The sequence below is a fragment of the Allobosea sp. genome, assembly GCF_030695125.1.
Classification (GTDB): Bacteria; Pseudomonadota; Alphaproteobacteria; order Rhizobiales; family Beijerinckiaceae; genus Allobosea.
Genome location: NZ_JAUYTP010000003.1, coordinates 1 through 52,899, shown reverse-complemented (window position 1 = coordinate 52,899; position 52,899 = coordinate 1). Strand labels below are relative to the sequence as shown.

48 protein-coding genes and 4 pseudogenes are annotated in these 52,899 nt (G+C 62.1%); 30 read left to right on the top strand and 22 right to left on the bottom strand.

From position 1 onward, the window contains the following. A pseudogene (locus tag Q8S38_RS24975) lies at positions 1–138 on the top strand (OmpA family protein); the annotation flags it as partial. Positions 139–155: 17 nt separating this feature from the next. Here Q8S38_RS24975 and Q8S38_RS00300 read toward each other — a convergent pair. The 3 genes from Q8S38_RS00300 to Q8S38_RS00290 all read right to left on the bottom strand — a co-directional run bounded on the left by Q8S38_RS00300 (position 156) and on the right by Q8S38_RS00290 (position 9,138). Beyond that, positions 156–713 (bottom strand): recombinase family protein, encoded by a 558-nt coding sequence (locus tag Q8S38_RS00300; protein ID WP_305678412.1) that lies wholly within the window; start codon positions 711–713, stop codon positions 156–158. Positions 714–830: 117 nt separating this feature from the next. Further along, entirely contained in the window at positions 831–2,510 is a 1,680-nt protein-coding gene (locus Q8S38_RS00295; protein WP_305678411.1) for a response regulator, read from the bottom strand. Positions 2,511–2,529: 19 nt separating this feature from the next. Continuing rightward, positions 2,530–9,138 (bottom strand): HAMP domain-containing protein, encoded by a 6,609-nt coding sequence (locus Q8S38_RS00290; protein WP_465247587.1) that lies wholly within the window; start codon positions 9,136–9,138, stop codon positions 2,530–2,532. A 29-nt stretch (positions 9,139–9,167) separates the two neighbouring features. Here Q8S38_RS00290 and Q8S38_RS00285 point away from each other — a divergent pair, with 29 nt between their 5' ends. From Q8S38_RS00285 to Q8S38_RS00240, 10 genes and pseudogenes are all read left to right on the top strand, one after another. Next, a complete protein-coding gene (locus tag Q8S38_RS00285; RefSeq protein WP_305678410.1) occupies positions 9,168–9,419 on the top strand; it encodes a hypothetical protein in 252 nt (83 codons plus the stop codon). Position 9,420: 1 nt separating this feature from the next. Further along, positions 9,421–9,690 (top strand): DUF5985 family protein, encoded by a 270-nt coding sequence (locus Q8S38_RS24970; protein ID WP_371125805.1) that lies wholly within the window; start codon positions 9,421–9,423, stop codon positions 9,688–9,690. Between the two features lie 4 nt (positions 9,691–9,694). Next, the gene (locus Q8S38_RS00280; RefSeq protein WP_305678409.1) at positions 9,695–9,970 is read left to right on the top strand and encodes a DUF5985 family protein; all 276 of its coding nucleotides are present in this window, start codon (positions 9,695–9,697) and stop codon (positions 9,968–9,970) included. A 733-nt stretch (positions 9,971–10,703) separates the two neighbouring features. Further along, positions 10,704–11,303: a recombinase family protein gene (locus Q8S38_RS00275; RefSeq protein WP_305678408.1), complete on the top strand. Its 600-nt coding sequence runs from the start codon at positions 10,704–10,706 to the stop codon at positions 11,301–11,303. Between the two features lie 197 nt (positions 11,304–11,500). Continuing rightward, positions 11,501–11,602: a pyrroloquinoline quinone precursor peptide PqqA gene (pqqA, locus tag Q8S38_RS00270; protein ID WP_305678407.1), complete on the top strand. Its 102-nt coding sequence runs from the start codon at positions 11,501–11,503 to the stop codon at positions 11,600–11,602. Between the two features lie 9 nt (positions 11,603–11,611). Further along, positions 11,612–12,499, top strand: a complete 888-nt coding sequence (gene pqqB, locus Q8S38_RS00265) for a pyrroloquinoline quinone biosynthesis protein PqqB (RefSeq protein WP_305678406.1) — start codon at positions 11,612–11,614, stop codon at positions 12,497–12,499. Then, positions 12,496–13,505, top strand: a pseudogene (pqqC, locus tag Q8S38_RS00260) (pyrroloquinoline-quinone synthase PqqC). Before pqqB ends, pqqC begins: the two are co-directional and overlap by 4 nt. Then, complete coding sequence (pqqE, locus tag Q8S38_RS00250) at positions 13,502–14,665, top strand: pyrroloquinoline quinone biosynthesis protein PqqE (protein WP_371125804.1); 1,164 nt, start codon at positions 13,502–13,504, stop codon at positions 14,663–14,665. The pseudogene pqqC and the gene pqqE overlap by 4 nt, the downstream one beginning before the upstream one ends. A gap of 583 nt (positions 14,666–15,248) precedes the next feature. Continuing rightward, positions 15,249–16,529 (top strand): PQQ-dependent sugar dehydrogenase, encoded by a 1,281-nt coding sequence (locus tag Q8S38_RS00245; protein ID WP_305678403.1) that lies wholly within the window; start codon positions 15,249–15,251, stop codon positions 16,527–16,529. A gap of 89 nt (positions 16,530–16,618) precedes the next feature. Beyond that, complete coding sequence (locus Q8S38_RS00240; RefSeq protein WP_305678402.1) at positions 16,619–16,930, top strand: c-type cytochrome; 312 nt, start codon at positions 16,619–16,621, stop codon at positions 16,928–16,930. Between the two features lie 301 nt (positions 16,931–17,231). Here Q8S38_RS00240 and Q8S38_RS00235 read toward each other — a convergent pair whose 3' ends face one another. From Q8S38_RS00235 to Q8S38_RS00220, 4 genes are all read right to left on the bottom strand, one after another. Next, the gene (locus tag Q8S38_RS00235) at positions 17,232–18,134 is read right to left on the bottom strand and encodes a LysM peptidoglycan-binding domain-containing protein (RefSeq protein ID WP_305678401.1); all 903 of its coding nucleotides are present in this window, start codon (positions 18,132–18,134) and stop codon (positions 17,232–17,234) included. Between the two features lie 412 nt (positions 18,135–18,546). Continuing rightward, positions 18,547–20,025, bottom strand: coding sequence for a pyridoxal phosphate-dependent decarboxylase family protein (locus tag Q8S38_RS00230; RefSeq protein WP_305678400.1), 1,479 nt, complete (start codon positions 20,023–20,025; stop codon positions 18,547–18,549). Between the two features lie 67 nt (positions 20,026–20,092). Further along, on the bottom strand, positions 20,093–21,169 hold the full coding sequence (locus Q8S38_RS00225; RefSeq protein ID WP_305678399.1) for a PLP-dependent cysteine synthase family protein: 1,077 nt from the start codon (positions 21,167–21,169) through the stop codon (positions 20,093–20,095). Between the two features lie 62 nt (positions 21,170–21,231). After that, positions 21,232–21,594, bottom strand: a complete 363-nt coding sequence (locus tag Q8S38_RS00220; RefSeq protein WP_305678398.1) for a cupin domain-containing protein — start codon at positions 21,592–21,594, stop codon at positions 21,232–21,234. A gap of 139 nt (positions 21,595–21,733) precedes the next feature. Between Q8S38_RS00220 and Q8S38_RS00215 the strand changes: the two genes are divergently transcribed. Beyond that, complete coding sequence (locus tag Q8S38_RS00215) at positions 21,734–23,278, top strand: winged helix-turn-helix domain-containing tetratricopeptide repeat protein (RefSeq protein WP_305678397.1); 1,545 nt, start codon at positions 21,734–21,736, stop codon at positions 23,276–23,278. Here Q8S38_RS00215 and Q8S38_RS00210 read toward each other — a convergent pair. Further along, positions 23,275–23,748 (bottom strand): DUF6118 family protein, encoded by a 474-nt coding sequence (locus Q8S38_RS00210; protein ID WP_305678396.1) that lies wholly within the window; start codon positions 23,746–23,748, stop codon positions 23,275–23,277. The two genes, Q8S38_RS00215 and Q8S38_RS00210, sit on opposite strands and share 4 nt — an antisense overlap. A gap of 2 nt (positions 23,749–23,750) precedes the next feature. Further along, complete coding sequence (traA, locus tag Q8S38_RS00205; RefSeq protein ID WP_305678395.1) at positions 23,751–26,918, bottom strand: Ti-type conjugative transfer relaxase TraA; 3,168 nt, start codon at positions 26,916–26,918, stop codon at positions 23,751–23,753. 264 nt (positions 26,919–27,182) lie between these two features. Here traA and Q8S38_RS00200 point away from each other — a divergent pair, with 264 nt between their 5' ends. Then, the gene (locus Q8S38_RS00200; protein ID WP_305678394.1) at positions 27,183–27,512 is read left to right on the top strand and encodes a mobilization protein; all 330 of its coding nucleotides are present in this window, start codon (positions 27,183–27,185) and stop codon (positions 27,510–27,512) included. Continuing rightward, entirely contained in the window at positions 27,512–29,188 is a 1,677-nt protein-coding gene (locus Q8S38_RS00195; RefSeq protein WP_305678393.1) for a type IV secretory system conjugative DNA transfer family protein, read from the top strand. Before Q8S38_RS00200 ends, Q8S38_RS00195 begins: the two co-directional genes overlap by 1 nt. 169 nt (positions 29,189–29,357) lie before the next feature. Here Q8S38_RS00195 and Q8S38_RS00190 read toward each other — a convergent pair whose 3' ends face one another. Further along, complete coding sequence (locus Q8S38_RS00190) at positions 29,358–30,386, bottom strand: sensor histidine kinase (RefSeq protein ID WP_305678392.1); 1,029 nt, start codon at positions 30,384–30,386, stop codon at positions 29,358–29,360. Between the two features lie 203 nt (positions 30,387–30,589). Here Q8S38_RS00190 and Q8S38_RS00185 point away from each other — a divergent pair, with 203 nt between their 5' ends. Next, positions 30,590–30,964: a response regulator gene (locus tag Q8S38_RS00185; RefSeq protein ID WP_305678391.1), complete on the top strand. Its 375-nt coding sequence runs from the start codon at positions 30,590–30,592 to the stop codon at positions 30,962–30,964. A 9-nt stretch (positions 30,965–30,973) separates the two neighbouring features. On the opposite strand, the gene Q8S38_RS00180 is transcribed toward Q8S38_RS00185, so the two are convergent. Beyond that, positions 30,974–31,255: a hypothetical protein gene (locus Q8S38_RS00180; RefSeq protein WP_305678390.1), complete on the bottom strand. Its 282-nt coding sequence runs from the start codon at positions 31,253–31,255 to the stop codon at positions 30,974–30,976. A gap of 427 nt (positions 31,256–31,682) precedes the next feature. On the opposite strand from Q8S38_RS00180, the gene Q8S38_RS00175 reads away from it, so the two are divergent. The 3 genes from Q8S38_RS00175 to Q8S38_RS00165 all read left to right on the top strand — a co-directional run bounded on the left by Q8S38_RS00175 (position 31,683) and on the right by Q8S38_RS00165 (position 32,942). Continuing rightward, positions 31,683–31,826 carry a hypothetical protein gene (locus tag Q8S38_RS00175; RefSeq protein ID WP_305678389.1) on the top strand — a complete coding sequence of 48 codons (144 nt, stop codon included), beginning with the start codon at positions 31,683–31,685 and terminating at the stop codon, positions 31,824–31,826. Between the two features lie 78 nt (positions 31,827–31,904). Next, positions 31,905–32,231 (top strand): MerR family transcriptional regulator, encoded by a 327-nt coding sequence (locus tag Q8S38_RS00170; RefSeq protein WP_305678388.1) that lies wholly within the window; start codon positions 31,905–31,907, stop codon positions 32,229–32,231. A gap of 432 nt (positions 32,232–32,663) precedes the next feature. After that, on the top strand, positions 32,664–32,942 hold the full coding sequence (locus Q8S38_RS00165) for a DUF6894 family protein (protein WP_305678387.1): 279 nt from the start codon (positions 32,664–32,666) through the stop codon (positions 32,940–32,942). Positions 32,943–33,269: 327 nt separating this feature from the next. Here the strand turns inward: Q8S38_RS00165 and Q8S38_RS00160 are convergent, their stop codons facing one another. After that, positions 33,270–33,752 carry a helix-turn-helix domain-containing protein gene (locus Q8S38_RS00160; protein WP_305678386.1) on the bottom strand — a complete coding sequence of 161 codons (483 nt, stop codon included), beginning with the start codon at positions 33,750–33,752 and terminating at the stop codon, positions 33,270–33,272. 59 nt (positions 33,753–33,811) lie between these two features. Between Q8S38_RS00160 and Q8S38_RS00155 the strand changes: the two genes are divergently transcribed. Both Q8S38_RS00155 and Q8S38_RS00150 read left to right on the top strand, forming a co-directional pair. Beyond that, the gene (locus tag Q8S38_RS00155; RefSeq protein WP_305678414.1) at positions 33,812–34,375 is read left to right on the top strand and encodes a sigma-70 family RNA polymerase sigma factor; all 564 of its coding nucleotides are present in this window, start codon (positions 33,812–33,814) and stop codon (positions 34,373–34,375) included. 100 nt (positions 34,376–34,475) lie between these two features. Then, on the top strand, positions 34,476–34,799 hold the full coding sequence (locus Q8S38_RS00150; RefSeq protein WP_305678385.1) for a hypothetical protein: 324 nt from the start codon (positions 34,476–34,478) through the stop codon (positions 34,797–34,799). A gap of 187 nt (positions 34,800–34,986) precedes the next feature. On the opposite strand, the gene Q8S38_RS00145 is transcribed toward Q8S38_RS00150, so the two are convergent. From Q8S38_RS00145 to repA, 6 genes are all read right to left on the bottom strand, one after another. Continuing rightward, on the bottom strand, positions 34,987–35,418 hold the full coding sequence (locus tag Q8S38_RS00145; protein WP_305678384.1) for a Ros/MucR family transcriptional regulator: 432 nt from the start codon (positions 35,416–35,418) through the stop codon (positions 34,987–34,989). Positions 35,419–35,472: 54 nt separating this feature from the next. Continuing rightward, on the bottom strand, positions 35,473–35,793 hold the full coding sequence (locus tag Q8S38_RS00140) for a type II toxin-antitoxin system YafQ family toxin (RefSeq protein WP_305678383.1): 321 nt from the start codon (positions 35,791–35,793) through the stop codon (positions 35,473–35,475). Continuing rightward, entirely contained in the window at positions 35,762–36,043 is a 282-nt protein-coding gene (locus Q8S38_RS00135; protein ID WP_305678382.1) for a type II toxin-antitoxin system RelB/DinJ family antitoxin, read from the bottom strand. The genes Q8S38_RS00140 and Q8S38_RS00135 overlap by 32 nt, the downstream gene beginning before the upstream one ends. Positions 36,044–36,267: 224 nt before the next feature. Continuing rightward, positions 36,268–37,497 (bottom strand): plasmid replication protein RepC, encoded by a 1,230-nt coding sequence (gene repC / locus Q8S38_RS00130; RefSeq protein WP_305678381.1) that lies wholly within the window; start codon positions 37,495–37,497, stop codon positions 36,268–36,270. Between the two features lie 189 nt (positions 37,498–37,686). Then, a complete protein-coding gene (gene repB, locus Q8S38_RS00125; RefSeq protein ID WP_305678380.1) occupies positions 37,687–38,709 on the bottom strand; it encodes a plasmid partitioning protein RepB in 1,023 nt (340 codons plus the stop codon). Then, complete coding sequence (gene repA / locus Q8S38_RS00120; protein WP_305678413.1) at positions 38,706–39,917, bottom strand: plasmid partitioning protein RepA; 1,212 nt, start codon at positions 39,915–39,917, stop codon at positions 38,706–38,708. Before repA ends, repB begins: the two co-directional genes overlap by 4 nt. A 360-nt stretch (positions 39,918–40,277) precedes the next feature. On the opposite strand from repA, the gene Q8S38_RS00115 reads away from it, so the two are divergent. The 4 genes from Q8S38_RS00115 (at position 40,278) to Q8S38_RS00100 (ending at position 41,958) form a co-directional block, all read left to right on the top strand. Further along, positions 40,278–40,520 (top strand): type II toxin-antitoxin system Phd/YefM family antitoxin, encoded by a 243-nt coding sequence (locus Q8S38_RS00115; protein ID WP_305678379.1) that lies wholly within the window; start codon positions 40,278–40,280, stop codon positions 40,518–40,520. 91 nt (positions 40,521–40,611) lie between these two features. Then, positions 40,612–40,947 carry a PIN domain-containing protein gene (locus Q8S38_RS00110; RefSeq protein WP_305678378.1) on the top strand — a complete coding sequence of 112 codons (336 nt, stop codon included), beginning with the start codon at positions 40,612–40,614 and terminating at the stop codon, positions 40,945–40,947. 278 nt (positions 40,948–41,225) lie between these two features. Further along, positions 41,226–41,633 carry a toxin-antitoxin system TumE family protein gene (locus Q8S38_RS00105; RefSeq protein WP_305678377.1) on the top strand — a complete coding sequence of 136 codons (408 nt, stop codon included), beginning with the start codon at positions 41,226–41,228 and terminating at the stop codon, positions 41,631–41,633. Then, positions 41,596–41,958, top strand: a complete 363-nt coding sequence (locus Q8S38_RS00100; protein ID WP_305678376.1) for an HVO_A0114 family putative DNA-binding protein — start codon at positions 41,596–41,598, stop codon at positions 41,956–41,958. The genes Q8S38_RS00105 and Q8S38_RS00100 overlap by 38 nt, the downstream gene beginning before the upstream one ends. 205 nt (positions 41,959–42,163) lie before the next feature. Here Q8S38_RS00100 and Q8S38_RS00095 read toward each other — a convergent pair whose 3' ends face one another. Continuing rightward, positions 42,164–44,590, bottom strand: a complete 2,427-nt coding sequence (locus Q8S38_RS00095) for a ParB/RepB/Spo0J family partition protein (protein WP_305678375.1) — start codon at positions 44,588–44,590, stop codon at positions 42,164–42,166. Positions 44,591–44,767: 177 nt separating this feature from the next. Between Q8S38_RS00095 and Q8S38_RS00090 the strand changes: the two genes are divergently transcribed. Further along, the gene (locus Q8S38_RS00090; RefSeq protein ID WP_305678374.1) at positions 44,768–45,124 is read left to right on the top strand and encodes a PepSY domain-containing protein; all 357 of its coding nucleotides are present in this window, start codon (positions 44,768–44,770) and stop codon (positions 45,122–45,124) included. 979 nt (positions 45,125–46,103) lie between these two features. Here the strand turns inward: Q8S38_RS00090 and Q8S38_RS00085 are convergent. Together Q8S38_RS00085 and Q8S38_RS00080 are read right to left on the bottom strand one after the other, a co-directional pair. After that, entirely contained in the window at positions 46,104–46,388 is a 285-nt protein-coding gene (locus Q8S38_RS00085; RefSeq protein ID WP_156449041.1) for a hypothetical protein, read from the bottom strand. A gap of 234 nt (positions 46,389–46,622) precedes the next feature. Beyond that, a complete protein-coding gene (locus tag Q8S38_RS00080) occupies positions 46,623–47,195 on the bottom strand; it encodes a fasciclin domain-containing protein (protein ID WP_371125806.1) in 573 nt (190 codons plus the stop codon). A gap of 435 nt (positions 47,196–47,630) precedes the next feature. Here Q8S38_RS00080 and Q8S38_RS00075 point away from each other — a divergent pair, with 435 nt between their 5' ends. Both Q8S38_RS00075 and Q8S38_RS00070 read left to right on the top strand, forming a co-directional pair. After that, entirely contained in the window at positions 47,631–48,512 is an 882-nt protein-coding gene (locus tag Q8S38_RS00075) for a hypothetical protein (protein WP_305678372.1), read from the top strand. An 85-nt stretch (positions 48,513–48,597) separates the two neighbouring features. After that, positions 48,598–48,798, top strand: a pseudogene (locus Q8S38_RS00070) (DUF1236 domain-containing protein); the annotation flags it as partial. A 559-nt stretch (positions 48,799–49,357) separates the two neighbouring features. Here Q8S38_RS00070 and Q8S38_RS00065 read toward each other — a convergent pair. Next, positions 49,358–49,774, bottom strand: coding sequence for a hypothetical protein (locus Q8S38_RS00065; RefSeq protein ID WP_305678371.1), 417 nt, complete (start codon positions 49,772–49,774; stop codon positions 49,358–49,360). Positions 49,775–49,805: 31 nt separating this feature from the next. Here Q8S38_RS00065 and Q8S38_RS00060 point away from each other — a divergent pair. The 3 genes and pseudogenes from Q8S38_RS00060 to Q8S38_RS00050 all read left to right on the top strand — a co-directional run. After that, positions 49,806–50,024 (top strand): annotated as a pseudogene (locus Q8S38_RS00060) (transposase); the annotation flags it as partial. Next, on the top strand, positions 49,988–50,587 hold the full coding sequence (locus Q8S38_RS00055) for an IS5 family transposase (protein WP_305678370.1): 600 nt from the start codon (positions 49,988–49,990) through the stop codon (positions 50,585–50,587). The pseudogene Q8S38_RS00060 and the gene Q8S38_RS00055, both read left to right, overlap by 37 nt. Before the next feature lie 1,400 nt (positions 50,588–51,987). Then, entirely contained in the window at positions 51,988–52,896 is a 909-nt protein-coding gene (locus Q8S38_RS00050; protein ID WP_305678369.1) for an OmpA family protein, read from the top strand. Positions 52,897–52,899: the final 3 nt, after the last annotated feature.

The following is a 52,899-nucleotide window of genomic DNA, read 5'->3' as shown; positions in this document are numbered from 1 at the left end:
GGCGTGCCGCCGGAGAACCTGACGACGCAGGGCTATGGCGAGCAGTATCTCAAGGTCGCCACGCAAGCGGACTCGCGTGAGAACCGGCGCGTGACGCTGCGGCGAATTACACCGCTGCTAAGCGGCAAGAACGGCTAATTCCGGAACCCAACGGTTTATCGCGCCCGCAATCTTGAAATCGTCGAGTGCGAAACATTGTAGCTCCACGCGATCTCGGTCATCGACTCGTCGCCGGCGTCGCGGCGCCGGATGGCCTCGTCGCGCTGGTGCTGAGTGAGCTTGAACCGCCGGCCGAGTTTCACTCCCCGCGCTTTCGCTCGGGCGCGTCCTTCGCCGGTACGGGAGCGGATCAGCTCGCGCTCGAATTCCGCCAGCCCGGCTAGCACCGTCAGCATCAGCCGACCGTGAGCCGTCGTCGTGTCCGCCCATCCGTCGCCGAGCGAACGGAAAGCAGCGCCTTTGTCGGCGACGACGCCAAGGATGTTGAGCAGGTCACGTGTTGATCGCGCAAGATGGTCGAGACGCGTCACGATCACGACGTCGCCGGCATTCAGGGTGGCCAGCATCTTGTCAAGCTGCGCACGATCACGCGCAGCTCCCGAAACCTTCTCCTTGAACAGCTTGGACGCGCCGGCGGCGTCGAGCTGAGCAACCTGGGCGTCGAGGGTCTGACCATCGGTTGAGACGCGGGCGTAGCCATAGGTAAAGGGCATGAAACAGGCTCTTATTGCGCACATAAAATATGCACAGCCTAACCTGCTGAAATCGTGGCGTCGAGATGACTGTGCATAATTCTTGACTTGCTGCAGTAAGATTTATACCTATACTGTTTAGACAACAGTCTTTGGAAACACGTGGTCAATCGCAGCGGCTAGTTGAGCCTGAGCGAAGGGCTTGCCCAGACGACGGAGATCGGACAAACCTTCGCTGTCTGGGAGTTCAGCGTAGCCCGACGCCAGAATAATGGGTAATTCTGGTCGCGAAGCCCGAATATGTCGCGCGAGTTCAGCGCCGGTCATGCCAGGCATGGCATGATCTGTGATGACCAAATCGATAGACGGTTCGGCGTTTAAGGTTTCGAGTGCTTTGGCGCCGGACATGACCTCAATCGCGGTATGACCGAGATCTTCCAGCATTGCCGCCGTGCCCATGCTGACCAAAGCGTCGTCATCGACAACAAGAATTGTGCGCGCCATGAAATCTGAAGCTATGACGGCGTCTGGCGAATCGCCGATGACGACCGCCTGAACCGAAGTCTCGGTTGCAACCGGCAACCACAGATCAACCGATGTCCCCTCGTCCGGCGCGCTCGATATCACAAGCGTTCCACCGGACTGAGCGGCCAAGCCATGGACCATGGACAGTCCCAGCCCTGTACCCTTGCCGGGCCCCTTAGTCGTGAAGAACGGCTCCGTAGCCTTAGCGAGCGTGGCTTCGTCCATCCCGGTGCCGGTGTCCGAAACCCTAATGCGTACGTAGGGGCCAGGCCTCAGGTGCGGCTGAGGACGTGTCGCTGACACGGTCATTTCTTCGGCGAAGACGGTGATGACACCTCCATTGGGCATAGCGTCGCGCGCGTTTACCGCAAGGTTGAGCAGCGCAAGTTCGAGCTGGTTGGAATCGACCAGAACAGCTGAAAGCTGGCGCGGTAGTTGTTTTGCGAACCGGACGCCGGGTCCGATCGCCCGCTGCAGTAGGTTCTCGATCCCATCGACGATCTGGAGGACATCCACAGCCTGTGGCTTGAGTTCCTGACGCCGTGCGAAGGCCAGAAGTCGCTGTGTTAGCGCCGCGCCGCGCTCTGCCGCCTGAATCGCATTGTCGAGCAAACGACCATCGCGATCGTCCAGTGGCAATCGCTTCTTGAGCAGATTGAGGCTGCCGAGCGCCGCCATCAGCAAGTTGTTGAAGTCGTGCGCGACGCCGCCGGTCAGTTGCCCGATCGTATCGAGCTTTTGCGCCTCGAAGAGCTGCGCCAGCGCTTCCTCCCGTTCTCGCGTCCGCTCCTCGATGCGGTGCTCGAGTTGCTCGTTGAGGAGGGCTAGCTGACCTGACGAAGCCTCGAGTTCGGCCGTGCGTTCCGCTACCCGCCGTTCGAGCTCGGCGTTCAGTCGTTCCAGCTCGCGGGTTTTTCGAAACAGCTCCGCAAACACCTTAACCTTCGCGCGAAGCAGTTCCGGAACCACCGGCACCGATACGTAATCGACCGCGCCCGCCTGATAGCCGCGCAGCCGATCGGGCTCTGCCATCATGATCGCGGAGACAAAGATGATGGCCGTCTTCTGATAGCGCGGATGTTCGCGGATCATTGCGACGAGTTCGAAGCCGTCCTGGTCGGGCATGCAGACATCGACCAGAATGACGGCGACCTCGGTCTTCAGCAGATGTTCCAGTGCCTCGCGCCCAGACTTCGCCTTGATCAGGTTCTCTCCGAGCTCCTGAAGGATAACCTCATAGCTCAGCAACTTTGCGGGCTGATCATCGACCAGCAGGATATTGACCGGTTCCATCGCGAGTCCCCCCTTATTTTCAGCGATGTAGCCACATGCGAAGCGACGATAGCAACTGTTCTGTGTTGACCGGCTTCGCTAGATAGTCAGAGGCGCCAGCTTCCAGGCATTTCTCGCGATCGCCCTTCATCGCCTTCGCCGTGAGGGCAACGATCGGAAGCCTGCGAAACGCGGGGTTGGAGCGGATCACCTGCATCGTCTCGTAGCCGTCCATGCCCGGCATCATGATATCCATCAGGACGATCGCAACATCGGGCTGGGCATTGATGATCGCGATGGCCTCGTTGCCGGTTGTCGCCGTCAGCACGTTCATACCGCGGCGCTCCAAAACGCTGCTGAGTGCAAAAATGTTCCGCGCGTCGTCATCGACCAGGAGCACCGTCTCGCCGACGAGATCCTCGTCGGAGCTGTGCAGACGCTCGAGCATAGCCTGTTTGGCGGGCGGCAGGTCGGAGACAACCCGATGCAGGAACAAGGCGGTCTCGTCGAGGAGACGTTCCGGCGATTCGACCCCCTTTACCACGACGCTACGTGCCATGGTGTGAAGCTGCGCATCCTCCTCAGGCGACAGCTCGCGGCCGGTAAAGACGATCACCGGCACATCGGCGATGGTCGCATCGTCGCGGATCCGTTCGAGCACCTCGAATCCCGACATGTCCGGCAGTTTGAGGTCGAGCACGACGCAATCGGTCGCGCCCTCGCTCAGGATTTCGAGCGCTCTCGCGCCGGTGTCGACGCTGGTGATGTCGATGTCGTCATGGCCGAGGAGCTCGGTCACGCCCAGGCGCTCACCCGCATTGTCTTCGACCAGCAGTAGCTGCCGGCGGCGCGGCTTGGCATAGCCCTTCAGCTTGGCGAAAGCCTTGTCGAGCCCTTCGCTGGTCGTCGGCTTGTTCATGAAGGCGAATGCGCCGCGGGCAAGACCATGCTGACGGTCTTCGTCGAGGGTGACGATCTGAACCGGTATGTGCCGCGTCGCGGGATCTTGCTTGAGCTGGCTGAGGACCGTCCAGCCGAGCATGTCGGGCAGGAAGACATCCAGCGAAACGGCGGTTGGGCGGTACTCCCGCGCCAATGCCAGCGCGTCGGCGCCGCGCATGGCGACGAGGACCTTGAATCCATTGTCGCGCGCGAGATCGACCAACACGCGGGCGTAATGCGGGTCATCCTCGACGATCAACAGCACGGCGTCGCCCGGCGCGATGAGATGCCGATCGTCATGGATCTGCTCCACAACCTTGTCGCCGAGCCGACCTGCGGTCAGAGCGGCGATCGACACCGCAGCCGCGTTCAACGCCTCCATTTCATTTGGACGGACGGCCGCTGGCGCGTTTCCAACGAATGTCAGCGGCAGGTAAAGCGTGAAGGTACTGCCCACAGTGGGAATGCTGCGAAGCTGGATTTCGCCGCCAAGCAGGTTAGCCAGCTCACGGCTGATGGCGAGGCCAAGGCCCGTGCCACCGTATTTGCGGCTGGTCGATGCGTCGGCCTGCTGGAACGCCTCGAAGATGATCCTTTGCTTTTCCGCCGGGATTCCGATGCCGGTGTCCGTAACTTCGAAGGCGACAACAGAAGGCGCATTCGTCAGCGAGACGTTGTCGGCGCTCCAGCCGCCCTTGACCGGCGAGACGCTCAGCCTGACGCCGCCTTGGTCGGTGAACTTGAAGGCGTTGGACAGCAGGTTCTTGAGCACCTGCTGCAACCGCTTGGAGTCGGTGACGATGCTGCGTTCCAGATCAGGCGCCAACACCACTTCGAAGGACAGCTTGCGATTTTCCGCCTCGTGGCGGAATGGACGCGTCATCACGTCCAGCAAGCTGGCGAAGAAGATTTCTTCAGCATCGACCGAGACGGTGCCGGACTCGATCTTCGACAGGTCGAGAATGTCGCTGATCAGGTTGAGCAGGTCGGTGCCGGCGCCATGGATCGTGCGGGCGAATTCGACCTGCTTGCCCGAAAGGTTGCCGTCCGGGTTCTCGCCAAGCTGCTGGCCGAGGATCAGGATCGAATTCAGCGGCGTGCGCAATTCATGCGACATGTTGGCGAGGAATTCGGACTTGTATTTGGAGGTGAGCGCGAGCTCAGTCGCTTTCTCCTCAAGCGCCCTGCGCGCCTGCTCGATCTCCTGGTTCTTCGCTTCGACCTCGACATTGCGCTCGGCGAGCTGCTGGGCCTTCTGCTCGAGCTGCTCGTTGGTCTGCTGAAGCTCTCGCTGCTGCGTCTGCAATTCGCCGGCGAGCTCCTGCGATTGCTTCAGCAAGCCTTCGGTCTGCATCGTCGCCTCGATCGAATTCAGCACGATGCCGATCGAGGTCGTAAGCTGGTCCAGGAAGGCTAATTGAAGGTCGGTGAAATTGCCGACCGAAGCGAGCTCGATCACCGCCTTGACCTGCCCTTCCGACAGCACAGGCAGTACGATGGCGCTGCGAGGCTTCGCCTTAAATACACCGGAGCCGATCGGGACGATGTTCTTCGGCATGTCGGTGATCAGGATGCGCCGTGCATCACGCGCGCACTGGCCGATCAGCCCATGGCCCATTTTCAGACGTTCGGGATGGCCTTGTACCGGATCGTCGGCATAAGTGGCCAGGAGACGCAAGCTCGACGCCTCGGCGTCGGTCTCGACCTGGTAGATCACGCCATGCTGGGCATCGACGAGCGGCGCAAGGTCGGACAGCAGTATTCGACCGACGGTCGAGAGGTCGCGCTGGCCCTGCAGCATGTTGGTGAAGCGCGCGAGGTTCGTCTTCAACCAGTCCTGGTCGGTGTTGCGCTCGGTCGTCAGGCGCAAATTGCCGATCATCGTGTTGATGTTGTCTTTCAGCTCCGCGACCTCGCCGCGGGCCTCGACCTGGATCGAGCGCGTCAGATCGCCTTTCGTCACGGCGGTGGCGACCTCTGCGATGGCTCGGACCTGCGTGGTGAGGTTGGCTGCCAGCAGATTGACGTTGCCGGTCAGGTCCTTCCAGGTGCCTTCTGTTCCCGGAACGTTGGCCTGTCCGCCGAGCCTGCCTTCGACGCCGACTTCTCGCGCAACGCTGGTGACCTGATCGGCGAAGGTCGCGAGCGTCTTGGTCATGTTGTTGATGGTTTCGGCCAGCGCCGCGACCTCGCCCTTGGAGGCGACGGTGAGGTTCTGTTCGAGGTCGCCATTAGCGACCGCCGTCACGACCTTGACGATGCCGCGAACCTGCTCGGTAAGGTTGGCCGCCATGACGTTCACGGTGTCGGTCAGATCCTTCCAGGTTCCTGCGACGCCGGGCACCTGCGCCTGGCCGCCGAGCTTGCCCTCGGTGCCGACCTCGCGGGCGACGCGCGTGACCTCGCCGGCGAAGGCGTTGAGCTGATCGACCATCGTGTTGATGGTGTTCTTCAGCTCGAGGATTTCGCCCTTCACGTCGACGGTGATCTTGCGCGAGAGGTCGCCGCGGGCCACGGCGGTCGTCACTTCCGCGATGTTGCGGACCTGCGTCGTGAGGTTGGCTGCCAACAGGTTGACGTTGTCGGTCAGGTCCTTCCAAGTGCCGGCAACACCCGGAACGACCGCCTGGCCGCCGAGACGCCCGTCGGTGCCCACCTCGCGCGCCACACGCGTCACCTCGCCCGCAAACGAGCGCAGCTGGTCGACCATGGTATTGAGCGTGTCCTTCAGCAGCAGGATCTCGCCGCGGACGTCAACGGTGATCTTGCGCGACAGGTCGCCATTCGCGATGGCCGTGGCCACTTCCGCGATGTTACGGACCTGCGCGGTCAAGTTGCCGGCCATCGAATTCACCGAGTCTGTCAGGTCCTTCCACGTCCCGGCGACACCGGAGACCTGGGCCTGGCCGCCAAGCTTGCCCTCGGTTCCGACCTCGCGCGCGACGCGGGTGACCTCGCCCGCGAAAGCGTTGAGCTGGTCCACCATCGTGTTGATGGTGTTCTTCAGCTCGAGGATTTCGCCCTTCACGTCGACCGTGATCTTGCGCGAGAGGTCGCCGCGCGCGACCGCCGTCGTCACCTCGGCGATGTTGCGGACCTGGCCCGTCAGGTTGGAGGCCATCGAATTGACGTTCTCGGTGAGGTCCTTCCAGGTCCCGGCGACGCCGGGCACCTGCGCCTGACCGCCGAGCTTGCCCTCGGTGCCGACTTCGCGCGCCACGCGCGTCACCTCGGAGGCGAAGCGGTTGAGCTGATCGACCATCGTGTTCAGGGTTTCCTTCAGCTGAAGGATTTCGCCTTTCACGTCGACGGTGATCTTGCGCGAGAGGTCGCCATTGGCGATGGCCGTCGAGACCTCGGCGATGTTGCGGACCTGCGCGGTCAGGTTGCCGGCCATCGAGTTCACGCTGTCGGTGAGATCCTTCCAGGTGCCCGCCACGCCGAGCACGTTGGCCTGGCCGCCCAGACGCCCTTCGGTCCCGACCTCGCGGGCGACGCGCGTCACTTCGCCGGCGAAACCGTTGAGCTGGTCGACCATCGTGTTGATGGTCTCCTTGAGCTCGAGGATCTCACCGGACACCGTCACGGTGATCTTCTTCGAGAGGTCGCCCTGGGCCACCGCGGTGGCAACCTCGGCGATGTTGCGGACCTGGCCGGTCAGATTCGACGCCATCGAGTTGACCGAGTCGGTCAGGTCCTTCCAGGTGCCGGCGACACCCTTGAGCTGCGCCTGGCCGCCGAGCTTGCCCTCGGTGCCGACCTCTCGCGCGACGCGGGTTACTTCGGACGCAAACGCGTTGAGCTGATCGACCGTGGTGTTGATCGTCTCCTTCAGCTGAAGAATTTCCCCCTTCACGTCGACGGTGATCTTCTTCGACAGATCGCCGTTGGCGATCGCAGTCGACACCTCGGCAATGTTGCGGACCTGCGCCGTCAGGTTGCCTGCCATCGAGTTGACGTTCTCGGTCAGGTCCTTCCAGGTGCCGGCGACGCCACGAACATTGGCTTGTCCGCCGAGACGGCCCTCCGTGCCGACCTCGCGCGCCACCCTGGTCACCTCCGATGCGAAGGCGTTGAGCTGGTCGACCATCGTGTTGATAGTTTCCTTCAGCTCCAGAATCTCGCCCGAGACCGTGACGGTGATCTTCTTCGACAGGTCGCCATTGGCGATCGCCGTCGAAACCTCGGCGATGTTGCGGACCTGCGCTGTTAGGTTCGAGGCCATCGAGTTGACGTTGTCGGTCAGATCCTTCCAAGTGCCGGCCACGCCGGGCACCTGCGCCTGGCCGCCCAGGCGCCCCTCCGTGCCGACTTCGCGGGCGACGCGTGTCACCTCGCCGGCGAAGCCGTTGAGCTGATCGACCATCGTGTTGATGGTCTCCTTCAGCTCGAGGATTTCACCTGAAACGTTCACGGTGATCTTGCGGGACAGATCGCCGCGAGCAACGGCCGTTGTGACCTGCGCAATGTTGCGTACTTGCGCGGTGAGATTGCCGCACATGGCGTTGACCGAGTCGGTCAGATCCTTCCAGGTGCCGGCAACGCCAGGCACCAGCGCCTGGCCGCCGAGCTTGCCTTCTGTGCCGACCTCGCGGGCGACGCGCGTCACTTCCGAGGCGAAGGAGCGCAGCTGGTCGACCATCGTGTTGATCGCTTCCTTCAGCTGCAGGATCTCGCCGCGCACGTCGACGGTGATCTTCTTCGACAAATCGCCGTTGGCGACCGCAATCGTCACCTCGGCGAGGTTGCGGACCTGCGCAGTGAGGTTCGAGGCCATGGAGTTGACGCTCTCGGTCAGGTCCTTCCAGACGCCCGTCACTTCGCTGACCTGCGCCTGCCCGCCGAGCTTGCCGTCGGTCCCGACCTCGCGCGCAACACGCGTCACCTCGGAGGTGAAGACGCTGAGCTGTTTGATCATGGTGTTGACGATGGTGGCTGAGCGCAGGAACTCGCCCTTGAGCGGGCGGCCATCGACATCGAGCGGCATAGTCTGGAGGAGGTCGCCCTTGGCCACCGCAGTGATGGTGCGGGTGACCGCCGTAGTGGGCCACAGCAGATCGTCGATCAATGTGTTGACCGATCCCTCCATATCCGACCAGGCCCCGCCCGATAGGCCAAAGCGGACCCGGGTGCGCGTCTTGCCGTCCCGTCCAACCACTTGGCCGACATGCTCGAGCTGGTTGGCCATGCGCTCGTTGGCGGCCACGATCTCGTTGAAGGTGTCGGCGATTTTGCCGGCCATTCCTGTGCTGTTACCGGGCATTCTGACGCTGAAATCGCCCAAACGCATCGACTGGAGCGCGTCTAGCAGTTCATCGAGGTCAAGGCGCGTCCCGTCAGCGCCGTGCAAGCTGCCCCCCGCGTCCAAGGCGTCGGATCTATCAGGTAATGAGCGGGCAACCCTTTGCGGGCTGGTGCTCTTTTTCGGTGAGGCGTTGGTCTGATCCATTTTAAACTTCCGTCGGTCACCCAACCATCGATCACGCACGTTAACAGCCAGAAGCGGGACTTCGACGAAAAAATGTGGTCTTGGCCGGCGGCTGTCGGACTTCAGGCTGCACAGGTTGTCGTTCGAGCGAGGGCTTTCTAGAATGCTTGTGCATCGAGGGGGGCAAATTAGGCGTGATAGAAAGAGACTTACTGCTTCTACTGCGGTCACTCCGCTCGGTATGGACGCTGGAACTCCTCCTGACGCTGTGGCGCGCACCGGCGCAAAGCTGGAGTGCGGAAGCGTTGGTGCTGGAATTGCGCGCGAGCGATGTCGTTATCCGTGAAAGTCTACGGGAGTTGGTGAGCCTCGGGCTGGCTCGCGCAGAAGACAAATGCCGTTATCGTCTCGATCCCACCAAGCCGGCTTTGGCGGACATGGTCGGCCGTTTAGAGCTACTTTATCGAGAGCGACAAGTGACTGTGATTGAAGCCATTTTCGCCCGTCCAGAGGACGCGCTTCAAAGTTTCGCTGGTTCTTTCAAGATAAAGAGAGATTAATATGTCAAACGCAGGGCAGCTAGTCGTATATTTGTTGTGCTTGCTCACATCTGCAACGTGTGCTGGTCTTTTATTGCGCAATTATATCAAAATTAGAACAAGATTTTTGCTATCCTGCGCGACCTGTTTTACCATGCTAACGCTAAACAACTTCATGGTTTTAATGGACCTAATTCTGCTACCCGCCATGGATCTGCTACCCTATCGTCATATGGCCGCGCTTGCCGGAATTTGCGTGCTGCTCGTCGGTTTCATTCTCGATGTGGAGTAACCCTATGATCCATTTCACTGCCGGCCTCATCACCATGGGTTTTTTAGTGGCGAGCCTTTTTTTCGTGAAGTTCTGGAGGAAGACGCGCGATATCCTGTTCTTGGCCTTCGCCGCAGCCTTTTTCCTGCTCGCAGCGAACCAGGCCCTAACAGTTTTGATCGACATCCCGCGAGATGAAAAGAGCTATCTCTATATTTTAAGGCTAATTGCATTCTCTATAATCATTGTTTCAATACTTCAGAAGAATTATAAAACGCCTTCAAAAGACAATCGAAAGTAGAAATCGCTCCTACTCACGTACAAAATGATGAAATTCGCATACGGCGTTGTTGAGGAGACTATTCAACCGGGCCATTGGCGCCTGGTGAGATCGGCCGAGTGGTTATGTCTATCGGAACAAGCGCGCCGCAGGTCCGTTCTCATTTTTGAAAGAGGAGGTCCACATGCGAGTTTTGATCTTCGTTTTGGCGACGGCGGCGATTATCGGAGCGGGCACCCAAACAGTCCAAGCCCAGCATGGCCTACACGAAGACAGCCGCACGTCTGATCCGCTCGTCAGCAGCGATAAGGTCCGGTATCGGATGGAGATCGACTGGGGTTATAGCCGTCGACCATCTGGAGACTCGCTTGCTCGCAGAGCGGAGCACGTCAGGTCTCAAGCCGCCGGCGTCAGTGGCAGATCAATTGAAGACGAGACAACTCCCGAGCGCGGCGAGAAGGCATGTGGCCCACTGCGCGGCGTAATTGGCGTTCCGGTTGCCCCCTGACCGAATTCAAGGTGCGTTCGCAAGCGTCTCACCGCAGCACGGCGGTGGAGCGTGCATGGCGCGGAGACACACCCGCGTGCTCATTAACGCGATCGCTCGGTACCCTGCGTCCTGGTAACCCTCGTTTTTGAGACAATTGGTAGATTGATCCGTTGGGACCACAGGAGGCCTGCGCGGCGGTCTCAAAAGGCGTCTTGAAATATGTCTCGTATTCCGCCAGCTTGCTGACGAGAAACGAGACACATCATGCGCATCGGCTACGCCCGCGTTTCGACGCTCGACCAGAACGCCGACCTGCAGCTCCAGAAGCTGACCGACGCCGGCTGCGACCGCGTCATCGTCGAAAAGGCGTCGGGTGCGAAAAGCGACCGACCCGAGCTACAGCGCGTGCTGACCGACATTCTGCGGCAGGGGGATACGCTCGTCATTTGGAAGCTCGATCGCCTTGCGCGATCCCTCAAGCAGCTTATTCAAACCGCCGAGGACTTGAAGGGCAGGGAGATCGGGCTCGTTTCTCTCACCGACGCGATCGACACCAGCTCGCCTGGCGGGATGCTGGTCTTCCACATGCTCGGCGCCATCGCCGAATTCGAGCGAGCGCTCATTCGCGAGCGGACGGTCGCCGGGTTGGTCGAGGCCAGGCGGAAGGGCAGGCGGGGCGGGCGCCCGCGCCTTCTGTCTGAAAAGGACACGATCGCTGCGAGGGCGCTGCTCTCCGACGGCACCCTGTCATCGAAGGAAGTCGCGGCACGCTTCGGTGTGTCGAAGGCAACGCTCTATCGGCATCTCGCACCGACTGTGGTCGCGCTTGGTTCTCAACGGGCCTTAAGCGAAGCCCAGAGCTGAGATTCAAAACTCTGCCGGCCATCGGCCTTATTTGCAGGGCCAACTCCAACTCCAAGGAACCGCATGCAGCGACTTGTCCTGGCTCGAGAGATCAGGTTACCCTATATGCGTTTGCCGTTGAATGGCATTGCGCTAAATCGGCAAGGACTAAGATGAGGCTTGGCGCATCCTATCATCATCAATTTGAGGAGCATGTCATGGCTTGGGAGACCCCCTTCGTTGAAGAAATCGCTTGCGGCATGGAAGTCACCGCCTATGCGCCTGCGGTCGAAGCTGCTCCGGTCGTCGAGACCGACTAGGTCGCCTTCGTGAGAGCCGTCGTTCTCGGCGCTGCCGCGGGCGGCGGCTTTCCGCAGTGGAATTGTCGATGCGAGACCTGCGCGCTCGCATGGTCGGGCGATTCGCGTGCGTCTTGGCGCACCCAGTCCGCAGTCGCAGTCACCGGCGATGACGCAACTTGGGTGCTGCTGAACGCGTCGCCGGATCTGTCGGCTCAAATCCGTGCGAATCGGATGCTGTGGCCGAGTGGTATTCGACATTCTCCTATCGGCGCGGTCATCCTCACCAGCGGAGAAATCGATCATGTCGCGGGGCTGTTCAGCTTGCGCGAGCGTCACCCCTTCACGGTGATCGCGCTCCGTCAGGTCCATGACGCGATGAATGCGAACCCGATGCTCGAGGCGGTGCGGGCGGAGCGGCTCGTGGCGACCCCGGGTGAGCCGATCGCATTGCCCGGCGGTCTGAGCGCCATGCTTTTTCCCGTCCCCGGCAAGGTTCCGCTCTACCTGGAGCGCGGCGAGTCCGGGCTTGCCTACGATGACGGCGAGACGGCAGGCGTTCGCCTGACCGGCAAGGGCGGCTCGATCGTCTATATCCCAGGCTGCGCCGCGGCAGGCGACGATCTCATACGCGAGGCAGCGAAGGCCGACGTGCTGTTCTTCGATGGAACGCTGTTTACCGATGACGAGATGATCCGGGCCGGGCTCGGCGAGAAGACGGGCCGCCGCATGGGTCATATGCCGATCTCCGGCGAGGGCGGCTCGCTCGCCTGGCTGCGGGACCTGCCGCGCACGCGACGGATCTATATTCATCTCAACAACAGCAACCCGGCCTTGATCGACGGTTCTCCGGAGCGCCAGGAGATCGAGGCGGCCGGCGTCGAGGTCGCCTTCGATGGGATGGAGGTCGTGCCGTGAGCGCGTTGCTGTCGCCCGAGGCCCTTGAAGCCAGGCTGCGCGCGGTCGGCGCGGCGCGCTACCATGACAAGCACCCGTTCCATGCCAGGCTCCATTCCGGCCGCTGCAGCAAGGGCGAGGTCCAGGCCTGGGCGCTGAACCGGTTCTGCTATCAGGCCCATATCCCGATCAAGGACGCCTCGCTGATCGCGCGCATGGACGATCCGGCGCTGCGGCGCGCCTGGCGGCAGCGTCTGATCGACCATGACGGCCACGAGGATGGCGAGGGCGGGATCGAGCGCTGGCTCAGGCTCTGCGAAAGCCTCGACCTGGAGCGCGCCGACGTGCTGGCCCATCGCGGCATCCTGCCGGCGACACGCTTCGCGGTCGAGGCTTATGTCCATTTCGTGCGCGAACGCCCGCTGCTGGAGGCGATCGCCTCGTCCCTGACCGAGCTGTTCTCGCCGCAGATCATCCAGCACCGGGTCGCGGGCATGCTGGCCCATTACGATTTCGTCAGCCGCGAAAGCCTCGGCTATTTCACGCAGCGCCCCGAACAGGCCAGGCGCGACGTCGAGACGGCGCTGGCCTATGTCGCCGCCCATGCCCACACGCCGGCGGACCAGCAGGCGGTCGTGGCCGCGCTCGAATTCAAATGCGACGTGCTCTGGGCGATGCTGGACGCGCTACACCATGCCTATGTCGAGCCCGGTCATATTCCGCCGGGCGCCTTCGAGCCCGCAGCGCCGTGACGGGCGTCGCGCCTGACGCCAGGCCGCGGCTGCTGCGCGGCGTCAGGCTGAGCGAGGACCGCGTGCGCGGCGGATACACGCTGCTCGCGCCGGAGCGCGTCCTGAAGCTGAAAGGCACGGCGGTGGCGGTTCTGACGCTGTGCGACGGGCAGCGCAGCTTCGCCCAGATTGTCGATGAGCTCGCGCAGTCCTTCGCTGCCGACCGCGCGTTGATCGAGCGGGAGAGCGCGGCGCTCCTGCGCGATCTCGCCGGCAAGCTGATGGTGGAGCTATGACCGCGCCTGCGCAAGTCTCCGCGCCTCTGGCCATGCTGGCGGAGCTGACCCATCGCTGTCCGCTCGCCTGCCCCTATTGCTCGAACCCGCTGCAGCTCGACCGGCGCTCCGACGAACTCGACACGGCGACATGGGTCCGCGTTTTTCAGGAAGCCGCGGCACTCGGAATCCTGCAGATTCATCTCTCGGGCGGCGAACCGGCGGCCCGTCGCGATCTTGTCGAACTCGTCGCAGGGGCGGCGCGCGCCGGGCTCTACACCAACCTGATTACGTCGGGCATCGGGCTCGATCAGGCCAGACTCGCTGCGCTGGCCGAAGCCGGTCTCGACCATGTCCAGCTTTCGGTGCAGGGCATCGACGAGCCCAGCGCCGATGCGGTCGCCGGACTTGCAGGCTCGCACCGGCGCAAGCGCGCCTTCGCGGCCATGACGACGGCGCTGGGCCTGCCGCTGACTGTCAACGTCGTGCTGCATCGCGGCAACCTCGCCGCGCTCGAGGCGCTGGTAGAGGAGGCGATCACGCTTGGCGCGCGCCGGATCGAACTGGCGCATGCGCAATATTACGGCTGGGGGCTGATCAACCGCGACGCCCTGATGCCGGACCGGGCAAGCGTGATCGCGGCGCGCACGACGCTCGACCGGCTGCGCGCGGCGACGCAGGGCAGGATCGTTATCGACTACGTGCCGCCGGATCATTTCGCGCTTTATCCCAAGCCATGCGTCAATGGCTGGGGCCAGCAGTCGCTCAACGTCACGCCGCGCGGGCGCGTGCTACCCTGCCATGCGGCGGAGACCATTCCCGGGTTGGAATTCTGGACCGTCGCCGAGCATTCGCTCGACGTGATTTGGCGGAACTCGCCGGCCTTCAACGCCTATCGCGGTGAGGACTGGATGGTCGAGCCCTGCCGGAGCTGCGCGCGCAAGGCGATCGACTTCGGCGGCTGCCGCTGCCAGGCGCTGGCTCTCACGGGCGACGCGCGCAACACCGACCCGGTCTGCACCCTGTCGCCCCATCATCTGCGGGTCGAGGCGCTGGCTGACACGCCGCTCACCAATACAACGCTCGTCATGCGCGGGCGGTCGGCCCAGGGCGTTGAGGCCTTGCCGCACGACGAGCCTCTCGCGGACCGGATGTCCCCCGCGTGCCGCGACCGGCCGTGAGGCATCGACCGCCGGGCAACTCGCGTGTCGAGCGCAGCTGAAAATTCATAGTCGCATCACGTTGGGGACGTGATTGTGTAAGGCTCGGCTCGTGCGCTGAAGAGGTGTGGATCCGTAGCGTTGCTCGCGACAGCGACAGGAAGCACCAGCAGAACCTCCGACCTGCCACTGGTCGTTCCCGTCGGCATCGCATCGTTGGTCATGCTGCTTTCTCGGGCAGGAGCACGGCATAGGCGGCCAATGCCGTCTTGACCGTCGTTTTCGGACGGTCGAGCCGGGCAGCCCTGCGCTCGATCCCTCGACCGCCTCGAGCCGACCACGCAATCCATAGTGAACTGGATCCGCCAAGCCGACCGCGAACCCGGCAGGCGGCCCAACGGCTCAAACTCGATCGTGTCGAGCGCCGAGGAGTTGGTCCGACACCGCCACGAGAACCAGCGCCCGCGTCAATTCTCGGCCGCTAGATGGGTGCTTGCCAAGCCTGTCCTTTAGCGCAACATTATTAGTGCCCGGAGGTTACGTGGCCAAAATAGCCGACCGATTGCGGGCGGGGGGTTAACCAAAAAATCTGGAGGAAACACAGATGACGCTACGTACCAGCCACGTGTTGCCTTATGCGTTATTGGCTTCGCTTGCCTTATCCGGATCAGCGATGGCTCAAGGCTCCGGCGGAATTCCCAGCCTGACCAGTACGACCATCCTCAAGGACCGCGACAACGTAATATGGGACATGGCGTTCCTGCCCGATGGTACCATGTTCTTTACTGAGCGATGCGGTGGTCTGTCTGTGAGGCTGGCATCGGGCACGGTCACCCCCCTCCTCGGGATTAAAGATTCCAAGGGCTATCCCCAGACTGCTTCCGACCTGTTCTGCGGCGGACAGGCCGGAATGGCTGGTGTGGCGATCGATCCTGAATTCGCCACCAACCGGTTCATATACGTATACTCGGCATCAAGCATGACCGCGCCGGGCTCCAACCGCGTTTTGCGGCTGACGGTCAGCCCCGATCTGACCAGTGTTTCGAGCCGGCAGGATATTGTCACTGACATCGCCTACAAACCAGCGAAGAGCGATCACCCGTTTGGCGACCCTGGTGCGCATAATGGGGGGCGCCTCCGCTTTAGTCCGGCGGACGGGTTCCTGTATGTGACAACCGGTGACACCCATAACGGCGAGGTGCCACAGAGCCCGACTCTCATCGGAGGCAAGGTTCTCCGGATTGACCGGGACGGAAAGGCGGCGCCCGGCAACAACCCGCCACAGGGCTTTGACCCTCGGGTCTTCACCTACGGGCACCGCAATCCGCAGGGTATTTGCTTCCGACCCGGCAACAATCAGCCGTTCACGTCCGAGAATGGACCCTGGCATAGCGACGAGGTAACGGCCCTTGTGGCTGGTGGTAACGCCGGATGGGACCCGCGGCCGAACGTTGGTGGACGAGGCGATTGTCCGGATAAGTACTGCGGATACTCGCCCAATCAAATGGGCGCGATGGACCCCAAAGAGCGCTCGGCATTCATGCCGATGACCGATACGAAGACATACCCCAAGGCCATGAAACCGGCCTGGAACAACGACGGGCTTTCGCAGGGAATGATGGGATGCGCGTTCCTGAATGGCTCCCAATGGAAGGACTGGAATGGCCGGATGGTTGTAACCTTCACGGGCATCGGCATTCACGGAACGCCGGTGGGCAACCGCCTCGACGTGCTCGACATCACGCCCGACGGTTCATCCGCCACCCGCACGACGGTATCCCTTCCCATGCCAGCGGGCCGCTTTCGTTCTGTTGTGCAGGGTCCGGACGGCAGCATGTACGCGTCGACTGACACGGGCGAACTCTACCAGCTCAAGGCTAACTGAGCGCGATCAGGTTCAGCCGCGCCGTCACCCAAGCGGCGCGGCTGAGCAGCTATCGCAAAGACTGTAGCGCTCATCATGGGATTTAGCTTATGTTCGACGTCCGTTATGTCACCGGGACCGTGCTTGCTTTACTCGTTTCCTCGTCGGCCTTCGGCAGCCCTGATCTGGCCAGGAGCAAGAATTGTGTCGCCTGTCATCATGTGGAGCGAAAAATGATCGGACCGGCGTATAAAGCTGTCGCCGAGCGTTACGTCAAAGATGAGGCGGCTGTTGCCAAGTTGAGTGAGAAGATCATCAAGGGTGGCGCTGGCAGTTGGGGCCAGACGCCAATGCCGCCACAGCCAAACGTTAATTCGGCCGAAGCCGAAATTCTTGTAAAGTGGATATTGTCACAGCAGTAGCAACGCTTTTTGCTGCTTGCCCGAACGGCGGCGTAGGTAGTTGCCGGAGGAGAAGCCGGCTATTGTCGACAGCCCTCCGTTGGCCTCTTTCTTATTCTTCGTTGCAGACTCGCGCTGGCTTCCGGGACAGGCGAGCACGGAACATATCAGGTCGCTATGAGCCTGATGCCCCAGCCGTGCATAATTCTTGATTTATGCACGTCATGACCGTGGTGGCGAAACCGGCGTTCGCTAGAGTCGCGGCAACTGCTGCCGCCGGCTATCCTGCCAGGAGCGTCCGGCACCGAATACCGGCGTCAGATCAATTGATTCTCAGCTTCTTGTCTCGAAGTATTGCGGCACAGAGCCGATAGTAATCTTCCCATTTTGAGGCACTCCACTTTTTGGAATCGCCACTATACTCATTATGAGCATACTGAGTCATATTGTCGCCTAAAAAGGCAAACAAATTGCGCGTTGCGACGGTGTTGAATTGCCTGCCATGGGCAATTCCCGAAACCAGAGCGGTATTATAGATCCCTTGGAACTGTTTCCCGTATTGCGGGTAGTCGATGTTGCGGACCGGAACGGTTTTCACAAAACCGTGCGCCTGGATCCACGCTGGCGAGCGTCCGTCGGCGGTCATCACGATGCCGAGGCTCAGTCCTTCCGCCATTTGCTTCTTGCGAAGCTCGTTTAGCGCCGCCTCATGCATCCCACCGATCAGGACGAAGCCCCCGAACGGAGCGGTAGCAATGCTAATGCCCAGCATGATCGTCCCGCCGGCGGCGGTGCCGGCGATCGCTAGGCCGATGTCGACGATCTGGAAGATGTCGAAGGCCTTACCTATCCAGTCAAGCGGCTTCGCCGGACCTTCGAAATCGAGCGCAAAAGGCGAGATGCTTTTTTTGGCCCTAACTATGTAAGGGCTCATATCGACTTTATTTCTCGGAATATAGATGATCCCAGGTTTTGCACGTGCGCTGAACGCCCAATTTAACCCACTAGGCGACGGGTCCAAGCAACCGGTGTGGTAACGCAGATACCAGTTCACCTCGTCTGGGTCATTAGTCTTGAAGTTGAAGTAGATTAGCTTTTCCGCGTCAATGCCGTTGCGTTCCGCGATGTTGATCCAGGTGTCGCCGTTCTTCACCGGGTAAGGCCACGATTCCGGCGGTATGTAGCTGCGAGGCAATGGAGTACGAGGCTTTTTCTCGATCGGCATGATCCGCGCCTCCGAATTTCGACGGGCTTCTACTGCTGCAGAACCCCATTGCCTTACCAAAAAAGCCTCAAACTCAGGTGGCTGAAGCCCGCGCGAATGGCGTCGCAACGATTGCCGCACCCGGTGATCCAGAACTAAGCCATAAGTCTTGTCGTCTTGCCCTCGTGTTCCCGTCCCAGTGCGGAAACCGTGTGCCGTTTCCTGACAAAGCCTCGGGTTGGTCCATCGTTGTCAGCCTGCTCTTCGGGAGCCTGTTCGGAGGGAGGGCGGGTGACGTACCTCACATCCGAATACGCTACCGCGTGATCGCTGCTGACCCTCGGCCATGATGCCGCGCCGACAATGTTGTCTGAACGGCATGGCGAAGGCGTGTCGGGCGTAATCGCCGGTTGGCCTCATTGAAGCAATGGCGTTACAGAGCGTCATGGCTTATGTCCGCGCCACACTCGTCGCCGATCCGCACCAGTTCCCGCGCTGTCAGATCCAGATCCTCGCGCCGGGTACGGTGGTTGCAAATCGCCATGCGTAGACAGTGACGCCCCTTCACCGTTGTGTCCGATAGCGCGGCAATTCCCGCTTCCTGAAGCCGAAGCATAATTTCATTGTTGAGTATTCGCAAATCAGCTTCGTCTAATCCACCGGGGTCATAACGGAAGCAAACGATGTTGAGGGCGGTGGGCGCCATTAATGTCAGGCTCGGCTCAGCTCCAACCAAATCTGTAAAATAGAGCGCCTGTTCAATGTTCTGGTCGATGAGGCGTCCGAATTTTGTCGAGCCGTGCTCCTTTAGCAGCATCCAGATCTTGAGCGCACGGAACCCACGACTTGTCTGCAGACCGTAATTGTATAGGTACTCTGCCGCTGCGATGCCGCGCGGTTTTTCTTCCAGATATTCGGGATGGACGGCAAAGGAGGCAAGATGCTGTGCCCGATCGCGCACCAGTGCGAGCCCAGCTTCGAAGGGGGCATGGAGCCATTTGTGCAGATCAAGCGCCAAGGAATCCGCACTCTCGATTCCCGCAACCAGGTAGCGGTGGCGCGGCGCGATCGTCACCAGTGCGCCGATGCAGCCGTCCACATGGAACCAAAGCCCTTCACGACGGCATAGGTCACGTATCCTTGGGAGGTCATCAATTGCACCGGTGTTTGTCGTCCCTGCCGTCGCGATAACGCAGGCGGGTTTCGCCCCTGCCGCACGGTCGTTGGCGATGGCCATCGCAAGCGCCGACAGGTCCATGCGACAGGCATCGTCGGATTGTACCCGGACCAGCGCCCGATTGCCGAGACCGAGCAGTTCCACGGCCTTCTGATGGCAGGAATGGACCTGATCCGAAGCGTAGAAGCGCAGGGGCTGCGGGATCGCAGCCACACCTTCCTCACGCACATCAACCCCAGCCATCACATTGCGCGCGACCGTCAGTCCGATGATGTTGGCCTTGGATCCGCCATCGACCAGCGTCCCTGAAGCACTTTCGGGAAACCCCATCATCTGGCGCATCCAACCCGTCACCTGCGCATCCATCAGCGGCGCGGCGTTGTTGCCACCTCCGAGATTGGAGCCTTCGACCGCGGCTAGAAACTCGCCCAGGGCACCGGTAAAGGTGCCTGCGCCCATGTACCACATGAAGAATCGCGGATGGATGTTTCCCATCGGATATGGCATCAGGTTGGCGCGTAAATCCTTCCAGATCTCGGCCAGAGAGGCCGGATCCCATGGCAACGGGGCGTCATAACTCCGGCGGACTGCATCTGGCATGGCTTGCCACAAGGGCCGGTCTCGCACGTCGCGCAGATGGCACCCGGCCTCATCCACCATGCGGTGTGCAAGCGCCAGCGTGGTGGTCCAATCGCTGGGATCGAGGGTTTCTTGCGCGTCGTTACCTTTTTGCATTGTTGGCTATGCCTCAGATCGAATTGACCACGAGCAACGGCGGCACGATGGGACTGGACCAGCGCGCTCAGGCCACCTGATATCCGGGGGTGGAATGCGACAGCGCCTGTTCTTCGGCATCCATTTCCTCGTGGATGTCCGAAAAAAGCGGCGTTGTCAGATATCGCTCGCCGGTGTCGGGCAACATGGCCAGGATCACGGTTCCGGGAGCAGTGCGTTCTGCAATTCCCATCGCTATGGCAAAAGTCGCACCCCCCGAGATGCCAGTCAGAATCCCTTCGCGCTGCGCAAGTTTCTTCGCCCAAGCGATGCCGTCGGCGCCTGTAACGGGGATCAGCTCATCATAGCCGCCGCTGTCTATGCATTCCTGCAGCACACTGGGGATGAAATCTGGTGTCCAACCCTGAATGGGATGCGGCTCAAAGCTCGGGTGGGTGACGGCCGGCCCCCCATTGGCGGTGCGCTTCTGGGCCACACCGCCGCCGAGCAGTTGCGCATTGATGGGCTCGGTCAGGATGATCCGCGCTTCGGGCCGTTCCTTGCGCAAGACCCGCGCAAGCCCTGCCACCGTGCCGCCGGTGCCGTAACCGGTTACAACATAGTCGAGACGGTCACCGGCAAAATCTCCAATGATCTCGCGTGCCGTGGTGGCCTCATGGATGTCTGCATTAGCGGCAGTCTCGAACTGCCGGGCGAGGAACCAGCCGTGCCGCTCGGCCAATTCGACGGCCTTAAAATACATGCCGGTCCCCTTTTGGGCACGCGGCGTCAAAACCACTTTCGCGCCCAGCATCCGCATCAGTCGCCGCCGCTCGACGGAAAAGCTGTCGGCCATGGTGACGACGAGCGGATAACCTTTCTGCGCGCAGACCATGGCGAGCCCGATCCCGGTATTCCCGCTCGTGGCCTCTACTACGGTCTGGCCCGGTTTAAGCGTGCCGGCCCGCTCGCCCGCCTCAATGATGTTCAGCGCTAGACGGTCCTTGATCGATGCTGCCGGGTTGAAGAATTCAGCCTTGACGTAGAGCCGCACGCCATTCGGTGCCAGGTTATTCACTCTGATCACCGGCGTGTCGCCCACTGTGTCAAGGATTGAATCAAACAGGCGCCCGCGGCCCTGTGTTGTGCGAGTTTTCGTGTCCATGGGTGCCTCCTTTTTACTTTTGGATCTCGAGCGATATGTACCGGATCGTTCCTGTCCGCAGGTTAGTGCTGGTGCTCAGGTGGCGCGAAGAGGATAAGTTCAACCCTTTCCGAGCCCTCGACGTGAGCGTCATGTCCTGGCGGAATTTCAAAAAAATCGCCCATGCTGATGCGCGTCTTGATGCCGGATGCGATCATTCGCACGATGAGGCTGCCTGAGATGCAGTATCCGGTATGCCGCATTGGGCAGGAGTCAGGCGAGCCCAGAAGCGGTTTTTCGTCCGCCTCCCACGTCCAGCCGGCCTCGAAGATCGCATGCATACCGGTACTACCGTCGGCCATCCTGACGATCGAGATGCCACCGTGTTCGTTCATGTCGAGCAACTGGTCCGGGGCATCGAACCTTCTGATTTCGATTGCACTCATGGAAGGCTCCTGTTCCTACTGAGGGACCGAGACAATCTCGAGCCCGATGCACACTGACACTACGCGCCCCGTTTCCACGCGCTTGATCATGCCCTGAAGATTTCGTGTAGAACTGCGGAAATCTGCGCTACGTTGCGACATGATCTGGCAGTTTGGCGAATTTCGCCTGGACCCGAACAGGTTAGAACTGACGCACCGCGGCGTCCTGGTGAGGGCGGAGCCGCAGGTATTGTCGCTGCTTGTGCATCTCGTGCGAAATCGCGACCGGATGGTTGGAAAAGATGAGATCGTAAAGGTGGTGTGGAACGGCCGAACCGTTTCGGACGCCAGTATCGCTAGCCGCATCAGATCGGCGCGGCAGGCGGTAGGAGATGACGGGTCGAACCAGTCGGTTATCCGTACTTTGCATGGACGGGGCTTTTGCTTCGTGGCCGAGGTAGTGGAAGCTCCAGCCTCAAGGCGGTCTACGCTGGAGCGTATAGACGGTGTTGATCCCACCGAGTTGCGTCGCCCATCGATCGCCGTGCTTCCATTCCAACCATTGGGAATGGCCCCCGACCTTGCTATCCTGGCCGATGCGATCCCGCACGATATCATTCAAGCTCTGTCGCGGTTACGCTGGCTAGCGGTAACCGCTCGTGGCTCGTCATTCCGCTTCCGCGAGCCGGATCTAGACCTAATCGGCACGGCTTTGAGCGTCGGATATGTTTTATCGGGCATAATTGAGGCGCGAGACAAGGTCATCGCGGTGACGGTTCAACTCGCTGATGCCGGGCGCGGCGAGGTGATCTGGGGCGACCGGCTGGCAGTACAGCTCGACGGGATCGAAGATCTACGTCAACGCATCATCGCTCGGGTCGTTGCGGCGCTGGACCTGTATGTGCCCGAGAACGAAGCGCGGGTGGCAGCCGTCGGAAGTACCGACAAACTCGACGCCTGGGCGAATTTCCATATTGGCCTGCATCATCTTTATCGGTTCACACCAGATTCGACACTGAAGGCGCGCGAGAGTTTCGAAAGCGCCGTCAGGCTCGATCCCCGTTTTGCTCGGGCTCATGCCGGACTGTCCTTCACCAGCTTCATCGAGGCCTTCCTACACATGGGACCCGACGTAAAAGCGTCGGCGCAGGCTGCGCGTCATCACGCCGAGCGTGGTCTTGATCTCGACCCGCTCGACCCTTTCGCTCATTTCACAATGGGTCGGTCCTTCTGGCTCACCGACGAGCCCGAGGCAGCAGGAGGATGGCTCGGGCGAGCGGTCGAGCTCAATCCGAATTACGCGCAGGGGTTCTATGCCAAGGCGTTCACGGAAATGCTGACTGGCGATGTCCAAGCGGTAGGAGCAGACCTCGATACTGCCCTGCAGCTCAGCCCTCTCGACCCGCTACTTTACGGCATTCACGGGGTGAGGGCATTGTCACTGCTTCAGTCTGGCGACACATTTGCGGCCGCCCGCTGGGCCGACCGCGCTGCCGCTACGCCTGGGGCGCATTACCTCATCGCTATGATAGCGGCACTAGCAAATGGGGTCGCTGGACGGCATCAGCAGGCAGGACGGTGGCGGCTGGAGGCGCGCCGCCGGAAACCGGAGGCGTCAACTAGCCAATTTTTTGCGGCGTTTCCAATTCGCGACAACGCCGTGAGGTCGTTGATAACATTAGAATTGCAACGGCAAGGCTTCTAAACAGGGAAGCCCATCGCCCTCAGTGCATGCGTCGCTCCCGTCCCAACAAGGACACCAATTGCGCCGAACCAAAATTGACGCCGCCACTGAGCCTTTCGCGTCAACGCCTCGCCGACGATACCTGCCAGATGCATTCGCTCCCGTTTCAGCGCATCGGCCTCATCCCGCATCACCCGCGCCGCCTCCGCGAACGCTTCGGCTCCGGCGCGTCCTATCGCCCGGCCGTGCTGCTCGGGCGTCATCTTTATCGCCGGATGGTCCTGGATCGCGACTATTCGTGCCTCGACCTGGGTCAGCACCTTGACGACAGCGCCCAGCGTCGGCATGTAGTCGGTTGCGCGCGCCGCTCCCTCGACGATGGCCGGCAGCGCCTCAACAGCCTGACGCAAGCTCGCGACCTCAGCCTGAAGCGCCACAAACGCCCGCGCCGCATCATCGTCGCTGGTCTCGATCCGATCGTCGTCTGCCACGCTCATCGCTCCATGCCCTTGTCGCGCTCGCGGACGTGCTTCTCGGCCTCGGGCTCGCGCGCCGCCTTACCCTGACCCTTCCTGCCAGCAGCAGCCTCCAAGCCCCGGGCGGCAGCCTCCCGCTGCACCTGGCGCTGCCGTTCGCGATCCATCCCGGCGACGAGCTGCGCGGCGCGCGCCGGCCCGCTCAGCTCCGCCATGGCGCGCTGACTCAGGCTCTCATGTTTCAGAACCGCAGCGAGATCCTGCGTTGATCCCGGCCGAGCCTTGTCCATGGCCGCCCCGGCGCTCCGCAGCGCCAACTTTTGATGCTCGAGGACGGGCAAATCGGCGGCGCTCATGCGAGCGGCGTCCTGATAGGCTTTCGCATACCCCTCGACGGCCGCCAGAAGCTGCACGCGGGCCTCGGCAGAGCCTGCCGCAGGCGCAGCCGGGCTCTCGCCGCCCTTCCACTCGGACGCCGCGCCATCGCGCCCCTGAGGCTCCACACGCCCTCCCCCGAGTTTAAGCCCCGCAAACATGCTACGCTTCGCCGTCGGCGTTTCCACGCTGGCGCTGGCGCGATCACCACCCTCTCCGCCGGCGTCATGGCCCTGCGCCTGGCCTCGATCACCACCACGCCGATCGGCAGCTTGATCGTCGGTTCTGGTAGCCCGCGCAAGATTTTCGCGCGGTTTCTCACCACCCGGCCGCTGCCGCCCGTTCCCCTCGCCGTCACGCTCTACCTCGATCTCGCTCTTCACCCCGAACCGCTCGGCAATCCCCCGCCGCTCGGCAAACCCCTGCGCATAGTCGAGCGTAGTTTCCTTCGACCCGTCGCGGCCGAGCCGGGCGGTGAGCGATTCCATCCCGCCCTTGAACTCGTCCCGGCCGGCATAGAGCGTCGCCTGATCACGATGCCGCGTCATCGCGACGTAGGTGAGATGCCGATCCATCGTGCCCGACGCCATGACGAAGGCGCGATCGACGGTCGCGCCTTGTGTCTTGTGGATCGTGGTTGCGTAGCCATGATCGAACGCGGCATAATTGCTCGTCGAGAGCGACACCGTGCGTAGTTCCCCCCCAGCGCCCCGCGCGGGTCCGTCGAGCCGGGCCGTGATCCGGTCCTGCTCGACGGACGACACGGTCCCCAGCATCCCGTTCTTCACGCCGAGCTCGCGATTGTTCTCCAGGAACACGATGCGATCGCCCGGCGCGAATGACCGCTTGCCGTCATTGGTCTCGAACAACTGCTCGCGCCCAAGCCGACCCTGATCGCCCTCCCCGCGCGCCAGCTCGCCGGCCTCTTGCCGCGCTGTGCGGATGTCGGCGTTGAGCGCGCGGACATCGACCCGCCGATGCGCCATCGCGACGCGCGAGCCTTCGGGGCGCTCAGTGGCGTCCGCCATGTAGTCGGCGACGATCGCCGCCCGCGACTGGTCACGCGTCTCGCTGAACCGAACGTCGCCGCGCTCGGCATAGGCAGACAGCCCCTCGCCCGTCCGATGTCGGGCAAAGTCGCCCGACGCCTCACGCTGCCAGTCCTCGCGCTGGCGGCGGATGTCCTGCAGTTCGGCAAACCCGACCCGCTCCGCAATCGCACGGAACGGCGCGCCGGCTCCGATCGCCTGCAACTGCTCCTGGTCGCCGACCATGACCAGCTTCGCACCCGTGCGTTCCGCCTCGGCGACGAACCGCGCAAGCTGACGCGATCCGACCATGCCAGCCTCGTCGACCACCATGACGTCTTTTGGCCCAAGCTCACTGCGCCCGGCCTTCCAGCCATGCTCCCACGACGCCAGCGTCCGCGACGATATCCCGGACGACTCCTCCAACCCCTCCGCCGCCTTGCCCGATAGCGCCGCGCCATGGACCGCAAAACCCTGCCGCTCCCAGGCGTCCCGCGCCGCCGCCAGCATCGTGCTCTTGCCGGCGCCGGCCAATCCGACCACGACCGCGATCTGCTCCCCGCCGGTGACATGCTCCACCGCCCGACGCTGCTCGTCGCTCAGACCCGCAGAATCGATCGCGACATCCCGATCGGATTCCGACAAGACGCCGCGCGCCACCTGGCCGGCGGTATCCGCCGCAACCCCACGCCGGATCGCACCATCCTGTACCGCGATCGCCGCATCGACATGAGCGCCATCGACCCCATGCGAGCGCGCCTCGCTCATCCGTACGGCCCCGTCCGCCATGCCGCGCTCGAGCGCAACCATCTCCTTCGTCGAGTAGCGTGCCAGCGTGATCTCGCCGTTCGAGTCGACCCGCTCCGCCTGAAGCTCGACCAGAGCCTCTGACGCCATCACCTTGGCGAACGCCGCCTGGAACGCCTCAGGCTGGTCGATCGACCGATGCAGCGCCCTCGCCACGTCATGCCGATCGAACACGCTCTTCTCGCCCGTGATCAGCGTCAGGACCTGCTCGGGCTTCTCCGCGATCAGATCGGCGTTGCGCCGCGCCGCATCCCCGTCGAGCCGGGTCCGCGACACCTCAACCCCTCTCCGCTCCATCTGGGTGGCAAAGACCCCCATATGCTCGGTCGGCTCGATCTCCAGCCCGCGCTCCTGATGCGAACGATGATCGATCCGCACATCCAGCCCCGCCGCAGCCAAGCGCTCATTGGCGACCTGCTCCCAGGACTGGCGGATCTCGCGCATCTGCATCGACGAGGTCGGCAGCCCCTGCGACAACAGCCATTTGTTCTCGCGCTCGATCGAGGTCTTGTCCAAGAACCCTTCCGTCCCGACAGCCCGAACCGTCATCAACAGATGCGCGTGGTGATTGCGCACGTCCGTCTCGCCATGTGGCGAGTGGATCGCGACATCGACCGCCGTCCCGTAGCGATCGGCCAGCCCCTGCGCGAACGTCCGCGTCGCCTCCAGCCGCTCTTCGGCATTGAGCTCATACGGCAAGGCGATCTCGAACTCGCGGGCAACGCGAGCATCCTTTCGCCCTTCGGCCGCCTCGGCCGCATTCCATAATGTCGCCCGATCTTTCGCCCATTCAGCGTCCGACCCGCGTGGCAGCACGATCTCGGAATGCTCCACCCCGCCACGCCGGGTAAAATCATGCGTGACGCCATCGCGCTCGTTGGTCAGCCGTTCCCCGGCGCGATAAGCCGCAGCCGCGACCGCGCTGCGGCCCATGCCTCGGCTGATCGGCTTCATGCTGAGATGGTAGATCGCCAATGTGCGGATTCCAGTTCAGCGATCACGGTATCAGGCGCTGAGTTGTGCAACAACTCGTAAGTGCGCACTTGAAGCATCATCCGCTTCGCTCCTGATGCTTCTCGTGGTCCGCCTGCGGCACGCTTTGTGCTAGGGCGGTCGGAGACGAGATTGGCATATCGCGTCGTGCGATCCTGCCTCGAACCGTTCCAATCTTTGCGCTTGGGGTTGGCTCGCCTCGGTGTCGCCGTTAGAATCGGTCGCTTACTCTGATGGAGACGCCCCATGGCGAGACGATCGATCGAGGAGCGGCTGGCCCAGCTCGACGCCCAGCGCAAAACCCTGCAGGCGAGACTCGGCCGACAGGAGCGCGCCAACGACACGCGGCGAAAGGTGCTGCTCGGGGCGCTGGTCCTGCAGCGGCTCGAGACCAGCAAAGACGCCGAGTTCGTCGATCGGTTGCGCGCATGGCTGAAGCGCGAACTGCCGGGGTTTCTCACCCGCGACGGCGACAGGACGCTGTTTCCTGACCTGATCGAACTGTCAGCGACCGAGAAGGCAGCCGTTGTGTCTCAAGGTGCTGCCGATCCGACCGCTACGGGTGAGCGTGCCTGATGGTGGCCAAAATCGCTTTCGTGAATATGCTGCGCGCCGCCTGGCGCGATCCATTGTGGGCGCTCGGCTGCGCCGTGTTCGGGCCGCTGGCCGCGATCCACTATGTCGCAAAGGTCGGGGCGATCGCGGGCATTGTCACGCTCGTCCTGCTCTTCGCCGTCCATCTCGCCATGGACGCGATCGGCATGGCCCGGACTTGGCTCCATCTGGCCGGCAACCTGCTCGCCTGCGTGCTCGGGCTGATGACGCTGGCGCGCTTCGCGGTGAAGCCGATGGTCGAGCATTTCGGGATGGTCGATGACGACGCCACCCATGGCTCGGCCCGCTTCTCAAACGACAGCGAGGTCGCCTCGCTGACGCGTGGCAAAGCGGGCCTGCTGATCGGCCGCGACCCGATCAGCAAAAAACTGATGCGCTATGACGGGCCGGCCCATCTCCTGACCATGGCGCCGACCCGCACCGGCAAGGGCGTCGGCACCATCATCCCGAACCTCCTCACCGCCGATCGCTCCGTCATCTGCATCGACCCCAAGGGCGAGAACGCAAAGGTTACGGCCCGCGCCCGGGACCGCTTCGGCAAAGTCCATGTCCTGGATCCCTTTGGCGTCACCGGCATTCCCTCCTCCGCCTTCAATCCGCTCGAACATCTCGACCCCGACGACATCGATGTCGCCGAGGAGGCCGCGACGCTCGCCGACGCGCTTGTGTTCGATGCGCCAGGCGAAGCCGGCGAGGCGCATTGGAACGAGGAAGCCAAGGCCCTGATCGGCGGTATCATCCTGTCGATCGCCGCCGACGAACCGCGCGAGCGGCGCAACCTCGCGACGCTGCGCGAATGCCTCACCCTCGCACCGGAAGCCTTCACTGCCCTGCTCAAGTGCATGCAGGCCTCGACCGCAGCCGGCGGGCTCATTGCCCGCGCGGCAAACCGCCACCTCGGAAAATCCGATCGCGAGGCCGCCGGCGTCCTCTCGGCCGCGCAGCGCCATACCCACTTTCTGGATTCGCCGCGCATGACGGCGGTGCTCGACAGGAGCGACTTTTCCTTCGCCGATCTGAAGCGGCGGACCGCGACCGTCTTCCTCGTGCTGCCGCCCGATCGGCTCGCGACCTATTCGCGCTGGCTGCGCCTCATGGTCACCCGCAGCCTGTCTGACATGGCGCGAGCGCCCTCCCCCGCCCCGGCAGACTCACAGGCCGCGCCTAGGGAGTCCGTGCTGTATCTGCTCGATGAGTTCGCGGCGCTGGGCAACCTTGCACCCGTCGAACGCGCCATGGGCCTCATGGCGGGCTACGGCGTCCAGCTCTGGCCCATCCTTCAGGATGTCCATCAACTCCGCGCCACCTATGGCCGCCGGGCCGGCACCTTCCTCTCCAACGCCGGCGTCCTGCAGCTTTTTGGCGTCAACGACCACGACTCGGCGCGCCTCGTCTCCGACCTCACCGGCCAGGAGACCGTCGTCTTCCAGACCATGAGCCGCGCGCTCGACAGCGAAAAGTCCGGCATCTCCTATGGCGAACAGCACGTCGCCCGCCCGTTGATGACCCCCGACGAGGTTCGCAACATGCACCCGACAGCCCAGATGCTGTTCATCGCCAACCAGCGGCCCATCATCGCCGGCAAACTGCGCTACTTCGCCGATCGCGAGTTCGAGGGCCTGTTCGATCGTGCCTGACAGATGGTCCAGCGGGCGCGGGGTCGCATTAAGCAGACGGACTAGGCGCGACGCGCCCGGAACTCTTGCATGCGGCCCTCCGGCTCTCTACGGCGCTATGGAAAAGCGCGTTCGCCTCCGGGCCGGTGCAAAACAGCGCAATTTCAAGAACTACAACAAAAAACAGCGCTCAACCCAGGCCAACGGCTTGCGGCTCAACCTTCGTCGCGGCCAGTGGCCCGACATAAGACGTCGGCGCAGCAAAACCGATCGTGCAGCGCACGCCGGAGCTCGGGTACTCGATCCGGGCCTCGCCAACATCCGGGGGGAATGCACTCTGCAGTAGCTTTGAGCCGAACCCGGACCGGTCCGGCGCACTTACCGGGGGGCCGCCGACCTCGACCCAGGTCAGGACAATCCGGTCGCCATCGATCATCCACCGCAAGCTCACGGTGCCCGCTTCGCTCGAAAGCGCACCGTACTTCATGGCATTGGTGCCGAGCTCATGGATCAACAACGCGAGCGAGGACGCGATAGCTGGGTCGGCGCCTGTGTCGGGACCACCGACGGTGAAGCGATGATGTCCAAACGGCTCAATGATGCGCATGACAAGTTGCCGGAGATCCGCTGGCAGGTTCGGGTTCTCCTGGATCACGTCCTGCGCGCTGGCGAGCGCTGAAAGGCGGGCCTGAAAGACCTGGCTGAATTCTCCAAGCGAACTCGCCCCACGCTCCGTCTGACGCGCAATGGCCTGGATAATCGCCAGCATGTTGCCGACGCGATGCTTCATCTCGTGGGCGATGACATGAGCCCGCGCCTCGGACTCCATCAGGTAGGCGACCAACGCTTGCAGCGTCGCCGCTACGGCGATCATCAAGGTGGTGGCCACCCAAAAGGCGACCAGAGCCGCTATCGAATCCGGAGTGAGCATGAGGCTGCCGAACGGGGCCAGCCAAAAATAGCTCGCGACGAGTGAACTCAGCGCAAGCGCAAAAAATCCTGCGGCCGCTCCAGCTACCACCGACGCGATCAGCACCATCAGAAAAAAGGTGATGAACGGCACACCGTCGCCCACGAGCGGGCTCAGCGCAAACCGCAAGAGAGCTCCCAGAGCGACAAGAAAAGCAGCGAGAATGAACGCCTGCGGTGCTGCGATCGGCCGATGAGGCAACCGCGCGACGACGCGCTTCAACGCCTTCGGACCCAGAACCGGTCGCACGCTTTCATCTCCTCAGGCCCGCTGCCACTCATGTGTAGACGGATAAAGCGGGTTTGTCGCCATAGGCCCGGCATTACCGACGTCGTCGCGCCCTTTGCTCTAATCGGTAACCATGTCACGTAAAGTTGAAGCCGGATTTGCCGAAAACTCGAACAAATCGGCAGGGCCGCAGTTATGCGACGGCTTCAGGGGGAACAATGCTGATGACACCACCGCTAGTGCTATTGATCGAAGACGAGCCGCTGATCCTGATGGATGTCGAAGTAGCGCTCCAAGACGCCGGCTTTGAGGTTGTGACGGCCGGAAATGCTGCCAAAGCCATTACGATTTTCGAGAAACGCAGTGCTACGATCTGCGCCGTCGTCACGGACATTCGACTCGGCAAAGGCGACAGCGGTTGGGATGTCGGCAGGCATGTCCGCGAAGCGGTTCCGACGATGCCCGTCGTCTACATGAGCGGCGACAGCTCCGGTGAGTGGACGGCCCAGGGCGTGCCCAACAGCATCATGATCGCCAAGCCGTTCGCGTTTCCGCAGCTCATCACAGCGATTTCGACGTTGCTGAACGAGGTGAAGTGATCGACGCGATCACAATGCCGAATTTATAAATAAGGCGCGGTTTCGCAGCCGACCTCTTTCGAACACGTAGAACCCATCCCGCTTGATCGCTTCCTGTGCCGCCATGATATCGAAACCAGCCGGAAGCGACTCGCGCATCTCGATCGTGTGGCAAAACTGCCATCCGCTACCCAGGATGATCGGCAAAGGCGATATGAGCGGCACCGCCAGCAGAAGTTCCCGATCATTCTCACGCCGGAAGACGTTAAAACCGAGAAAGCCGTGCCCGTGATCGCTCGATGCGTCGCTCACCGAACTCCCCTCTAGCACTACTTTGGCAGATTTTTAGGACTGAACCAGCGACGGCAATGCGGACATCGGTCTGGGGGCGGCCGTTCGAGTACGGCGATGATGGCTGCCCGGATCGCTGGCAGGGTTGGCTGTGGTGGCGGACCGTGGATTCTTTTTTTCCCGCTTCGCCTTGTTGAGGCGGTGGGACTGGAGGAAGGCGTAGGCGATCAAGGGACACTAAGCGCGAAAGCGGAGCGGGCGCGTCGTGCTAGCGGAGAACCCCCGAGGCAAACCGGAGCATCGTCGCAGCCGGGTAGGACTTTCTTGACCGTCAGCTATGCGTCCCGCATGCCAGAAATCGCTCCATGGCAATCTGCGCGGTGGCCGCTGTCGGCTCGAGGCCATCAACCAGACAATCTAGGGCAATCCTGGCAAGACGAGCGCGCTGATGCTGATCTTGGCGTTTATCGACATGCCTGCCGACTTCAAGAAGCCGCCAGGCCGCTGTGAAGACCTCCTCGATCGCGCTGAGCTTTTCCGGCGGGAAAGAAGGAAGAATGCGCGGCTCGGAACGGCTCTCGATCGATCATGAACATCCCCCTCTGGTGACGCTCCCCTCCCCGCTCTGACAGGGGTTGTCCATCACGGTGCTATCGTTATGTCGGAGTCTATGACCGTTTACACGATCCGCCAGATCGCCGAGCAATTCGGCCTGACCCTGCGAGCCTTGCGCTTCTACGAGCAGAGGGGATTGTTCCGGCCCCATCGGAGCGGATCGGTCTCCGGATCGCAAGCGAGGCTCTACACCGATGAAACCAGGGCGCGCATCGCCGAGGTGGTCGAGCTGCGTCGACTCGGGTTCACTGTCGCGGAAATCCTCAAAGGCAGGATCACGCGCAAGCAGTACGCAGACCAGCTCGAGCTGGTGAAAGAGCAACGAGCGGAGCTGGACGAGGTCATCGCTATTCTGAAAGCGCGTCTGTCGAACTCTCGATAGGCGTAAAGCCTATGAATGTGATCGACCAGCGGGAAGGATTCATTTACCACTTCCTGCCAGCCTGATGCGGCTCTAGCGAGAGAGCACATTCGGTCGACCCCGTCGCGCCCCCCCGGCGACGGGGTCTTCGCGGTTTTTCTGCCTGGACGGTGCCAGCGCGCTTCACACCGCGTCGGCAGGTCGACAAATGCAACCCCTAGCCCGGCAAAATGGTGAATGCCAGCCGCTGCCGAAGCGCGTGTCGCCAGGACAACGGTCGAACCCGGCGGCGACGGCACCAGTGACGGGGGCTCAAGTTGCCGAAAATGCACAGACTTGGGCAAGCGCGCGGTAACCCTAAAAAGTCCTCGACGCGGGGAGAACGCACGAAGCCGGATTGTCGCCGACAATCCGCAGGATGACATACCTCCTTCAGCACGCCAGGAGGTAACTGTGGCCCGGTTTTTCTTCGATATCGCTGCTCAGCACGTCCTCTTCCGGGACCTCGAGGGAGAACGTTGTTCTGACTGGAAGACGGCTCACGAGCACGCGGTGCGCTTGGCGCGCGGCACGATTTCGCTGTTCAGGCAGGCTGATCTCCGCACATGGCGCATCGAGGTCGCAAATCCGATCGGATCAGTCAAATTGATCGTTTTGTTTGCGAATTTTATCAGAAACGACCGCTACCATCACGTTCATGAATTCGATCGACGACAGGTTGCGGACAAATAATTGTCAGTCCGCGATCACTATAGTGCTTTATCCGTAACATCTCCGCTGCAATCGAGCGAGGCCAAAATGGCTACTGCGTACCCCGAGTCTCAACACTCAGTCACGGCACCGGACGATACCTATGTCGATGCAATACGATCAGCCGCTTTGAACATTATACAGGCAGCCGGCTGCTGCGATAACGAGCGTCAAGACATTCAAAGCAAGAAACTAACCGACATCATTGTAGAACTACTATGCGACCATAGCGATGACATGTCGGAAATCAGCTGGCTGGCGGCTGACCGTTTCGTCACCGAACACACGAACGGATGCGGCGGAGGATGATCACGGCGTTCTTGCGCGAGCCTCACCAAGCCTCCCATCTGCCAGCGCCTCGACCAGATCAAGAATACGACGCCGAACTCGCGCATTGGCGATACGTGGAAAAGCGGTCGCCATTTGTGCGCCCTCGCTCGTCGAGAGGAACGATGCGACATCGCCCATTTCGGCGCCATCGACCACGCCGAGATTGGGCAAGTGTGCGGCAGGCGCGCCCTGGAAAAAGAAGTCGACCGGCACGCCAAGCACGCCGCTGATCTGCTGAAGACGGCTGGCACTGATCCGATTGGCGCCCTTCTCGTATTTCTGGACCTGCTGATAGGTCACGCCGAGCGCGGCGCCAAGTTGGACTTGGCTGATCCCCGCTAGAATCCGCCGCACGCGAACCCGCGCTCCAACATGCCGATCGACCGGATGCGTGATTTTCTGCATGACGATGCAACCTAAGGGCAGGTGATGAACGTATGCGCCCAGCGTGGAGTAGCTCATGAGACTTGGCCCAAGTTCGTTAAAAAGTGCAGCGCAGGTCGTCTGGGAAGGCAGGGCAGATGATAACGGACGTAAAACAGCCCGGAGAGGCCAGGATTGTCGACGACGCCCTTCTGGCCTGTGCTACCGGCGATAAGACGGCTCTCAGGCGGATCTACGATGCCGAAGCGGGTCGGATGCTCGGCGTGGCGCAGCGCCTGCTCAAGCGCCGCGCCCTAGCCGAGGAAGCGGTGCAGGACGCCTTCGTGCTGATCTGGCGGCATGCGGCGCGCTTCGATCCGCAGCGCGGCAGCGGCCAGAATTGGATTTACGCGATTTTGCGGAATCGCTCGATATCGGTCCTGCGCGACGAGCGTCGAACCGAGACTCGCGAGAACCCCCTGACCGAGGAATTGGCGAGCGAAGAGGACGATCCCGAGACGATCATTTCGAAACTCTCCGATGCCAAAGCGCTGCGCGCCTGCCTCGAGCCGCTGCCCCCGCAGCGGCGCGGCATCGTCTTGCTCGCCTTCGTCCAGGGCCTCACCCACGGTGAGATCGCTGGAAAGTTGAGCCTCCCGCTCGGCACGGTCAAGACCTGGATTCGCCGCTCCCTGATGACGCTCAAGACGTGCCTGGGATGAAGACGATCGCCGTGCATGAGTCGAGAAACCGACGGTCGCTGGTTCACCCTTTATTCACTCGATCGCTGTCATTTTAAGTGCATCAGTGATGGAGGGCGCGATGACTGCGTTCAAAGGGATTGCTGCGATTGCAATGATGACAGCCGGCGTTTCGGTTGGACTGGCGCCGATCTCGAGCCCGGCTCAAGCGCGGGACGGCTTCAACGGCGCGTTGATCGGGGGACTTGCCGCCGGGGCTCTCGTGGGCGGCGCCATCGCCGGCGCTGGCCGAGGCTACGCCTACGCGCCTCGCCCCTATTACGCACCGGCCCCGGTCTATGTCGGACCGCGCTATGTCGAGCCCGATTGCTACGTCACCAAGCGGCCGATCTTCAACCGCTGGGGTGACTTCGTCGGCTATAGCCGCGTCCGCGAGTGCGATTGACCGCAATCGGTTCGCGATCAACAGGCTGAGAACAATGGCACACCCGGCACCCCGCCAGGAGCTCGGCAAAAGCGGGACTGCGGAAGCATCTATCGTCTTGAAACGCAACGCAGTAGCTCGCGACAGCCAATCAAAACGATTGTTCACTTGTCTCGCGCAGACACGATCACCCCGTCGTTGCAGGTGGTCAAGCGCTCGCTTTGCCACGTAAAACTCGGATCCCGGCCTTGCGACCAAGCCCGATGGATTTGGCCATGGCCGAGCGCGATTCCGCGTAGTTGGGCGCCACCATCGGATAATCGGCCGGGAGGTTCCATTTCGCCCGGTATTGATCCGGCGTCATGCCGTAGCTCGTGCTCAGATGTCGCTTCAGCGTCTTGAATGAACGGCCATCCTCCAGGCAGATAATCGCGTCGGGCGTCACAGATCGCCGTATCGGCACGGCCGGGACCAGTGGCTCGGCCGCAACGAGTGCGGGACGCCCTGCCAAGCCGGCGATCGCCGCATGAGTGCTCGCGATCAGGCGCGGCAGCTCTGCCGTCGGCACGTTGTTGCGCGTCACATAGGCCGACACGATCGACGCAGTCAGCGCGATCAGCTCTTCGTTCTGCTCAGACATCGCAATCCCTAATCGAAACGTGTCCTCACGCCATATTGCCTTTGGTGCAAACCCTCAACCGAACAGTTCGGAATGCGTGCCGGCGCGGACGAAGTTGATCAGATTGCGTTCGACCTGGTAGATCAGCAAAAAGTCGCCGCCTATGTGACATTCGCGATGGTCCGCCCAATCGCCTTTCAGGGCATGATCGAGCCATTCCGGCCCAAGCGGGCTGTCGTTGGCGATGAGCATCATCATCGCTTCTTTGAGCTGGACCATATCGTATCGGCCGGAACGCGAAAGGCGCTCCCAATCCTTGAGGAAGCTTTTCGCATAATCCGCCGATCTCGGCAGAGAAGTCCGCTTACTGCTGGCCGGCTTCTTGGTCGAGGGCATCGAAGAGTTCCTGGGCGGTGGCGAAACGGGCGCGCCGCTGCTTCATCAGTGCGCGGGACTCGTCCATGGCCGCGCGCGTCTCGGCATTGGGGACCTTCAACTCCAACGGCAAGGCGCGGTCCTTCGCGATCCGCGTCAGCGTCATGCGCACGACATCGGACACGGTGAGGCCCATCTCGGCCAGGACAGCGGCGGCCTCGTCCTTCAAACTCTCGTCGATGCGAGCCCGAACAAATGCGGTGGCAGCCATCACGACCTCCTCTTCCAAGCGTTCTATGTAGCTCAGGTGAGCAACAATCTCAATGGGCGGAATCTTCGCTGTGACAGCGCACATTGCCGCCGATGATGAGCCAGCCGTTTCAGGCTTGAGAGATGATACGGATCACGGAGGGCAGATGCGGGCGCCCTTCCCTCTTGCAGACTGCGTGATGAGCAGGAACAGCCCCTCGACGATCCGGATGCGCCTCATCATACTCAAGCCCGCTTCTTCTCACGCTTACGGCTACCGATCAGCGCCATCAGCATCGGCCCAAGCGAGAATTCTGCCGCTTGCGCCTTTCGGGTCAGCTCGCGCAGATAGCCGCCGGCGCTGGAAATCGCTTCGCCGCGCTGCAGGATCGCCGCGACGACGATCGAGGCCTGGACCTCGTCCATGACGCCAATCGCTTCCTCCCATGCGCTCGGACTGATGCCCAGCATCGGTCGGACCACCGCGACCGTCGCCAGAAAGTCGCGCCAGTTGGCGATGCCACCCTTCGAATAGTCGATCAGGTCGGGACAGGCGTCCAACACCATGCCTAACGGGAACGATCCTTCCGGCACCCGCTTCCGTTCCGGCACAATCTCCAACCCAGCGCCCCTGCTTTCTGGAAAGCGAGGTTCAAGATCAACAGGAGAGTCTGGATTTGAACTCTGTATGTGACGCTCAGTGTGAGACTCATTGCCGCTCATATTCTGAGAGTTGATGTGAGTTTCCAGCAGGTTGAGGATTTCGTCAGCAAGCAACGACAGCTCATCGGCGATCGGCTCGAGCACAGGGCGCGTCGCACTGCGCGGAATCCGCGCCATGAGGCCGCGATAGATCTGATGGATCTCGGCCCAGTCGGCTGGCCCCTGCCCTGCCAGTTGCGCCGGCACGCCCTCCTCAATCCCCGTCGCGATCATTTTTGCGATGTCGCGCCGGCAGATCGTGATGCGCTCGCGCACCAGGCGCAGCGCCCGAGCCTCGGCCTCAACCCCGGCCGCGAGGGCTTCGAACTCTTCCGATCGAACGACGAGCGGGGCGAGGTCGAAACCAAATGCGAACTCGATCTCCCCGCTCCTGCCCTTGCGGGCGTAGCGCTTGCCGTTGGGGCTGTCGCGCCGGACGATCAGGCCGGCATCAACGAGCGCCGCCAGATGGCGCCTGAGCGTCGCCATCGGCATGCCATGGGCGCGCAAGCCGAGTTGGTGGTTCGAGGGGAAAACCACGAGGCCTTCGCCCGTGAGGACGGTTTCGGGGTGGAAGGACAGCAGCGCGTCCAGAACGGCCAGCGCCCGCTCAGGTACGCCGAGCGCGTTCTTGGCCGTGCAGATCGCCCGGAAGATGTTCCATTTATGGACCGCCTTCTCCGGCGGCCGGGTTTTTGCGCTCGCTTGGCTTGCCACGTGGGCAAGAGTCAGCGATCGCCGCCCAAAGGGCGTCGTCGAGTGTCGTGGTTCCATGGTCTTTCACCTAGCGTTAGGCAAAAGAAATTTGCTCGCCGAAACGACGCAAAGTCTTCACGAGACTCTTGACGGTGATTCGTGGAAATGCGATTCTCTAGGTGTCAGACTATGAGAAGGGCTTCCGGAACTCGTTTCGGGGGCCTTTTTCTTTCGCGCTCGTGCTCTCCTGGTTGCGGGCTATCCTCCTCACTGTCCTTGCTGCTTCTGGTGCAGCTCAAACAGACGAGGCAATTCGTTGAGAACGAAGGAAGCGAACTCCGGCGACACTTTGCGATCGACCGTGAGTGTTACCCGCTGCTTCGTCTCCGCGATTCTTCCCACTTCGCGGCCCGCGTGCGAAACTGCGGTCGCGTCGCCATGGGATGGGGATTTTTCCGAGAGGCCCTTGAAAAGAGCTTCGAACCTCTCTTTAGAAGCAAGCTTCCCAAACGACGCCTCTGCCGCCAACTTTCGTGCTTTCGCGACGTTAAGCTTAGAGGTCAGGAGATTTGCGAGCGCCATCCAACTGCGTCGGCCGACAGAATGAGCTGGCCCGACGCTTTCGATAAGGTCATCGGGCACTCGGTTTGCAACAGACAGCATGTTCGACAGGTCGCTGCTGTAGACGGCCAGAGCGGACGTAATTACGTCGCGGGAAAACTGGCGATCGAGCCGTCGAGCGAACAGCGCCTTCTCAATATACGACAGATCCTGCCGTTCATTGTTTTCCTGCCCCTGAGCAATAACAAGCTCTTGGTCCGTGAGCGATCTGACGACAGCCTTGATCGGTCGCTCGAGCGCCTTCGCAGCGCGCCAGCGACGATGACCAAAGGCAATTTGATACTTGTTCGCCTTCTCGGGGTGCGGACGGACTAAGATTGGGACTTGCTGGCCTTCTGCCTTAATCGACTGTACAAAGTTCCCAAAGGCCTCGTCGTCGACTTGCATGCGGTCTGGAACGAACGAAGGCTCTACGTCGGCAACGTCGAGCTCGACGATTGTCTGGCCAGCGGAGAGCCGGCGCTCGATCTCTTCGGCGCGCTTGGTCCGCTCGCTCATCTCTCCAAGTGATTGCCCCAAAGCGCCAACAGGCGAGCGTCGCCCCGTCTCCTGAGCTTCGTTTTCCAAAGCGGCCATGAGCGGTCGCATCGCCTGTCTACGCGGCGTGGCGCCGGACTCGGTTGGCTGCGACCCAGGCGCTGGCAGATCGGCGAAGATTTTTCGGCTCATGCCGCCCTCCCCCATGCCTTGCGTATCATCGCTTCAATTTCGCCGTTTACACTCTCGACGGACTCAAGGGCGCGATCATAGGTAGATCGCGTGAATTGGTTGCGCTCGACTTCGAATATGGTTTGATTCGTCAAGCCAGCGTCCGAAATCGCGGTGCTCTTGAGCATCGGGTGATTTAGGACGTGGTCCCCAAAGATGGAGCGTAAAAATGCCACCATCTGGTTCTGCGGTCCGTCGCTCGGCTCGAAGCGTGTGATCAAATACTTCATCCAGAGATAGTTCGACGACGCGCCAGCCTTGCTGATTTCCTCTAAGAGGTCGCCAGTCATCGCCAGAAATTGGTTCATCGACATGACGTCGAGCATCTGAGGATGCACGGTGATGAGGACCGATGTAGCCGCTGTCAGCGCAGACATGGTCAAGAACCCGAGCTGCGGAGGACAATCCACGACAACAACGTCGTAAGCGTCTTGAATCTCCGAGAGAGCCTGCCCTATGCGGGCAAAGAACATAGTGTCTCCGGGAGCGCGCCGCATGAGGGCTTTGGGAGTGTCATGCTCAAACTCCATGAGTTCGAGATTGCCCGGGATAAGGTGGAGATCCGGAATGTAGGTCGAGCGCACGATCTCAGCGACCTGGCGCCGGTGCTCATCGTATCTAATCGCGCCATACAGGGTTTCGTTCGGACCCACGTCCAATTCGGGCTGATGCCCAAATAGCGCCGACAAACTAGCCTGCGGATCGAGATCAATGGCTAGGACCCGATAGCCCCTGAGCGCCAAGAATTGCGCCAGGTGGGCTGTCGTCGTGGTCTTCCCTGATCCACCCTTGAAGTTCATCACGCTGACAACCTGGAGCGCCTCGTCCTTCGATCGCCAAGGCAGATAGCGACGATGTCCGCGTGCCCCTCCATCAAGAATCTTGCGGATTTCGTGGACTGCTTCGACGGAATAGGAGCGCCTGCCCCCTGGCGACAGGTTGCTCAAGTCGGGGATTTCAGACGCTATCTGCCGCAAATAGCCCTCTGTCACCCCAAGGAGCTTCGCCACTTCAGATGGAGAGAGATTGCGAATCCCTTTTTGGGCATTTGGCGGAAACGTGGTGAGGTGATGCGCCTGCAATTGGGCAGCCAACATTGCGGACTGGCTCTGAATAAGCGACTTCAGTCCTTCCTTCACCTCGGCGGTCTTGGCAGCGTTTATAACCACGGTTCGAATCGCCAGTGCAGTTACGGTATTTTTGCGGGATTGCGTTTTTTTCCGCAACTGACATGACTATGCCCGATTCGATGATTCTAGCAACAACAATAGAGTTAACGCTCATTAACCATTGTTTCGGGGAATTGTCGCCACTGTCCACGACTGGCCGCTTTCAGGACGCCGACATTAGCCGCGGCTAACTGCCCGCCTGCGCTCGGAGGGCCGCCGCCCTCAACCTCCGGAGTTAGCCGCGGCTAATTTTCGTTGTGGCCCTCGCCCCGCCATTCCTTTACCGCAGCCTCGCATTGCATGACCCGAACCAGCACGGCGTGTTAAGGTCATCGCTCGTGATCACACAGTGTGTGCCGCATGAAAACCCTTAACCTGAAAGAGGCCACGACGACCTTCTCGGCCATCATCGAGGCGGCGCAACACGGCGAACCGACGATCGTGACCAAGCACGGCCGGCCGGCGGCAATCATCGTGCCGATCGCGGAAGGGCGCAAGCTCTTACGCGATGATCGACCGAGCTTCGCCGAGTTGCTCCTCTCGATACCCCATGAGCTCAAGATCGAACGTGACCGCCCGCCGTCACGCGAGATCGAGCTGTGACGGACTAGCTGCTCGCTACTAAAATCGTCAGCCAACTCGCTCCAGACAAGAACGACGGCCGAAAGCTCCGAAGCCACTGGGCGAATGGCTGTTGCAGAATGCCGATCAGCTCTACCTCTCGGCGCTTTCGGTTATCGAAATCAAAGCCGGCAGTGAAAAACTTCGCGGTGCGGGCGGCGAGCGCCGCGCCATCGATTTGGATTGTTGGTTGGAACGCATTCTAACCGTCGCGAAGATCGCCGGCGTCCTGACTGAGGAGGCGCGGGCTAATGGTCGCCACTCTGGCTTATCGGACGTGCTGATCGCGGGAACTACGCAGACGCACGAGCGAGGACTCCTGACCGATAATAGGCGCCATTTCGAGCCGCTGCGTCTCAGCATCCGTCTATTCAATCCGCTGCAAAGCAACCTGCCAGCCACCGACTGACGACAATGACCGCTTGGGCATCGGACGGAACGATGGGCGAGGAGGGGAGCATTAGGGGCGGGGGCACCCTTGATCTGGTCCTGGGCGGGTCGATCCCGCGCAGGACCAGTCCCCGCGAGGGAAAACCGCCCGAACCACAAGACCCACGGCTGCTTCGATCGAGGGATGACGGTCGCGCGGGCGGCGCGCTGCCTGCTATACCGCCACCGGCACATGCGAGCCGATCCGCTGGTACAACGAACTTGCTTTTCATATCGTTTACCGATATATGATTTGAGGTGACCGATGAAAACATGTTGCGCCTCTTGGGCTACGATCGCCGCCGGTTTTGGATCGAGAACGGCTGGAGTATTCGATTCCGAGTGGCATTGGTGCGGGAGACCCTGGCGCGGCCCTTTGGCGTGAAGTACTCATTCACGTTGCACGATGTGGATAAAACCCGGCTGCTCGGCTTCGATAATGCCCATGGCGTCGCAAGAGCCCAAGCCTACGATCACCGTCATCGGTTTCGGCGGACTGCCGAGCTGGTGCCTTACAATTTTCAGGGAGCCGACGAGCTCATTGTCGATTTCTTCGCTGCTGTCGAACAGGCATGCCGGCAAGAGGGCGTAGCTTTTGACTTCGTCGACGAGGACACAGAAGTGGAGGATGATGATGAAGCGGACGAGTCTGGCAACCCTTCGTGACGAAATGCGCGCGGTGGCGCGAGGCGAGGCGACCCCGACATCAAGGCCGGCCGCTCCCATGCTGGCTGCGCTATCGGCGGAAGCTCTCGATCTCCTCGGGGTGATGCTGCGGGAACATCCCCAAAATATCGGGCAGGTGGTGGCACTGACCGGGCGTGCGCAGCCCAACGTTTCGCGGTCGCTCCAGCAGCTCGCCGCCCATGGGCTTGTTCGACTGGTGCGTGAGGGCCGGGAGGTCAGACCCGAACCCGTCGTCCGGTCGCTGACGGTCGATTTCGCGACCGGGACGTATGAGGCGCAAAGCGTTGCAGCATCGGCGGCCTGAGAAACTCTCTCGGGCGGTGAGGGGAGCATGAGGGGCGGGGCTTTGGGGCGCCCCTGATCTGGTCCTGGGCGGGTCGATCCCGCGCAGGAGCAGTCCCCGCGCGCGAATACCGCCCGGGCCATGAGACCCGGACGGCTGGTTCGATCGGAGATGTCTGGCTCGCCGGCGGCGCGGCTGCTTACTCGGCCGCCATCGGCATCGGCTCCTAGTCCTCGACATCATCATACTCACGACCGGCGGCGTCAGCCTGACCCGCCCCCGGTGTCAGGAGCGGGGAGGGGAGCCAGCCCTTGCCGTCCAATTCGCGTTCGGCCTGAGCGACCGCTTCGGCCTTTGGGCTGCGCTCGATCGCCTTGGCGGCATCCTCGGAGCATCCGGCCTCGCGCAGGATCGCGGCGATGGTGGATTTCGACAGGCGCGACAGGAACTCCTGCTCCGGGCTCCACCATGACCGCATGTCGAGATCGACGACTTGCGCGATCTGGTTCGCCTGTGCGATCCGGCCCCGGCTGATGTCATGACGCGCGGTGGTGGCATTGAGGTTCGCCGCCGACACCACGGCCAGAAGGTCCGTCAGCGTGTCGATGGGCTGGTCGGTCAACCACGCCCAGAGATCGGCCTGATCGCCGGGGAGGCGGTAGCCCCATGCCTCGACGATCTCGGTCCAGCCCGACAGCGCCCGGCAGGCCTCGGGCTGCTTGATGCTGAAGTCGAGCGCCTTGCGCTCGCCTCTGACCTCGACGGCTGAGTGCATGTGCAGACCCTGATGCCGGCCATAGAAGCTCGCCAGCACCAAGGGATGCAGCATCGCCGCCATCGCGATCGTCGGCCGCTGCGAAAGCTCCACCCGCATCGCGGCCGTGCGGATCGCCGTCAACTCCTCGATCAGCGTCGCGGAATATCCGCTCGGCTCGGTCGTCTCGCATGTTGAGGGCAGGGCAGGGGCCTCGCCATCATCGTGATCGCTCTGTTCGCACTGACGCAAGCGCTCCAGCGCCGGGCGGTCCTCCGCCTTGACGAGGCCGCGCGTCACCTGAAGTGCGCCGTCATAGCCGATCGCGACAAGGCAACCGGCCAAGGCCTGTTCCTCGGGCGCAAAGCTCTCGGCGGCATGCTTGATGGCATCAATCCGCCGTTCGATTTGGGCAAGGCGGTCTTCGTCGGCCGCGATCTGCGGATCGCCCTCGGCATGGGACTCGATCTGATCAGCAAGTGCGTCGTAGCTCTCGCCCAACGCGGCAAGCTCGGCCTGCTCGACTTCGGTATGATCGCGGCGACGGGGATGAATGCGACCATAGCCGGCCTGATGCAGGCTGTCGGCCTCGATGCAAACTTCCGTCCATGCCCATCCTTCCGGCCGGACGGCGTCAGCGACCGCTTGCAGCCGCTCGGTCGCCAGCTCCATCGCCAAGGGGCGGTTGGTCAGGAAGGTCGTCTGATCCTGCGCGAACAGGTCGCGCAGGACAGCCCCGCCGGCGGCCTCATAGACCTCAATGCCGATGAAGCGCGCCAGCCTGTCGCTGCTGCGGATATGCTCATCGGTCAGCACTGCCCGCAGATTGCCGGGGCTGCGGCTCCAGCCGTCGCGCCCGAACCACGCCGCCTCCTGCGCCGCATGATCATCGCTGATCGCCAACGCGCGGGCCTGCTCGATCGTGATGGCGTCGCTGCGCATCTCGTCCAGAATGGCCGGTGACAGGTTGGCGAGCTTCAAGCGCTGGCGCACCGTGACGACGGACTGGCCGAACCGGCTGGCGATCGCGTCGGCCGGCAACCCGTCCTCGACAAGGCGTTGATAGGCCAGCACCTCGTCCACGACATGCATGGCCTCGCGCTGCGTGTTTTCCGCGATGGAGATTTCGGCATCGCGCTCGGCCGCCAGCACATTGCAGGGGATGTCGATGTCCTTGGCGATCCGGCCCTCCTTCGCCAAGAGCCTCAACGCCGCCAGACGCCGCGCACCGGCGACGACCTCGAACTTCTGGCCCTTGCTTGCCTTCCTGACGGTGAGGTTCTGGATAAGCCCATGCGCCTCGATGCTGTCGGCCAGTTCCCCGATCCCGGCCGTCGAATTGACCTTGCGGACATTGGCCTTGCTCGGGACCAGCTTCGACAGGGCGATATGCTGGAAGGCGGTGGCGAGCATGCCGATCGTCGCGGTGGTGGTCGTGGTCATGGTGGTCTCTCCTGTTTGAGGCCGATGGCCCGTCACCCGGCAGGGTGCAGGTCCGCCTGCACTCCTGCCTTCGCGGCGAGCAGCGGGGAGAGAGGGGGGCAAGAACCAAATCGGGAGGGGGATCGCCCACGCGGCAACGCGCCGGGCGAGGAGCCGCGGCACGCGGATCCTCGCCCGGTCCTGCACAAGCCGCTTGCGGCGCGGAAGGATGGGGAGACCCGATTTGGCTCTTGCTGGGGAGAGAGGGCCGCGCGCCTCTCTTCCCGTCCAGCGCACCATCATCGCGCCGGCGGCGCGGCGATCGCCGGTGCCTGACGCCGGCCCGCGCAAGGGATCGTTACCGCCAGGCCGAGACGCCATCGGCGGCTCGGGGAGGGGCGTCTGCGCCCCGAGTAGAGCCCGGTCACGGCAACGCCGGGACGCGCATGACGCAACGCTACCCGATCCGCGGCTCAAGATTGCCTAATTCAGAAACTACCGCGTCATTGATCGTGCTCTAGAAGTGCTTGCGGAACAGCGCAGGTCTGACGGACGCGTCCTCCCGCCAGCAAGAAAAATCTGTCGGCTGCATCGCGCCCGTATTCTCGCCGGAATCAAACCCCATCCTAGCGGCAACGCTGGGAGAGCACACCGATGATTCCAAGACATTTGATCGTGCGTATTGCCGCTCTGGGAATGATGACCGCGGTTGTGGCGTGGCCTGTCGCAAGCTCGCACGGACAGACGATTGAACTCGGTCCCAACCGACTTCAGATTAATCCGCCTGAAACAATCCCGGACGAGCCAGAGCGACCCTATCGCCCGCTTGAGCCTGAGAGCATCACTGAATACGAAGCGATCCAGATCGCGAAAGGAGAGGGACTTGACCGGGTTGAGCGAGTTCGCGAAGGCCGTCGCGGCTGGGTCGTTGTTGGCATCGATCGCAACGGAGACGACATGCGCATTATGATCAGCCGAGACGGCGAGGTGATCGACGTTCAGCGTGATTAGGCGGATTGACGCCTCCCGGGCAGATTGATTGCGATCGGGTCAGCCTCCGGCCCATTCGCACAAGCGCCTCCAATCGCTCAGATGGGTGAGTGGAACTACTTGCTGCCGCCAAAATTGAGCCGCAGCAACGTCGCGAAGAGGTAGTCGGGCACCTGACCGTCAGCGGAGAAGAAGCCACAGTATAAAGATAACCGGTATCGGTATACTGATGATCAACCAGGCCGTAGAACGATGCATGATCTGGCCTATTGCCGTACGGTCTCGTGGGTCGGCGCATTTATGTTTCTGCGTAGAAGCAGTGCGACAGTACTCGATCGAAAGCCAATTTGATCAGTCGACCACGCCGGCTTTTGATCCGGAGCCTTTGAAGAAGCAGCGACAACTGGAGCCTCGTGGGGCGAGCGTGATCTCACATCCTCCACGCGGTGTCTCGCAGACGTTGCTCATGTCCTGGACGGGCCTGGGCGCATAAAGACGCGGAGGGGGATAATCAAACTCCACGATCGGCGGGCCGAAGCCGTACAAGAGGGGCGGCGGCGGTCGATACCCGTACGGTGGGTACCCATAGTACTGCGCCTGGGCACTGGTCATCGTGACGAGTGCGCTGAATACCAACGTAACGATCGCCAGCATATTTCCGACCCCGTCTGCCATCTTGACGCCGCCGGCGACCTGCGTGGATTCCAGGTTGCCGGCGGCTGACCCGCGTCTCGGAGGAAACGTTGCGGGCTGGTCTCATTCTGGCGCAGTGCTGGTATCCGTCAACCTCGACGGCCCGAAACGCCGAACTCAGCAAACACGCGCAATCGAGAGCGACCAGCCTTAAGGGCAAAAGCGCGTCACTGCACCCTCAACGCGCTTTGCCACGCCCGTCGCCGTCGGCAAGCTCGGCACAGTTCAGCCTGAGCATTCGACAAGCTTACTCAACGCCGTAACGTCCCGTATCTGTCTGAACCACGCGAAGAGAGGGGCTATCAGTTCAATCGCACACGCGAATTCGCCTTACGACATATTCGCCGAAGCGGTTGACACGACGGCGGACGATAATCCGACAATCGCCGCCATCAAATTCAGCAATTGCTCTTCGCCCGCGATAGCGTGGCCGATCGTCGAATTGCCGAAAGCCGCGCGGCTCATAGTCATAGGGTGAGCCATAGCGAGGCTGCGGACCAAACCCGAATTCCAGGTTGACCTGAGCTTGGGCCGGGATACTCAGCAGCGATGCGCCGACCAAAGCGGACGCCGTCAGGATTTTGCGTAACATTGGTTTATCTCCTTGCCTAGAGCGACGATGTGTCAGTTATATTCAGCTACGCCTGTGTTCGGCCGTCACAATTAAGATTCGAGAGCTTAATATTGAATTGAAACTCACTTGAATTTAGATGCACGGCCCATGAATATCTCATATCAAACGGTCGATAAGCGCTTCGATTATTATACTATACTAATTGATATTAACCGGGCCGCAATCGTTTCTGGCGGCCCGGCTTATTGTTATTTACTTGGGCATCAAAACGGTGTCGACGACGTGGATCACACCGTTGCTCTGGTTCACGTCGGCAATGGTCACCATGGATTTCCCACCCTTGGCGTCGGTGATTTCCACCTTGTTGCCGACGGTCGCCACGGTCAGGGTCCCACCCTGGACCGTCTTGAGCATCGCCTTGGGGCCGCCGGCCTTCGCCGCCGCCATCAGATCGGCTGCCGACATTTTGCCTGCGACGACGTGATAGGTCAGAACCGAGGTCAGGGTCGCCTTGCTCTCAGGCTTCAGCAGGGTCTCGACAGTGCCTTTTGGCAGTTTTTCGAAGGCAGCGTTCACCGGCGCGAAAACTGTGAACGGTCCTGTGCCTGACAGCGTCTCGACAAGACCGGCCGCCTTGACGGCCGCCACCAGCGTCGTGTGGTCCTTCGAGTTCACCGCGTTCTCGATGATGTTCTTCGTCGGCAACATCGGCGCGCCGCCGACGGTCACCGGCGCCTGAGCGCGGGCAGGCAGCGCCAGCGGACCGGCTGCGACGGCAAACAGGCCAAGCGCCGCGCAGATCGCGGCAGTTCCAGAATGTTTCATAGGACAGCTCCACAGGTAGTAGCGCCAAAACCTGTCCGGAGGTGAACAGTCTTGGCATGACGACATGTGAACGTTCGAATGTGGCCGTTAGTTGCAACAAATCGCATCTACACGAGTTTGTGATTTATACTTTCAACAATGAATATCTATTCATGCTACTGTTTCAGTTAAGTGAATATATGTTCATAATCAGCGCCTTTATTTCTCCTTTAGACAAAGCCCAACCAAAAATTCGAATCACGTTTCAGCGAAACTCTGCATGTCCCGCGCTCGGTTCCAGACGGAACTATGCGCGCCCGCCGGTCGTTTAACTCCTGCCACATATGTGGCAGCTCAGCGGGAGGGCATCGTGAACAGCATCATCTACATCATCGGACTCATCGTGGTCGTACTGGCCATCCTTTCATTTCTCGGTCTGCGGTAAGGAGCATCATCATGTCGATGGGAACATCTGACGTCATCGTCACGCCGCGCACGTCGAGAGCAAACTCAGGCGGCTCCTATCTCGAATGGAGCGCCATCTCCGGAGGAGCAGTCCTGTCGGCAGCCATCACGACAGTGATGGCTGCGTTTGGCTCGGCAATCGGCTTGTCGCTCGTTTCTGCCGATACCGCACGATCGTCGGGGTTGGTCGGGGTTGCAATCGCGACCGGACTTTGGGCGATCTGGATCACGGTATCGGCTTGCGGCGCAGGAGGGTATCTTGCCGGCCGCATGCGTCGTCCGATCGGCGATGCCAGCGATCATGAGCGCCATGTGCGCGATGGAGCGCATGGATTGGTGGTCTGGGCCGCCGGCGCACTTTTGGTGACGATGATCGCCACGTCATCCTTGTTCGGTGCTGCAAAGACAGCCGTCATGGGTGCTGCAGCGGCATCGGGCGGCGCGGCGGCGCTCATCAGCCAGCAGTCTGATCCTTTGGGATCGGTGCTCGATTCGGTCATGAGGTCCACCGGTTCGACGACCCCGAGCGCCGCCGAGCGCGACGAAGCGTCCCGGATCTTTCTGACGGGTCTGACGACCGGAAAGCTTGAACCGGCAGATCGCGATTACCTCGCCTCGCGCGTGGCGGCCCGCATGAGCATACCGCAGCCGGAGGCTCAGAAGCGCATCGACGAGGCGTACGCCAAGCTCGAGCAGGCCAAGGCGACAGCCAAGCAAGCCGCGGAGCGTGCTCGCAAGGCAGCCGTGATCACGGCCTTCATGACCGCGGCCGTGCTCCTTCTTGGCGCTGCTGCAGCATGGCTTGCAGCCCAACTCGGCGGCAAACACCGCGACGAAGAAATCGATCTCGGCTCCCTGTTCGGGCGTCGATGAAAGAGCCGCGCGAGCGAGGGCCACAAATCCTCGCTCGCGCCTTAGGACCCCTGCAAAGCACACTGTCATCTGCCGAACCCCAAGGTATCAGGTCAATGAACATCGCCACTATGCGCGCACCTACGCCCAGCCGCTGTCGGTCGGCGTCGAGCTGCCGAGCGACGGCGTAACATACTATGAGGTCCCGGCCGAATATGGCGCGACCCAGTATCGCTACACGGTCGTCAACAACCGCACCGTCCTGGTCGATCCGCGCACGCGCCGCGTTGTCCAGGTTATCGATTGAGCCTGCAGTCGATCGGTCGCAATCATCAATTCGACTGATCTCATGTCGATTGCCCGGCGACGCATTTATTGTCGCCGGGCGATATTATAGATGCAGATCGACCGAATGCATAAATCCACGGGCAACTGCGATGGACGACCGGGTGCACGTAATGTCCGACGCTGACTATGAGCGAGCCAGAGTTCGCGCCGAACACTTGGCCTCCTCGGCCAACAGTCCAGCGGGAGCAGCTGAGCTTGCCGCCCTTCTTCGCGCCATGCGCGGTTGGGAACAGGTGAGAGATCGGGCAGATGCGATCGGCGCCCGCCCGGTGGGGCTAAGACTGCAGTGAATGCTGCCCAGTGAATTGCGGCAGATCAGTCAACTCCATCAGAAATAGGCCTGGTTCAATCGATGCCAATATCTCTCATCACATTGATTTTGAGCGTCGCGCTCATGCTCGGATCGATAGGCTATGTCAGCTTCGGGGGCCGCTGAACTGCACATTCCAAGTGCCCGCTGCCACTTAGGCGTCGGCGGAAAAAGCCTGCCACACCGTGGCAGGCTCTGTTTTATGCTGTCAGTAAAAGCGCCGGCCATAGCCACGACGCCCGTGCCGCCTGCGACGGCGCCCACGGCCCCAGCCCAGATGGCGCCCCCGGTTCCCGCGCTTCCAGCCCTTGCCGTTTCCGCCCTTTGCAAAGTCGGCTTCGACCTCGTCAAGCGTGCCTTTGACAATGTCGATTTCCCGCGCTGCGCCGATCACCGATGTCGACGCCGAGGCGTCGGAAACACCCATGAGGCTAGCGGTGGAGCCGACAGCTACGGCTCCCATAAGGGCAGCTAAAAATGAGCGGCGATCCATGACGGCCTCCTCTAACTGAAACCGTGTTGGTTCCATCTGGATATAACCAGTAGCCAGCTCAACTAGGCGGTGTGGACGAATTTCCGCCAGCAATTGTTTGAGGATTCCCACGAGGAATCCGGTGTGATTCATAGGTTTCCGACTGATTTGGAGGTCGGAATCGATGTCGACGCGGATGAGCGAAGAGGATTGGGCGGCGACGCTCACGGTGTTCCGGAGCTGCCTGCCGCGTCGGGGGCGCAAGGCGGCGGACGACCGGCTGTTCCTCGACGCGCTGCATTTCTTCACGGTCGAGAACGTGCGCTGGCGGGCGCTGCCGGAGCGCTTCGGGAACTGGAACACTGTGTGGAAGCGCTTCGACCGGCTCTCCAAGGCGGGCGTCTTCGAGGCCTTCTTCGACACGCTGGCGGGCATGAGTGCGTCGGCCCATCTCATCCAGATGTTCGACTCGACCATCGTGCGCGCCCATGTCTCGGCGGCGGGCGCAAAAGGGGGCAGCATGGCCAGGCGCTCGGCCGCTCGCGCGGCGGCTTCACGACCAAAATCCACGCGAAGTCAGATGCTTCGGGCGCGCTCATTGGATTCGACCTGACCGGCGGGGAGAAAGGCGACGCGCCCCATTTCGCCGTGCTGCTCGACCTCGGGCCCGACATCGCGCCCCGCGCCGTGATCGGTGACAAAGGCTATGCCAGCAAGGCCAACCGGGCCCTGGCGCGCACGCGCGGCATCGCGCCGGTGATCCCGCACAAGGACAACGAGAAGGGCAAGCCCGTCTTCTTCGCCAGGACGCTCTACAAGGCGCGCGCCCGCATCGAGCAGGGCATCGGCGCCCTCAAACGCTTCAAGCGCGTCGCCCTCCGCTGCGAAAAAACAGCTCGGAACTTCCGCTCCATCGTCAGCATCGCCGCAGGGCTATGCTTGATCAAATTCGTCCACACCGCCTAGTTCCGATGTGGCATCGTTGCCTAACAGCAGGATAGGCTTGGCGGCGCTCTCCCCGGCGCGCCGATCGTCCGCCAAACCAACGCGCAGTGCATATCGCGCACGAAATGGAACACCGCACGGGCTCGGCTGTTTTCACTTTACATGGGTTCAGCGCCGCAACGCGCTGGCGCTGCCAAGTCAAACCGAAACGGAACCTGACCTTGAAAAATACGCCCCGGACGCGCGTAAGGACCTGGCTGCTGATCGGCACAGTCATTCCAGCCATCACTCTTTCGCAGGCAGGCGTCGTGGCGGCGGCCTCATTCCAGGTCGCGCAGGCCCCAACACCCGCTGATGAGGGCTCAGAGCGTCCGCGCCAGCCTGGACCACCCCGTTCGCCGGGCGAAGCACGGCCCGAACGTCCCGCCGGAGCCGAACGCGAGCGTGGCGCCCGTCCGACGCCGGCTCCCGGACAGCCTCCAGCCGTCGAGCGGCCCGGCCCTCCGCCGACGCCCGAGATTGCCCCTCGCGCCCCGACGCCGCCTGCGCCGGCTCAGGCCGCGCCCGAACCGAGGCGCGATACGCAGCCGCGTCCTGTTCCGCCGATCAACAGCGCGCCCAGCCCCGAGGCGCCCGCGCGCCCGGCCGCACCGGCCGAGACCCCGGCTGTACGTCCCGCTCCGGCCGCTCCGCCCGCCGCTGTACCGCCCGCCGCCCCCACTCAACGCACCGCCCCTACGTCGGATCCGGTTGCCCCGCCAGCCGCCGCCCCAGCCCCTCGCACTTCTCCGACACCTCAGGCGGCCCCGACCCCTCAGGCTGCTCCTCCCGCGCCGAGGCCGCCGGCGAGTGGCGCGCCGGGGGTGGTGCCAGGGCAGGTTGCGCCTCTGGCCGCCCCACCTGTGGCAAGCCCGCCCGCTGCCCCCCCTCAACGCACCGCCCCTCCGCTGGATCCGGTTGCCCCGCCAGCCGCCGCCCCAGCCCCGCGTACTTCTCCGACACCTCAGGCTGCCCCGACCCCTCAGGCTGCTCCTCCCGCGCCGAGGCCGCCGGCGAGTGGCGCGCCGGGCGTGGTGCCAGGGCAGGTTGCGCCTCTGGCCGCCCCACCAGCCGCTAGCCCGCCCGCTGCCCCCGCTCAACGCAGTGCGCCTGCGCAGCAGCCGCTCGTCCCGCCTGCCGCCGCGCCGGCCCCCACTGCGCCAGCCCCTCAGGCCGCTCCCGCCGCGCCTGCCCCACCGACTACCCCGCAGCCAGCCCAAGTTATCCCTCAGGTTGCGCCTCAACTTGCGCCATCTCAGGCTGCCCCGCCTGTACCGGGCCAGCCGCCTGCGACTGCACCTGACCGACAGGGTCGTCGCGGTGGCATATCGCCGGGCGGCGCGGCCGCCATCGCGATTGGGGCTGGCCTTGTAGGCGGGATCATGGCGACGCAGGGCGCGGACCGGCTCGACGACGTCAGGAGTCGTCGCGAGGAGCGCCGCGAGGGCGATGTCACAATCATCCGCGAGCCCGGCCGCACAATCATTCGCGATGACGACCGCATCATCATCCGCCGCGACGAGACGCAGCGCTTCCGCGATCTCGGCATCGACCAGCGGATCGAGCGACGCGGCGACGAAACGCGCACGGTTTTCGAGCGTCCGGACGGAACGCGCATCGTCACCATAACGGATGCGGAGGGCCGACTGCTGCGCCGCACCCGTCAGGTTCGCGATGGCGAGGAGTTCGTCATTATCGACAACACCCGGCTCGACCGGCCAAATGACCGTTTCTCGGACGAGATCGTCATGCTGGAGCGGCCGCCTCTGCGGATCCCACGTGATCGCTACATCGTCGATGCCGAACAGGCGGACGAGCGCCTGATCTACGAGACTATCATCGCCCCTCCGATAGCGCCGATCCCGCGCCGCTACACTCTGGATGAAGTGCGCTACTCTCCCGATCTTCGCGCCCGCATGCGAAGCGTCGACATCGACACGGTGACATTCCCGAGTGCATCCTGGGTGGTCGAACCCGCCCAGGCGCAGCGGCTTTCTACGATTGCGCAATCGATCCGGCAGGCACTGCAAACCTCGCCCAACGAGGTCTTCCTGGTCGAAGGCCATACGGATGCGGTCGGTGCCGATATCGACAACCTGTCGCTGTCGGACCGCAGGGCCCAGTCGGTGGCGGAAATCCTAACGCGCGATTTCGGCGTGCCGCCGGAGAACCTGACGACGCAGGGCTATGGCGAGCAGTATCTCAAGGTCGCCACGCAAGCGGACTCGCGTGAGAACCGGCGCGTGACGCTGCGGCGAATTACACCGCTGCTAAGCGGCAAGAACGGCTAATTC

What these genes read in the sequence shown, in the direction of transcription:
- Q8S38_RS00135 (WP_305678382.1), bottom strand. Translation starts at nt 36,043, where the DNA reads ATGGCTGCCACCGCATTTGTTCGGGCTCGCATCGACGAGAGTTTGAAG.
- Q8S38_RS00200 (WP_305678394.1), top strand. Translation starts at nt 27,183, where the DNA reads ATGGCGAGACGATCGATCGAGGAGCGGCTGGCCCAGCTCGACGCCCAG.
- Q8S38_RS00090 (WP_305678374.1), top strand. Translation starts at nt 44,768, where the DNA reads ATGATTCCAAGACATTTGATCGTGCGTATTGCCGCTCTGGGAATGATG.
- Q8S38_RS00245 (WP_305678403.1), top strand. Translation starts at nt 15,249, where the DNA reads ATGACGCTACGTACCAGCCACGTGTTGCCTTATGCGTTATTGGCTTCG.
- Q8S38_RS00220 (WP_305678398.1), bottom strand. Translation starts at nt 21,594, where the DNA reads ATGAGTGCAATCGAAATCAGAAGGTTCGATGCCCCGGACCAGTTGCTC.
- Q8S38_RS00300 (WP_305678412.1), bottom strand. Translation starts at nt 713, where the DNA reads ATGCCCTTTACCTATGGCTACGCCCGCGTCTCAACCGATGGTCAGACC.
- Q8S38_RS00145 (WP_305678384.1), bottom strand. Translation starts at nt 35,418, where the DNA reads ATGTCTGAGCAGAACGAAGAGCTGATCGCGCTGACTGCGTCGATCGTG.
- Q8S38_RS00115 (WP_305678379.1), top strand. Translation starts at nt 40,278, where the DNA reads ATGAAAACCCTTAACCTGAAAGAGGCCACGACGACCTTCTCGGCCATC.
- Q8S38_RS00170 (WP_305678388.1), top strand. Translation starts at nt 31,905, where the DNA reads ATGACCGTTTACACGATCCGCCAGATCGCCGAGCAATTCGGCCTGACC.
- Q8S38_RS00225 (WP_305678399.1), bottom strand. Translation starts at nt 21,169, where the DNA reads ATGGACACGAAAACTCGCACAACACAGGGCCGCGGGCGCCTGTTTGAT.
- Q8S38_RS00195 (WP_305678393.1), top strand. Translation starts at nt 27,512, where the DNA reads ATGGTGGCCAAAATCGCTTTCGTGAATATGCTGCGCGCCGCCTGGCGC.
- Q8S38_RS00080 (WP_371125806.1), bottom strand. Translation starts at nt 47,195, where the DNA reads ATGAAACATTCTGGAACTGCCGCGATCTGCGCGGCGCTTGGCCTGTTT.
- repC (WP_305678381.1), bottom strand. Translation starts at nt 37,497, where the DNA reads ATGGAACCACGACACTCGACGACGCCCTTTGGGCGGCGATCGCTGACT.
- Q8S38_RS00235 (WP_305678401.1), bottom strand. Translation starts at nt 18,134, where the DNA reads ATGCCGATCGAGAAAAAGCCTCGTACTCCATTGCCTCGCAGCTACATA.
- Q8S38_RS00085 (WP_156449041.1), bottom strand. Translation starts at nt 46,388, where the DNA reads ATGTTACGCAAAATCCTGACGGCGTCCGCTTTGGTCGGCGCATCGCTG.
- Q8S38_RS00240 (WP_305678402.1), top strand. Translation starts at nt 16,619, where the DNA reads ATGTTCGACGTCCGTTATGTCACCGGGACCGTGCTTGCTTTACTCGTT.
- Q8S38_RS00140 (WP_305678383.1), bottom strand. Translation starts at nt 35,793, where the DNA reads ATGCCCTCGACCAAGAAGCCGGCCAGCAGTAAGCGGACTTCTCTGCCG.
- Q8S38_RS00175 (WP_305678389.1), top strand. Translation starts at nt 31,683, where the DNA reads ATGCTGATCTTGGCGTTTATCGACATGCCTGCCGACTTCAAGAAGCCG.
- Q8S38_RS00150 (WP_305678385.1), top strand. Translation starts at nt 34,476, where the DNA reads ATGACTGCGTTCAAAGGGATTGCTGCGATTGCAATGATGACAGCCGGC.
- Q8S38_RS00215 (WP_305678397.1), top strand. Translation starts at nt 21,734, where the DNA reads ATGATCTGGCAGTTTGGCGAATTTCGCCTGGACCCGAACAGGTTAGAA.
- pqqE (WP_371125804.1), top strand. Translation starts at nt 13,502, where the DNA reads ATGACCGCGCCTGCGCAAGTCTCCGCGCCTCTGGCCATGCTGGCGGAG.
- Q8S38_RS00075 (WP_305678372.1), top strand. Translation starts at nt 47,631, where the DNA reads ATGTCGATGGGAACATCTGACGTCATCGTCACGCCGCGCACGTCGAGA.
- Q8S38_RS00280 (WP_305678409.1), top strand. Translation starts at nt 9,695, where the DNA reads ATGATCCATTTCACTGCCGGCCTCATCACCATGGGTTTTTTAGTGGCG.
- Q8S38_RS00275 (WP_305678408.1), top strand. Translation starts at nt 10,704, where the DNA reads ATGCGCATCGGCTACGCCCGCGTTTCGACGCTCGACCAGAACGCCGAC.
- Q8S38_RS00295 (WP_305678411.1), bottom strand. Translation starts at nt 2,510, where the DNA reads ATGGAACCGGTCAATATCCTGCTGGTCGATGATCAGCCCGCAAAGTTG.
- repB (WP_305678380.1), bottom strand. Translation starts at nt 38,709, where the DNA reads ATGAGCCGAAAAATCTTCGCCGATCTGCCAGCGCCTGGGTCGCAGCCA.
- Q8S38_RS00065 (WP_305678371.1), bottom strand. Translation starts at nt 49,774, where the DNA reads ATGAATCACACCGGATTCCTCGTGGGAATCCTCAAACAATTGCTGGCG.
- Q8S38_RS00050 (WP_305678369.1), top strand. Translation starts at nt 51,988, where the DNA reads ATGGCGACGCAGGGCGCGGACCGGCTCGACGACGTCAGGAGTCGTCGC.
- Q8S38_RS00230 (WP_305678400.1), bottom strand. Translation starts at nt 20,025, where the DNA reads ATGCAAAAAGGTAACGACGCGCAAGAAACCCTCGATCCCAGCGATTGG.
- Q8S38_RS00100 (WP_305678376.1), top strand. Translation starts at nt 41,596, where the DNA reads ATGATGATGAAGCGGACGAGTCTGGCAACCCTTCGTGACGAAATGCGC.
- Q8S38_RS00155 (WP_305678414.1), top strand. Translation starts at nt 33,812, where the DNA reads ATGATAACGGACGTAAAACAGCCCGGAGAGGCCAGGATTGTCGACGAC.
- Q8S38_RS00160 (WP_305678386.1), bottom strand. Translation starts at nt 33,752, where the DNA reads ATGAGCTACTCCACGCTGGGCGCATACGTTCATCACCTGCCCTTAGGT.
- Q8S38_RS24970 (WP_371125805.1), top strand. Translation starts at nt 9,421, where the DNA reads ATGTCAAACGCAGGGCAGCTAGTCGTATATTTGTTGTGCTTGCTCACA.
- pqqA (WP_305678407.1), top strand. Translation starts at nt 11,501, where the DNA reads ATGGCTTGGGAGACCCCCTTCGTTGAAGAAATCGCTTGCGGCATGGAA.
- Q8S38_RS00185 (WP_305678391.1), top strand. Translation starts at nt 30,590, where the DNA reads ATGACACCACCGCTAGTGCTATTGATCGAAGACGAGCCGCTGATCCTG.